48 protein-coding genes and 1 tRNA gene (2 of these 49 cut by a window edge) are annotated in these 57,671 nt (G+C 61.1%); 26 read left to right on the top strand and 23 right to left on the bottom strand.

Annotated features, from left to right (window positions below; all coding sequences use genetic code 11):
• Positions 1 to 58, bottom strand: a tRNA-Ser gene (locus GQ39_RS11445) (it extends 30 nt beyond the left edge of the window).
• A 123-nt stretch (positions 59 to 181) separates the two neighbouring features.
• Between GQ39_RS11445 and GQ39_RS11440 the strand changes: the two genes are divergently transcribed.
• A complete protein-coding gene (locus tag GQ39_RS11440; RefSeq protein ID WP_047529859.1) occupies positions 182 to 853 on the top strand; it encodes a Bax inhibitor-1/YccA family protein in 672 nt (223 codons plus the stop codon).
• 67 nt (positions 854 to 920) lie between these two features.
• On the opposite strand, the gene GQ39_RS11435 is transcribed toward GQ39_RS11440, so the two are convergent.
• Complete coding sequence (locus GQ39_RS11435) at positions 921 to 1,358, bottom strand: Lrp/AsnC family transcriptional regulator (RefSeq protein ID WP_010461024.1); 438 nt, start codon at positions 1,356 to 1,358, stop codon at positions 921 to 923.
• A gap of 136 nt (positions 1,359 to 1,494) precedes the next feature.
• On the opposite strand from GQ39_RS11435, the gene GQ39_RS11430 reads away from it, so the two are divergent.
• On the top strand, positions 1,495 to 2,388 hold the full coding sequence (locus GQ39_RS11430) for a DMT family transporter (RefSeq protein ID WP_047529855.1): 894 nt from the start codon (positions 1,495 to 1,497) through the stop codon (positions 2,386 to 2,388).
• Positions 2,389 to 2,395: 7 nt separating this feature from the next.
• Here GQ39_RS11430 and GQ39_RS11425 read toward each other — a convergent pair whose 3' ends face one another.
• The gene (locus tag GQ39_RS11425; RefSeq protein ID WP_177329352.1) at positions 2,396 to 3,439 is read right to left on the bottom strand and encodes an FUSC family protein; all 1,044 of its coding nucleotides are present in this window, start codon (positions 3,437 to 3,439) and stop codon (positions 2,396 to 2,398) included.
• A gap of 44 nt (positions 3,440 to 3,483) precedes the next feature.
• Positions 3,484 to 5,109, bottom strand: coding sequence for an NADP-dependent glyceraldehyde-3-phosphate dehydrogenase (locus GQ39_RS11420; RefSeq protein WP_047529853.1), 1,626 nt, complete (start codon positions 5,107 to 5,109; stop codon positions 3,484 to 3,486).
• Positions 5,110 to 5,434: 325 nt separating this feature from the next.
• Here GQ39_RS11420 and GQ39_RS11415 point away from each other — a divergent pair, with 325 nt between their 5' ends.
• The 9 genes from GQ39_RS11415 to GQ39_RS11375 all read left to right on the top strand — a co-directional run bounded on the left by GQ39_RS11415 (position 5,435) and on the right by GQ39_RS11375 (position 13,867).
• Positions 5,435 to 6,322, top strand: coding sequence for a Dyp-type peroxidase (locus GQ39_RS11415; protein WP_047529852.1), 888 nt, complete (start codon positions 5,435 to 5,437; stop codon positions 6,320 to 6,322).
• Positions 6,323 to 6,486: 164 nt separating this feature from the next.
• Positions 6,487 to 7,239: a GntR family transcriptional regulator gene (locus GQ39_RS11410; RefSeq protein ID WP_047529851.1), complete on the top strand. Its 753-nt coding sequence runs from the start codon at positions 6,487 to 6,489 to the stop codon at positions 7,237 to 7,239.
• Positions 7,236 to 8,966, top strand: a complete 1,731-nt coding sequence (locus tag GQ39_RS11405; RefSeq protein ID WP_047529850.1) for a fumarate reductase/succinate dehydrogenase flavoprotein subunit — start codon at positions 7,236 to 7,238, stop codon at positions 8,964 to 8,966. The genes GQ39_RS11410 and GQ39_RS11405 overlap by 4 nt, the downstream gene beginning before the upstream one ends.
• A 26-nt stretch (positions 8,967 to 8,992) precedes the next feature.
• A complete protein-coding gene (locus tag GQ39_RS11400) occupies positions 8,993 to 9,238 on the top strand; it encodes a 4Fe-4S dicluster domain-containing protein (RefSeq protein ID WP_008060065.1) in 246 nt (81 codons plus the stop codon).
• A 217-nt stretch (positions 9,239 to 9,455) separates the two neighbouring features.
• Positions 9,456 to 10,874 carry an ABC transporter substrate-binding protein gene (locus GQ39_RS11395; RefSeq protein ID WP_047529846.1) on the top strand — a complete coding sequence of 473 codons (1,419 nt, stop codon included), beginning with the start codon at positions 9,456 to 9,458 and terminating at the stop codon, positions 10,872 to 10,874.
• 128 nt (positions 10,875 to 11,002) lie between these two features.
• Positions 11,003 to 11,785 carry an ABC transporter permease gene (locus GQ39_RS11390; protein ID WP_047529845.1) on the top strand — a complete coding sequence of 261 codons (783 nt, stop codon included), beginning with the start codon at positions 11,003 to 11,005 and terminating at the stop codon, positions 11,783 to 11,785.
• The gene (locus GQ39_RS11385) at positions 11,785 to 12,633 is read left to right on the top strand and encodes an ABC transporter ATP-binding protein (protein WP_047529844.1); all 849 of its coding nucleotides are present in this window, start codon (positions 11,785 to 11,787) and stop codon (positions 12,631 to 12,633) included. The genes GQ39_RS11390 and GQ39_RS11385 overlap by 1 nt, the downstream gene beginning before the upstream one ends.
• Positions 12,630 to 13,592 carry a HEAT repeat domain-containing protein gene (locus GQ39_RS11380; RefSeq protein ID WP_047529843.1) on the top strand — a complete coding sequence of 321 codons (963 nt, stop codon included), beginning with the start codon at positions 12,630 to 12,632 and terminating at the stop codon, positions 13,590 to 13,592. Before GQ39_RS11385 ends, GQ39_RS11380 begins: the two co-directional genes overlap by 4 nt.
• Entirely contained in the window at positions 13,589 to 13,867 is a 279-nt protein-coding gene (locus tag GQ39_RS11375) for a DUF971 domain-containing protein (protein ID WP_047529840.1), read from the top strand. Before GQ39_RS11380 ends, GQ39_RS11375 begins: the two co-directional genes overlap by 4 nt.
• Before the next feature lie 146 nt (positions 13,868 to 14,013).
• Here GQ39_RS11375 and GQ39_RS11370 read toward each other — a convergent pair whose 3' ends face one another.
• Positions 14,014 to 14,751 carry a TorF family putative porin gene (locus tag GQ39_RS11370; RefSeq protein WP_047529838.1) on the bottom strand — a complete coding sequence of 246 codons (738 nt, stop codon included), beginning with the start codon at positions 14,749 to 14,751 and terminating at the stop codon, positions 14,014 to 14,016.
• Positions 14,752 to 14,859: 108 nt separating this feature from the next.
• Positions 14,860 to 16,602, bottom strand: coding sequence for an amidohydrolase (locus tag GQ39_RS11365; RefSeq protein WP_047529836.1), 1,743 nt, complete (start codon positions 16,600 to 16,602; stop codon positions 14,860 to 14,862).
• Positions 16,603 to 16,705: 103 nt separating this feature from the next.
• On the opposite strand from GQ39_RS11365, the gene GQ39_RS11360 reads away from it, so the two are divergent.
• From GQ39_RS11360 to GQ39_RS11340, 5 genes are all read left to right on the top strand, one after another.
• Positions 16,706 to 17,617, top strand: coding sequence for a LysR family transcriptional regulator (locus GQ39_RS11360; RefSeq protein WP_047529833.1), 912 nt, complete (start codon positions 16,706 to 16,708; stop codon positions 17,615 to 17,617).
• Between the two features lie 143 nt (positions 17,618 to 17,760).
• Entirely contained in the window at positions 17,761 to 18,378 is a 618-nt protein-coding gene (lexA, locus tag GQ39_RS11355) for a transcriptional repressor LexA (protein ID WP_047529831.1), read from the top strand.
• Positions 18,378 to 19,007: a translesion DNA synthesis-associated protein ImuA gene (gene imuA, locus GQ39_RS11350; protein ID WP_047529830.1), complete on the top strand. Its 630-nt coding sequence runs from the start codon at positions 18,378 to 18,380 to the stop codon at positions 19,005 to 19,007. The genes lexA and imuA overlap by 1 nt, the downstream gene beginning before the upstream one ends.
• Before the next feature lie 7 nt (positions 19,008 to 19,014).
• Complete coding sequence (locus tag GQ39_RS11345) at positions 19,015 to 20,430, top strand: Y-family DNA polymerase (protein WP_047529829.1); 1,416 nt, start codon at positions 19,015 to 19,017, stop codon at positions 20,428 to 20,430.
• Positions 20,406 to 23,504 (top strand): error-prone DNA polymerase, encoded by a 3,099-nt coding sequence (locus tag GQ39_RS11340; RefSeq protein WP_161793930.1) that lies wholly within the window; start codon positions 20,406 to 20,408, stop codon positions 23,502 to 23,504. Before GQ39_RS11345 ends, GQ39_RS11340 begins: the two co-directional genes overlap by 25 nt.
• Before the next feature lie 131 nt (positions 23,505 to 23,635).
• Here the strand turns inward: GQ39_RS11340 and GQ39_RS11335 are convergent, their stop codons facing one another.
• From GQ39_RS11335 to GQ39_RS11305, 7 genes are all read right to left on the bottom strand, one after another.
• On the bottom strand, positions 23,636 to 24,298 hold the full coding sequence (locus tag GQ39_RS11335; protein ID WP_047529827.1) for a flavin reductase family protein: 663 nt from the start codon (positions 24,296 to 24,298) through the stop codon (positions 23,636 to 23,638).
• A 12-nt stretch (positions 24,299 to 24,310) separates the two neighbouring features.
• Positions 24,311 to 25,798 (bottom strand): amidohydrolase family protein, encoded by a 1,488-nt coding sequence (locus GQ39_RS11330; protein WP_047529826.1) that lies wholly within the window; start codon positions 25,796 to 25,798, stop codon positions 24,311 to 24,313.
• Positions 25,795 to 26,991 carry an amidohydrolase family protein gene (locus GQ39_RS11325; RefSeq protein WP_047529824.1) on the bottom strand — a complete coding sequence of 399 codons (1,197 nt, stop codon included), beginning with the start codon at positions 26,989 to 26,991 and terminating at the stop codon, positions 25,795 to 25,797. Before GQ39_RS11325 ends, GQ39_RS11330 begins: the two co-directional genes overlap by 4 nt.
• A gap of 147 nt (positions 26,992 to 27,138) precedes the next feature.
• Entirely contained in the window at positions 27,139 to 28,197 is a 1,059-nt protein-coding gene (locus tag GQ39_RS11320; protein WP_047529820.1) for an extracellular solute-binding protein, read from the bottom strand.
• 17 nt (positions 28,198 to 28,214) lie between these two features.
• The gene (locus GQ39_RS11315) at positions 28,215 to 29,003 is read right to left on the bottom strand and encodes an ABC transporter permease (RefSeq protein WP_047529819.1); all 789 of its coding nucleotides are present in this window, start codon (positions 29,001 to 29,003) and stop codon (positions 28,215 to 28,217) included.
• Complete coding sequence (locus tag GQ39_RS11310) at positions 29,000 to 29,917, bottom strand: ABC transporter permease (protein WP_047529818.1); 918 nt, start codon at positions 29,915 to 29,917, stop codon at positions 29,000 to 29,002. The genes GQ39_RS11315 and GQ39_RS11310 overlap by 4 nt, the downstream gene beginning before the upstream one ends.
• 1 nt (position 29,918) lies before the next feature.
• Positions 29,919 to 31,004 carry an ABC transporter ATP-binding protein gene (locus tag GQ39_RS11305; protein ID WP_047529817.1) on the bottom strand — a complete coding sequence of 362 codons (1,086 nt, stop codon included), beginning with the start codon at positions 31,002 to 31,004 and terminating at the stop codon, positions 29,919 to 29,921.
• A gap of 140 nt (positions 31,005 to 31,144) precedes the next feature.
• Here GQ39_RS11305 and GQ39_RS11300 point away from each other — a divergent pair, with 140 nt between their 5' ends.
• From GQ39_RS11300 to GQ39_RS11285, 4 genes are all read left to right on the top strand, one after another.
• Positions 31,145 to 31,834, top strand: coding sequence for a GntR family transcriptional regulator (locus GQ39_RS11300; RefSeq protein WP_047529816.1), 690 nt, complete (start codon positions 31,145 to 31,147; stop codon positions 31,832 to 31,834).
• A gap of 160 nt (positions 31,835 to 31,994) precedes the next feature.
• A complete protein-coding gene (locus GQ39_RS11295; protein WP_081997894.1) occupies positions 31,995 to 34,106 on the top strand; it encodes a hybrid sensor histidine kinase/response regulator in 2,112 nt (703 codons plus the stop codon).
• A gap of 136 nt (positions 34,107 to 34,242) precedes the next feature.
• The gene (gene uvrA / locus GQ39_RS11290) at positions 34,243 to 36,879 is read left to right on the top strand and encodes an excinuclease ABC subunit UvrA (protein ID WP_047529814.1); all 2,637 of its coding nucleotides are present in this window, start codon (positions 34,243 to 34,245) and stop codon (positions 36,877 to 36,879) included.
• A 135-nt stretch (positions 36,880 to 37,014) separates the two neighbouring features.
• A complete protein-coding gene (locus GQ39_RS11285; RefSeq protein WP_047529810.1) occupies positions 37,015 to 37,203 on the top strand; it encodes a hypothetical protein in 189 nt (62 codons plus the stop codon).
• 54 nt (positions 37,204 to 37,257) lie between these two features.
• Here GQ39_RS11285 and GQ39_RS11280 read toward each other — a convergent pair whose 3' ends face one another.
• A complete protein-coding gene (locus GQ39_RS11280) occupies positions 37,258 to 37,779 on the bottom strand; it encodes a DUF4142 domain-containing protein (protein WP_047529808.1) in 522 nt (173 codons plus the stop codon).
• Positions 37,780 to 37,996: 217 nt separating this feature from the next.
• Here GQ39_RS11280 and GQ39_RS11275 point away from each other — a divergent pair, with 217 nt between their 5' ends.
• On the top strand, positions 37,997 to 38,230 hold the full coding sequence (locus tag GQ39_RS11275) for a hypothetical protein (protein WP_047529807.1): 234 nt from the start codon (positions 37,997 to 37,999) through the stop codon (positions 38,228 to 38,230).
• A 108-nt stretch (positions 38,231 to 38,338) separates the two neighbouring features.
• A complete protein-coding gene (locus tag GQ39_RS11270; RefSeq protein WP_047529806.1) occupies positions 38,339 to 38,527 on the top strand; it encodes a hypothetical protein in 189 nt (62 codons plus the stop codon).
• Between the two features lie 52 nt (positions 38,528 to 38,579).
• Here GQ39_RS11270 and GQ39_RS11265 read toward each other — a convergent pair whose 3' ends face one another.
• From GQ39_RS11265 to GQ39_RS11240, 6 genes are all read right to left on the bottom strand, one after another.
• Positions 38,580 to 39,668 (bottom strand): SMP-30/gluconolactonase/LRE family protein, encoded by a 1,089-nt coding sequence (locus tag GQ39_RS11265; protein ID WP_047529805.1) that lies wholly within the window; start codon positions 39,666 to 39,668, stop codon positions 38,580 to 38,582.
• Positions 39,665 to 40,810 carry a sterol desaturase/SRPBCC family protein gene (locus tag GQ39_RS11260; protein WP_047529803.1) on the bottom strand — a complete coding sequence of 382 codons (1,146 nt, stop codon included), beginning with the start codon at positions 40,808 to 40,810 and terminating at the stop codon, positions 39,665 to 39,667. Before GQ39_RS11260 ends, GQ39_RS11265 begins: the two co-directional genes overlap by 4 nt.
• 105 nt (positions 40,811 to 40,915) lie before the next feature.
• A complete protein-coding gene (locus tag GQ39_RS11255) occupies positions 40,916 to 41,779 on the bottom strand; it encodes a LysR family transcriptional regulator (protein WP_047529801.1) in 864 nt (287 codons plus the stop codon).
• Between the two features lie 105 nt (positions 41,780 to 41,884).
• Positions 41,885 to 43,732: an amidohydrolase gene (locus tag GQ39_RS11250; RefSeq protein ID WP_161793929.1), complete on the bottom strand. Its 1,848-nt coding sequence runs from the start codon at positions 43,730 to 43,732 to the stop codon at positions 41,885 to 41,887.
• A gap of 294 nt (positions 43,733 to 44,026) precedes the next feature.
• On the bottom strand, positions 44,027 to 44,341 hold the full coding sequence (locus GQ39_RS11245; protein ID WP_047529794.1) for an SCP2 sterol-binding domain-containing protein: 315 nt from the start codon (positions 44,339 to 44,341) through the stop codon (positions 44,027 to 44,029).
• A 64-nt stretch (positions 44,342 to 44,405) separates the two neighbouring features.
• A complete protein-coding gene (locus GQ39_RS11240; RefSeq protein WP_047529792.1) occupies positions 44,406 to 45,116 on the bottom strand; it encodes a histidine phosphatase family protein in 711 nt (236 codons plus the stop codon).
• Between the two features lie 200 nt (positions 45,117 to 45,316).
• Here GQ39_RS11240 and sohB point away from each other — a divergent pair, with 200 nt between their 5' ends.
• Together sohB and GQ39_RS11230 are read left to right on the top strand one after the other, a co-directional pair.
• Complete coding sequence (gene sohB, locus GQ39_RS11235; protein ID WP_047529790.1) at positions 45,317 to 46,339, top strand: protease SohB; 1,023 nt, start codon at positions 45,317 to 45,319, stop codon at positions 46,337 to 46,339.
• Positions 46,340 to 46,514: 175 nt separating this feature from the next.
• Positions 46,515 to 50,426 carry a dermonecrotic toxin domain-containing protein gene (locus GQ39_RS11230; protein WP_047529789.1) on the top strand — a complete coding sequence of 1,304 codons (3,912 nt, stop codon included), beginning with the start codon at positions 46,515 to 46,517 and terminating at the stop codon, positions 50,424 to 50,426.
• A 49-nt stretch (positions 50,427 to 50,475) separates the two neighbouring features.
• Here GQ39_RS11230 and GQ39_RS11225 read toward each other — a convergent pair whose 3' ends face one another.
• A complete protein-coding gene (locus GQ39_RS11225; RefSeq protein ID WP_047529786.1) occupies positions 50,476 to 50,970 on the bottom strand; it encodes a DUF934 domain-containing protein in 495 nt (164 codons plus the stop codon).
• The gene (locus tag GQ39_RS11220) at positions 50,954 to 52,612 is read right to left on the bottom strand and encodes a nitrite/sulfite reductase (RefSeq protein ID WP_047529784.1); all 1,659 of its coding nucleotides are present in this window, start codon (positions 52,610 to 52,612) and stop codon (positions 50,954 to 50,956) included. Before GQ39_RS11220 ends, GQ39_RS11225 begins: the two co-directional genes overlap by 17 nt.
• A gap of 522 nt (positions 52,613 to 53,134) precedes the next feature.
• Here GQ39_RS11220 and GQ39_RS11215 point away from each other — a divergent pair.
• Positions 53,135 to 54,220, top strand: coding sequence for an ABC transporter substrate-binding protein (locus GQ39_RS11215; RefSeq protein ID WP_047529781.1), 1,086 nt, complete (start codon positions 53,135 to 53,137; stop codon positions 54,218 to 54,220).
• Positions 54,221 to 54,226: 6 nt separating this feature from the next.
• On the opposite strand, the gene GQ39_RS11210 is transcribed toward GQ39_RS11215, so the two are convergent.
• The gene (locus tag GQ39_RS11210) at positions 54,227 to 54,445 is read right to left on the bottom strand and encodes a DUF2970 domain-containing protein (RefSeq protein WP_047529779.1); all 219 of its coding nucleotides are present in this window, start codon (positions 54,443 to 54,445) and stop codon (positions 54,227 to 54,229) included.
• A 176-nt stretch (positions 54,446 to 54,621) separates the two neighbouring features.
• On the opposite strand from GQ39_RS11210, the gene GQ39_RS11205 reads away from it, so the two are divergent.
• A protein-coding gene (locus tag GQ39_RS11205) for an NEL-type E3 ubiquitin ligase domain-containing protein (protein WP_052193553.1) crosses the window boundary here: on the top strand, positions 54,622 to 57,671 show its 5' portion. It continues 3,529 nt past the right edge of the window; 3,050 of the gene's 6,579 nt are visible here — the first part of the coding sequence; the start codon lies at positions 54,622 to 54,624; its stop codon lies beyond the right edge, outside the window.

The raw sequence follows: 57,671 nt of genomic DNA, 5'->3' as shown, positions 1-57,671 counted from the left end.
ACCTGTTACAGTCGACGGTTTTCAAGACCGTTGCCTTAAACCACTCGGCCACACCTCCGTTTGTGTTGCGGGCGCCATAATACCTGAATGAAACACACTGTCAAACTCTCTGCATAGCTTGTTACAGGGCGTCTGTTATGATCTTTGCGACTGAACGTTTCAAACCAACAGGAGTGTCGCCATGCGCGAACAGGATTACGCAGTTAATAACAGCTTGCAGGCTGAGCAGCTAGAGGTTAGCCGCGTCCTGCGCAACACTTACGGCTTGCTTGCACTCACGCTCGCATTCAGCGGTGTGATGGCCTTCGTTGCCCAGCAGATGCGTGTCGGTTATCCAAACATTTTCGTGGTGCTGATCGGCTTCTACGGGCTTTTCTTTCTCACCAACAAACTCCGTGATTCCGCATGGGGCCTGGTGTCGGCATTTGCCCTGACCGGTTTCATGGGGTTCCTGCTCGGCCCGATCCTCAACCGTTACCTGGGCATGCAGGGCGGCGCTGAAGTGGTCAGCTCGGCCTTCGCGATGACCGCACTGGTGTTCGGCGGTCTGTCGGCCTATGTGCTGATCACCCGCAAGGACATGAGCTTCCTCGGCGGTTTCATCACTGCCGGCTTCTTTGTGCTGCTGGGTGCAACGCTGGCGGGCATGTTCTTCCAGATCAGCGGTCTGCAGCTGGCGATCAGCGCCGGTTTCGTGCTGTTCTCTTCGGTCTGCATTCTGTTCCAGACCAGCGCCATCATTCACGGCGGCGAGCGCAACTACATCATGGCGACCATCAGCCTGTATGTATCGATCTACAACCTGTTCATCAGCTTGTTGCAGCTGTTCGGCATCATGGGTCGCGATGATTGATCGCCAGCCTTGAGTGAAAAAACCCGCTTCGGCGGGTTTTTTCTTGCCTGTGATTTGCCGCAAGCCATTAGGCCATCGGCGGCAACCGGCGTTTGACCGGGGTTTTCTTAACGATGGCCGTATTGGTTTCGGCGTGGGTATTGAGCCGGTCGAGCAGGGTGTCCAGCTGTTCCATCGAACGTACATGCAGGCGCGCGATGAAGCAGTCGTCGCCGGTCACCTTGTCGCATTCGGTGAATTCGGGGATGGCCTGGATCTGCCGTTCGACTTCCTGCAACTGACCCGGCAGCGGGCGAATGCGTACGATCGCCTGGAGCTGGTAACCAAAGCATTTCGGGTCGATTTCGACGGTATACCCCTTGAGCACGCCACGCTCTTCGAGTCGGCGCAGGCGCTCGGCGACGCTGGGCGATGACAGGCCGCTGATCTGCGCCAGGGCTTTGAGCGAGCGTCGCGAGTCGTCCATCAGCGCCGTGATCAGCACTTGGTCGATGTCATCGGTCATGGTGCATTCCTCGATTAGGCAACTCTTCAAAGTCGCCTTTATAAAAAAGGCAGAATCCAAGTTTAGCCTGATTTATGCACTGGAGAAGCCCCCGCCTGGATTGGCATACTTTGGGCTCAAACACAGGAGTCTGATGATGGACAAAACAATACGTCGCGGCTCGTTCGAAATGACCGCCGCCATGCTGATCTCCGGGACCATCGGCTGGTTTGTGCTGGTGTCCGGGCAACCGGTACTGGACGTGGTGTTCTGGCGCTGCCTGTTCGGGGCCGGCACCTTGCTGCTGATTTGCGCCGCCTTCGGTTTCCTGCGCCCCGGTATCCTGACTCGCACCACCTTCCTGCTGGCGGTGCTCAGCGGCGTGGCGATTGTCGGCAACTGGGTGCTGTTGTTCGCCTCCTATTCCCGCGCTTCGATTGCCATTGGCACCGCCGTCTATAACGTGCAGCCGTTCATGCTGGTGGGCCTGGCCGCGCTGTTCCTCAACGAGAAGATCACGCTGCAGAAGATGGCCTGGCTGGGCGTTTCGTTTCTCGGGATGCTGGCGATTGTCAGTGCCCATGGCGGGCAGGGCGAGAGCGGCAACGAGTACCTGATCGGTATTGTTCTGGCACTGGGCGCTGCATTTCTATATGCGATTGCCGCGCTGATCATCAAGCGCCTGACCGGCACGCCGCCGCATCTGATCGCACTGATTCAGGTCAGCACCGGCGTGCTCCTGCTGGCGCCGTTCGCGCACTTTTCGGCGCTGCCGCAGGCACCGAGTGCCTGGGCCAGCCTGGTCACGCTGGGCATCGTGCACACTGGCGTGATGTACGTGCTGCTATACGGCGCGATCCAGAAACTGCCCACCGCACTGACCGGTGCGCTGTCGTTCATCTATCCGATCGCGGCGATTTTTGTCGACTGGTTTGCCTTCGGTCATCGCCTGGAACCCCTGCAATGGATCGGCGTGGCCGCGATTCTGTTGGCGGCGGCGGGAATGCAGCAGGGCTGGGGCTTTAAGTTGCGTCGCACGGTTGCACAGTGATCAAGCGTCAGATGTTCCAGCGCGGCGCGGTCTTCGCCAGGCGCTGGCGCATCTCGCCGATGTTGGCCGCCAACTGCCGGACCAGCAAACGATAACCGTCCAGCGAGTTATAGACCGGTGTGTCCAGGCTCGAATCCGGCAGCCCTTCAACAGGCCGCCCGAGCCGCTGGGACACGCCGGATTTCAGTGCCCGGGCCATGCCGATCAACTGCACGCGAATCAGGCGATGTTCCGCCCTCAGCGCCGATTGCAAATGAGCCATGGCGTCCGGGTCACTGGCATCCGGCCGGGTGTTGCCAAGAATCTCCAGTGTGCTCACGCACATGCGCAAGTGACGCTGGATGGCATCGAGTTCGGTCATGGAAATCTTCACTTCCTTGGACACCGACGGCATCAGTGAGCGCAACTGCACCATCACCGTGTTCAGGCGCCCCATGAGCTTGAGATGTTCGTCCGCCGTGACCGGTTGACCGTTGATGATGCGTCCGTAGATCGTCGCGCAATCACGCAAGGCATCGGCCAGGTTGTAGCGCCAGGAATAGACCGCGTACAGCGGCAGGGCGAAGGAAAACGCCAGGGCCAGTGCAATACCGATGAGGATATCGACCCCGCGCCACAGCCCGTCGGAAACCGGATTATCACCATGACCTGCGACGATGAATACGGTAATGGCGGCCAGCAGGGCCGTATAACCGCCCTTGCCGATGGCGTGGTACGAGAAAAATCCGCAAATCACCGCCATGGCGAAATAGGTCAGCCAAGGCATGCCAAGCCACGCCTGTTGCACCACCAGGACCAGGCCGATCGTCGCCCCGACCAGGGTACCGATGGCCCGCTCGGCGGATTTTTTGCCGATGTTGCCGTGGTGTTGCAAGCCGCCGATCACCACCAGCATCGTCACCGATGCCCACTCGCCGTGGGGTAGGTGGATGCCGGTGGTCAGCAGGATCGACGCCAGCAACCCCAGTGACACCCGCACGGCGTGGATGACCCTGGCATGACGATAGCGCCGGTACGGGTCCAGCAACGGACGCAGCAATCGGCGCAACAGCGGTGGCAGTTGAAGGGCTCTGGACTGGCTCAGGTCGGTATTCCTCAGAAAATGTAATCGGTGGTCAGGAAGCTTGAACTGCGGCCGCTGATGATCTCGCTGATGAGGTCCTTGTTGCTCTCCTGGAATTTGGTGGCGACCAGCGTCCGGATCGAAAACACCCGCAGGGCGTCATGCACCGACAACGTGCCCTCGGCCGAGTTCTTGCGGCCGTTGAACGGGTAGGTGTCGGGGCCGCGCTGGCATTGGGCGTTGAGGTTGATGCGTCCGACCTGGTTGGCAAAGGTGTCCACCAGACGTCCGACCGCCACCGGGTTGGTGCCGAAGATGCTCAACTGCTGGCCGAAGTCCGACTCCAGGACGTAATCGATCACCGTATCCAGATGTCGGTACGGCACGATCGGCACCACCGGGCCGAACTGTTCTTCCTGATAGACGCGCATTTGCGGCGTCACCGGGTACAGCACCGCGGGATAGAAGAACGACGCACGGGCCTCGCCGCCATGGGGGTTGACCACCTGCGCGCCTTTTTCAACGGCATCCGCCACCAGCCCATGCAGATAAGCGACCTTGCCCGACTCCGGCAACGGCGTCAGGGCTACGCCGCTTTCCCACGGCATGCCGGGTTTGAGCGTGGCGAGTTTCGCGTTGAATTTCTCGATGAAGCGCTCGACCACGTCTTCGTGGACAAAGAGGATTTTCAGCGCCGTGCAGCGCTGGCCATTGAATGACAGGGAACCGGTGACCGCTTCATTGACCGCATTGTCCAGATCCACTTCCGGCAAGACGATGCCGGGATTCTTCGCATCCAGGCCCAGCGCTGCGCGCAAACGGTGAGGTTTTGGATGGAGCTTCTTCAGGTCGCTCGCGGCTTTGTTGGTGCCGATGAAGGCAAAGATATCGATCTTGCCACTGGCCATCAGGGCGCTGACGGTCTCGCGACCGCTGCCGTAGATTACGTTGATCACCCCGGCCGGGAAGCTGTCGCGGAAGGCTTCCAGCAATGGACGAATCAACAGCACGCCGAGTTTGGCCGGTTTGAACACCACGGTGTTGCCCATGATCAGCGCCGGAATCAGCGTGGTGAAGGTTTCGTTCAGCGGGTAGTTGTAGGGTCCCATGCACAAGGCCACGCCCATCGGTACGCGGCGGATCTGGCCGAGGGTGTCCTGCTCCAGTTCGAAGCGGCTGGAGCGGCGGTCGAGCTCCTTGAGGGCGTTGATGGTGTCAACGATGTAATCGCAGGTGCGGTCGAACTCTTTTTCCGAGTCCTTCAGGTTTTTGCCGATTTCCCACATCAGCAACTTGACCACCGCCTCGCGCTGTTCGCGCATGTGCTTGAGGAAGGTCTCGACATGCTGGATGCGCTCGGCCACACGCAGGGTCGGCCACAACCCCTGGCCGCGGTCATAAGCGCGCACGGCGGCGTCGAGGGCGGTCAAGGCGGTCTCGGCATCGAGCAGTGGCGTGCTGCCGAGGATGACTTGCTCATCGCCATTCGGGCCACTGAAATACACCGGGCTGCGGACCTGGGCGAGGGGGCCGGACCAGGTCCTCAATACGCCATCGACCAGGTATTCACGCTGCTCGGTCGGGCCGTCGAGGCGGTATTTTTCCGGGATGCTGCCGGCTTCGGGAAACAGATTGCCAAGGATATTCGCTGTGGTCATGTTGCTACCCCGTATGAGATGTCGGCGAGCCCGGCCATGTAGGAACGGGCTCGCTCGCGAAGGTCGTGAACGATAACGCGTAAAATCAGACGCCCCGCGGCGGTTATGGGTTTTTCGCGAGCGAACTCGCGACTACATTCAACATTCAATGCCCCGGATTTTGAGTCGATCGCGCGGCGACAGGCAGAGTAGAGGGGTTGAGGGTCTGGATCTTGTGCCTCAAGCGTAGACCGCTTTGCGCAGTTCTTGTATCTCGACGTTGACCTGAGCGCACACAACGACCGGTGCTGCGGTTAAACTTCGCGCTCTTTCTTAAGGAGTTCATATGAGTCATTACCAGCCGGGCATTCTCGCCACCCCAGTTCCGCCTCAAGCTCGCCATATGTTCTTCGCCCTCGAATCCGCCGCTGCGCTGCCTGCGGCGCTCGACAATTTGCTGCGACTGGTGGACGGCAAATCGGCCGTGGTCGGCTTTGGTGAATCCCTGGTCAAGGCTCTGAACGGCAACATTGAAGGGCTGCGGGTGTTTCCGGCGCTGACCGGCGTGGGCGTTGACAACCCGTCGACCCAACACGCGCTGTGGTGCTGGTTGCATGGCGTCGATCGTGGTGAATTGCTCAATCGCAGCAACGCCCTTGAAGCGGCATTGGCACCGGCCTTGCGCCTGGTGCAGATGACTGAAGGCTTCCGCCATCGCGAGGGCCACGACCTGACCGGCTACGAAGACGGCACCGAGAACCCCCAGGACGAGGCCGCTGCGGCTGCCGCGCTGGTGGCCGAAGGCGCTGACGGCACGGTCGGTGGCAGCTTTGCCGCGATCCAGCAGTGGCAGCACGATTTGAAGGGCTTTCACGCGCTGCCTTCCCACGAAACCGACCACATCATGGGCCGACGTCTGAGCGACAACGAAGAACTCGATGACGCGCCGATCTCCGCCCACGTCAAACGCACTGCCCAGGAAAGCTTCGCGCCCGAGGCGTTTATCGTGCGTCGCTCGATGCCGTGGATCGAAGGTGACCGCGCTGGCCTGATGTTCCTCGCGTTCGGTTTTTCCCTTGACGCCTTCGAAGTCCAGCTACGGCGCATGAGCGGCCTGGAAGACGGCATCACCGACGGTCTGTACCGCATCAGCCGGCCGATTACCGGCGGCTATTACTGGTGTCCGCCGCTCAAGGACGGTCGACTGGACCTGCGTGCACTGCGTATCGGCTGACAAACCACGAGCTGGCAATTGTGGCGAGGGAGCTTGCTCCCTCGCCACAGGTGTTTCAGTGCATGGTTGAACGTGCGCTCTAACCTTATTCCCAAACAGTATTTCTCAACCCTCTCTTTAGAACTCTAAGATCACGTCATAACTCGTTATGACAAGTGATCTTCATGACCGATAACGTTCTATCCCTCACTAGCGTTCCCTTGCACACCCAGCTGCGGGATGTGCTACGCGCCCGCATCCTCGATGGCCAGTACCCGCAAGACAGCCAGATGCCCTCGGAAAGCGAGCTCGGCGCGCTGTTCAAGGTCAGCCGCATCACCGTGCGCCAGGCCCTCGGTGACCTGCAAAAGGAAGGGCTGATTTTCAAGATTCACGGCAAGGGCACCTTCGTCGCCAAGCCGAAGACCTTCCAGAACGTCAGCACCCTGCAAGGCCTCGCCGAGTCCATGACCGGTCGCGGCTACGAGGTGATCAACCGCCTGCGCAGCTTCAAGTTTATTGCCGCCGACAAACTGGTGGCCGAGCGTTTGCAGGTCACCGAGGGTGAAACCGTGGCGCAGATCAAACGGGTACGGTTGATCAATCGCGAGACGATTTCGCTGGAAATCACCTACCTGCCCAAAGCCATCGGCGAGCGCCTGGAAAAAGCAGACCTGGTCACCCGCGACATCTTTTTGATCCTCGAAAACGACTGCGGCCTGGCCCTCGGTCACGCCGATCTGGCCATCGATGCGGTGCTGGCCGACAGCGACCTGACCCAGGCGCTGAACGTCGAACCCGGCTCGCCGATCATGCGCATCGAGCGTCTGACCCACGACGCTGAGGGCCGCCCCCTGGATTTCGAACACCTTTACTACCGTGGCGACGCGTTCCAGTACCGCCTGCGGATCGACCGGCAAAAAGGGGAGCAGGCATGAGCCGAAACACGTTGGAGCAGGAATACGACATCGTCGTGATCGGCGGTGGAACCGCCGGGCCCATGGCGGCGATCAAGGCCAAGGAACGCAACCGTGATCTGCGGGTGCTGTTGATCGACAAGGCCAACGTCAAGCGCAGCGGCGCGATCAGCATGGGCATGGACGGCCTGAACAACGCGATCATCCCCGGCCACTCGACGCCGGAGCAGTACACCAAGGAAATCACCATCGCCAACGACGGCATCGTCAACCAGGCAGCGGTCTACGCCTATGCGACCCACAGCTTCGAAACCCTCTCGCAGCTGGACCGCTGGGGCGTGAAGTTCGAGAAAGACGAAACCGGCGACTACGCGGTGAAAAAGGTCCACCACATGGGCGCCTACGTGCTGCCGATGCCGGAAGGGCACGACATCAAGAAAGTGCTGTATCGCCAGTTGAAGCGGGCGCGGGTGAGCATCACCAATCGCCTGGTATGCACCCGTTTGCTCAAGGACGAAGAGGGCGCGGTCAACGGGGTAATGGGCTTCGACTGCCGCACGGCCGACTTCCATGTGATCAAGGCCAAGGCAGTGATCCTGGCGTGCGGCGCGGCCGGACGTCTGGGCCTGCCGTCCTCGGGTTATTTGATGGGCACCTACGAAAACCCGACCAATGCCGGCGACGGCTACGCCATGGCCTATCACGCCGGGGCTGAACTGGCGAACCTGGAATGCTTCCAGATCAACCCGCTGATCAAGGACTACAACGGCCCGGCCTGCGCCTATGTCACCGGCCCGCTGGGCGGCTACACCGCCAACAACAAGGGCGAACGCTTCATCGAGTGCGACTACTGGAGCGGGCAGATGATGTGGGAGTTCCACCAGGAACTGGAAAGCGGCAACGGCCCGGTGTTCCTCAAACTCGATCACCTGGCCGAGGAAACCATCCAGAACATCGAAGAGATCCTGCACAGCAACGAACGCCCGAGTCGCGGCCAGTTCCATGCCAATCGCGGCACCGACTACCGCACGCAGATGGTCGAGATGCACATTTCCGAGATCGGTTTTTGCAGCGGGCATTCGGCGTCGGGCGTCTGGGTCAACGAGCGAGCCGAAACCTCGGTCAAGGGGTTGTACTCGGCGGGGGACATGGCCGCGGTGCCGCACAACTACATGCTCGGCGCGTTCACATACGGCTGGTTTGCCGGGACCAATGCGGCGGATTTCGTCGCCGGGCGTGAGTTTTCGGCGCTGGATGCCGCGCAAATCGAAACCGAGAAACAACGGGTCTACGCGCCACTGGACCGCGAACACGGCCTGCCACCGGCCCAGGTCGAGTACAAGTTGCGGCGCTTCGTCAACGACTACCTGCAACCGCCGAAAGTGACCAAGAAGATGCAAATCGGCCTGCAACGCTTCAGCGATATCCAGCGCGACCTCGATCAGATCAAGGCCCACAACGCCCACGAACTGATGCGTGCCATGGAAGTCAGCATGATCCGCGACTGCGCCGAAATGGCCGCCCGGGCCTCGTTGTTCCGTGCCGAAAGTCGCTGGGGGCTTTACCACTATCGGGTCGATCACCCGCAACGCAACGACAACGACTGGTTCTGCCATTGCCACCTGAAGAAGGACGAAAACGGCCTGATGACCAGTTTCAAGAAAGCCGTCGAGCCTTACATCATCCCCCTCGACGCCGATGAAATGCAGGCCTACGACCGCTTGCGGGTCGGTGCCGACGCGGCTTGATGCCGTCAACAAAAGAGAGACCGAACATGGCCTATCAACCCCAGGAAATCTTCTTCCGTTCCAACGCGCCGGTCACCGTCGATGAGGACCTGTGCATCGCCCACAAAGGCTGCACCGTGTGCGTCGACGTTTGCCCGATGGACTTGCTGGCCATCAACCCGGCCACGCAAAAGGCCTACATGGCTTTCGATGAATGCTGGTACTGCATGCCCTGTGAGAAGGACTGCCCGACCGGGGCGGTGAAAGTAGACATCCCTTATTTGTTGCGCTGAATGACAGGACGCCATCGCGAGCAAGCTCGCTCCCACAGTGTCTCTGTCTGCACCCACGAAACTTGTGGGAGCGAGCTTGCTCGCGATGAGGCCGGTACAAACAACCCAAAAGCCATCCGGCCACCCCCGGACGCTGCTTGAAAACACCCCTCGTTTCCCACCACGCCCTGATCGTGGCGGAGACGAACATCCTATAAATGATTCGAGGGGATTCACCATGGTTTTGCCAACATCGCTGCGTGCAGCATTGGCCGGTCTGGTACTGGCTTCATTCACCTTGTCGGCCTCGGCCGAGACCATCCGCATTGCCATCGGCACCCAGGACACCACGATCAACTGCGCCGCTGGCGGTCTGTTGATCCGCGAACTGGGCCTGCTCGACAAATACCTGCCCCACGACGGGCAATACAAGGACGCGAAGTACGACGTGGAGTGGAAAAACTTCACCAGCGGCGCGCCCCTGACCAACGAGATGGTTGCCGGCAAACTCGACTTCGGCGCCATGGCCGATTTCCCCGGTTCGTTCAACGGTGTGGCGTTCGAAACGGCGGGCAAGCACAGCCTGTTCATCAGCGTGCTGTCGGGCAGCATCAAGGGCAGTGGCAACGGCATCGTCGTGCCGAGCGCCTCGGGCGTGCAGTCGCTGGCCGAGCTGAAGGGCAAGACCATTTCCGTGCCGTTCGCCTCGACCGCCCATGGCATGTTGCTGCGTGCCGTGGCGGCCCAGGGATGGGACCCGCTCAAAGACGTGAACATCATTGCCCAGCCACCGGAAGTCGCCGGCTCCGCCTTGCAGGCCGGCAAGATCGACGCCCATGCCGACTTCGTGCCGTTCGCCGAGCTGTTCCCGAGCCGGGGCTTCGCACGCAAGATCTATGACGGTTCCCAGGCCGGGGCACCGACCTTCCACGGTGCGCTGGTCGATCAGAGCTACGCGAAAAAATACCCGGAGATCGTCGTCGCCTATCTGCGCGCCAGCCTCGAGGCCAATCAGTTGCTCGCCGCCGAGCCGGAGAAATACAGCGAACTGATCGCCAAGGTCACCGGGGTCGATGCCGAGGTCAATTACCTGTTCCACGGCCCGCTGGGCGTGCAGACCCGCGACCTGAGCTGGAAACCGGAATATCGCCAGGCCGTCGGCACCGCCATCGACACCCTCAAGCTGCTGAAAAAGGCTGATCGCGGGCTCGATTTGAATACCTTCATCGACGACCAGTACATCCGCGCTGCCTTCAAGGCCTCGAACCTGGACTACGCCGCGCAATTGGCCAACTACGCGCAAACCCCGCTCAAAGCGGTCGATGCGTCCACTGGCAAAGCCATCACCGACTTCAGCCACGTGGCCGAGGTCTGGGTGCGTGGCGAACCGAAAGTCCGTCAGTACGCATCGGCCGAAGCCGCGTTCACCGCGTTGGCCAGCCTAAAGCAGGAAGGCAGGAACATCCGCGCGGTGTATGCCCAGGCCAGCGACAGCGGCATCAAGTTGCTAGCGGATCAGGCGTGGTTTGCCAGTGATGCGAAAGGGCGCCTCAGCGCGTTTCTGCTCAAGGGCCAGGCCCAACAATTCGCCACGGCCCAGGGCGGCAAAGTCTTTGACTTTACCGATGCCACCACCCAGGCGGTGGCCGTGCGCTAATCCACCAACACCGCAGTCCCCTGTAGGAGCGAGTCTGCTCGCGATGGGGTGTCAGCCAAAGAGATGTCGACTGACACATCATCGCGAGCAGGCTCGCTCCTACAGGGATTCGGTTGAGAGGAACAATTGTGAACGGACCGTTTAAGCGCTGGCCCCCCCGGGCCGCATCCTTGCTGCTCTGCCTGCTGTTCTGGCAACTCGCCGCCAGCCACCATTGGAACCTCGGCCTGGTGACGTTCGCCAATGTGCCAACACCGCTGGCCGTGATCCAGGCCGCCTTCGGTCTCGGTGACTCCGGCAAATTGGCCCGGCATTTGAGCAGCAGCCTCGGCCGGGTGTTCGCCGGTTACCTCGCGGCATTGGTCATCGGGGTCGCCCTGGGCCTGGCCATCGGCCGTTCGAAATGGGCCGAAGACCTGTTGCTGCCGCCGCTGGAGGTACTGCGCCCGATACCAGCCGTGGCCTGGATTCCCCTGGCGATCCTGATGTTCCCCTCGTCAGAGCTGTCGATGGTCTTCATCACCTTCACCGGCGCGTTGTTTCCGATCCTGCTCAACACCGTGCACGGCGTCGAAGGTGTCGATCCACGGCTGATCGCCTCGGCGAAAAGCCTCGGGGCAGGGCGGCGGTCGATTCTGCTGGAAGTGATTTTGCCGGGGGCTGCGCCGAGCATCATCACCGGCCTGGCCATCGGCATGGGCACCTCGTGGTTTTGCCTGGTGACCGCCGAGATGATCTCCGGCCAGTACGGTATCGGCTATTACACCTGGGAGTCCTACACCATCCAGAACTATGCCGACATCGTGGTCGGCATGTTGCTGATCGGGGTGCTCGGGATGGGCAGCAGCCTGTTGATCAAGCGCCTCGGCGGACTGTTCACGCCTTGGCATCGACCACGAGGAAAAGCCTGATGAGCGTTTTTCAACATCCGGAAGGGCGCATCGATATTCGCGCCCTGTCGATCAGCCTGGGCGAGGGCCGCGCCGCTTTTGAAGCGGTACAAGGACTCGATTGCCAGATCGAGCCGGGACAGTTCGTGTGCATTCTCGGGCCCTCCGGTTGCGGAAAATCCACCTTGCTCGGTGCGCTGGCCGGTCACTTGCAGCCGCGCACCGGCGTCCTCAATGTCGACGGTGCGCCGGTGTCTGGCCCGTCGCCGCAGCGCGGCATGGTGTTCCAGCAGCACACGCTGTTCCCTTGGCGCACAGTGCGCGACAACGTCGCCTTCGGCCTGAAAATGCGCGGCATCGGCAAAGCCGAACGGCACCGGGCCGCCGATGAAATCCTCGCCCTGGTGGGTCTCGAAGGCTTTGCCGAGCGCTGGCCGGATCAACTGTCCGGCGGCATGCAGCAGCGGGTGGAAATCGCCCGGGTGCTGGTCAATCGTCCGCGGTTGTTGTTGATGGACGAACCCTTCGGTGCCCTCGACGCCCTGACCCGCTTGAACATGCAGGAACTGTTACTGGACATCTGGACACGGATTCGCACCACCGTGGTGTTCGTGACCCACGATATCGACGAAGCGCTGTTCCTCGCCGATCGCTTGCTGGTGATGAGTTCGCGCCCCGGCCGGATCATCGAAGACCTGCACCTGAACTTCCCGCGACCACGCACCACCGAGCTGGTGACGAGCCACGCATTCTCGCGCTTGAAGCGTCACTGCCTCGAGCTTCTGCGTCACGAAGACGGTCGGCAGCTACCGCGCCTGAACCCTCTCGGACTTCCTCCTGAAAACAAACTGCCGCGATTTGCCCTATGACCTCACTCTTTGATGTAACCGACAACGACGACATTCTCGCCCTGCAACCACGCCTGACCGATGAGGACGCCGGCGTGCGCCGCATTGCCCTGATCGACCTGGCTGACCTGGAAGAGCCCGATGGCCTGCTGTGGCTGGTCGATCGCCTGGCGCACGACCCGGCCGAGGAGGTTCGCGCCGAAGCCGCGCGCTTGCTCGAAGCCTGGGAGGACGAACCCGTGGTCGAGGCGCTGTGCCAGGCCCTGACCGATCACTCGCCAGCGGTACAGGCCGCCGCCGCGCAAAGCCTCAGCCTGCTCAAAAGCGAAGCGGCCGGCAGGGTGATTCTGCCGTGGACCGGGCATGCCGACATCGGCGTGCGCATCGCCGCATTCAGGGCCTTGCGCGAGTTGCGCTTTCCTCAGGCCGCCCCGGCGGCCTTGTTGGCGCTGGACGATCACGACGCCAACGTCCGCCGTGAAGCGGTCGGCGTGCTGGGCTGGCTCAAGCAGCTCGATGCCTTGCCGGCCCTGGCACGGCTGGCCAGTGATGACCCGGACACCGAAGTCCGTCGCGCGGCCACCGGGGCGTTGGGGCTGGCGTCAGACACACAGGTGCTGCCAGCCCTGCGCCAGGCGCTGCAGGACCAGGCCTGGCAAGTGCGCGAAGAGGCCGCTACCACCCTGGGCAAGGTCGGGCACGCCGACGCCGGTGCCGCGCTGGTCGAAGCCTTGGGCGACGATTACTGGCAAGTGCGCCTGCGCGCCACCCGCAGCCTTGGGCGTTTACGGTATGCCCCGGCCCTCGATGCGCTGATCGAAACCCTCGGCCACCGCATCAGCAATCTGCGCAAGGAAGCCGCATTGGCCTTGGGCGAGTTGAACGAGCGGGGGGCCATCGCGCCGCTGTTGGCCGCCCAGGACGACGGCGACCCGGAAGTGCGCAAGGCGGTGCGCACTGCCCTGAGTCAACTGCAATGAACCCGCTGGCCATCGGCAACTCCCGAAGCAAACAACAATTACGCTTGAACTGGCCGGATGGTCGCGAACAGCGGCTGGACCACGTCGAGTTGCGTCGCCAATGCCCGTGTTCTCAATGCCGGGCATTCCGATTGCGCGGGACGCCGCCGATGGTTGATGGACGGGTTCAGGTGATCGAAGTGAATTCGCAAGGATATGGCCTGCAATTGGTGTTCAGTGATGGGCATGAGCGGGGGATTTATCCGTGGGCGTTTCTGGCCGGGCTTGGTCGGTGAATGGAATACCGCGTTCGCTGGCAAGCCAGCGCCTACAAATGATCATCGTATTAGTCATCTGTAGGAGCGGGCTTGCCAGCGAAGGCAATCTAAAACGCTCAAAAATTCCAAAGACCCAATCACCAACAAACCGGCAAACGGCGAACTCAGAAAGACTTGCTGACGCTCGCCACCACCGTCGCGCTGCACACGTCATCGAAGCCCCAGTTGCTGGCGCACTGGCTCTTCGACAGGTTGGTGTCGACGTAGCTCAGGCCCAGCGTTACGCCGGCCAGTTCATGGGTCAGCCTGACCTCCCACTCCCGGTACGAATCTTCGGCTTCACCCGAGTTCGAATACAGGTGCGGGTCCTTGAAGTCCATGTTGCCGTAGCGCAGTTTCAGGCCGGTGCCATAGGGCAACTCGGTTTCATAACCGACGTAGGTGTAGAGCGAGTTCTGCTGGCTGTCGATGCCCGGTGCATCGTCGGAGTAATAGGCACCGAGCTTCACCCCATAAACGCTGAGAATGCCGTAGACCTCGCTCTGATTGAACTGGCTCTCTTTCGGGTAACTGTATTTGAGATAACCAAGGTCGAGATTGACCGCATCGGTGGCTTGCCACAGCCAACCGGCGTAGTAATCGACCTCCTGTCGGGTCTTCAGGCCGCCGCCAAAATCAACGTTGGAACTCCACGCGCCCAGGTACAGGCCACTGCTGTGGGTCAGGGTCGCGCCGGCTTGCAGGGCCGGGTCGTTCTGGGTTTGCGAGATGCCACGGCTGCGGTAGTCGCTGGCCAGGTTGACGTCCAGCAGCAAGGAGAAGTCATCATTCAAGGGCACGGCCTGGCTGCTTAAAGGCAGCACACTCAAGGAGCCGAGGGCGAACAGGGTGAAAGCTTTCATGGGGTACGTCCCGCTATTGTGATTGTTATAGGCAGAAGTCGGACATGGCTGCGCCTGGCCCCGTGTTGAGAAACACGGAGTCGGGCAGCGGAGGGGTTGCTGTTTTTCTTAGAGGGTTGGTGCGTAGACCTGACGACCGGCGAACCAGGTTTGCAGCACTTGGGTGTCGTGCAGGGCTTTTTCGTCGACGCTGAACACATCGCGGTCGACCACGATGAAGTCGGCCTGTTTGCCAGCGGTCAAGGAACCGATCTGTTTGTCCAGGCCAATGGTGCGGGCGGCGTTGAGGGTATAGGCGTAGAACATGGTTTCGCGGTCGATGCGTTCATCGGCGTTGAGCACGCCCATTGGGCCGACCCGGGTCATGGCCTGGGCCATGGCGTTCCACGGATTGGGCGACGACACCGACCAGTCGCTGGCCCCGGCGATGGTTGCGCCTTGCTTGAGCAACGAGTGCGCCGGGTACTGGTAACGGAACGCCAGGGCACTGACGTAAGGCTTGATCATGTCCGTGGTGTAGTCGTCGGCGCTGGCCCACAGCAGTTGCATGGACGCGATGACATCGAGTGGTTTGAAGCGGGCGAACTCTTTCGGATTGACGATCTGCAAGTGCGTGATCGAGTGGGTCACACCGCTCTGGCGGTCTTTGCGCGCCTGGGCGATGCCGTTCAGCGATTCGCGTACCGCGCGGTCGCCAATGGCGTGGATGTGCACCAGCCAGCCCCGTTGATCGATGGCGCTGACCAGCTCGCCGAAGTGCTTGGGATCGATCAGCAGTTCGCCCGGTTTGTGCGAGTTGGTGTAAGGGTCGATCATCGCCGCGCTCTGCGCCGGGTACTCGATCACGCCGTCGGCGAAGATCTTGATGCCCGGCAGCGTCAAGTTGGGAATGCCCTGGAACTGCTGGCGGACCTTGTCCAGGGTGTCGAGATCAGCCGGAACGCTTTTGCCGTTGGCCACCAGCAGCGCCGCGACGTGGGCGGTCATGCCGCCGCTTTCGGACAGGGCCTTGTACACCGGCAGCACGCCGACGGTTTGCTCCGTGGGCTTGAGGGCGAATATTGGCTCGCCGGGCGCGGCGTTGGCGGCGGGGTCCATCCACGCTGTGATGCCGAGGCTGTTGTTGTAGCTCACGGCGGTTTGCGCCGCCTTGAGCATGTCGGCGGCACTCGGCGACGGCATCTTCGAGGCCACCCGGTCCCAACCGGCGTCCACCAGAAATCCGTTGGGGCTGCCATCGGCGAGTTTGCCAATGGTGCCTTTCTCGGCGTCCGGCAGGTTTTTCAGTAGCGTCGCATCCACTCCGGCGCGCTTGAGCATCACATTGTTGGCCCAGGCCGTGTGGTGATCGCTGCCGGTAAACACCACGGGTACGTCAGCCCATTCGCCGCTGTTGAATGTCTTGCCCAGTGCTTCGGCCTGCGCCCAGTAAGCGGAGCTCATGCCGGCCACGGTCAGGACATCGCCATGCCGGGCCTTGCCGTCGTCACGCCAGCCACGCAGGCGTTTTTCCAGTTCGTCGAGCTCGACCACCTCGTCTTCCATGTTGGCCGCGACCATTTCCAGGCCGCCGAAAATCGCGTGGGAATGGCTGTCAATCAGGCCGGGCATCAGGGTTTTACCAGCCAGGTCGATGACTTGGGTCCCTGAGTCGATCAAGGCCTTGATCTGCGCATCGCTGCCCACTTGCAGCACTTTGCCGTCTTGCACGGCCAGGGCCTGAACCTTGGGCTGGTTACGGTCGGCGGTGAAAATCTTGCCGTTGAACAACACCAGATCAGTCGCCGCCATGGCTTCCAACGAGGCAAAACTCATGGCTGCCATCAGTAGATTCGGGATGAATCTTTTCATTGAATGTTTCCTTGTTATTGCGTCTGATGGCCAGATTAGTGGCTTGCCGGCGTCGGCAGAACGCCTCACTCACGAAAAACATTTTTGCCTGAATGGAAAAAGAATGGACAAGTTGGGCGCACTGAAAATGTTCGTGGTCACCGCGCAACTGGGTAGTTTCAGTCGCGCCGCCGAGCAGTTGGGCAAGACCCCATCGGCCCTGACCAAGGCGGTCAATCACCTGGAGGCGGAGCTGGGGGCGCGTTTGTTCGAGCGCAGCACCCGGCGGATTTCGCTCACGGAATCCGGACGGCTTTACCTGGAAACCGCGCGTCAGGTCTTGCAGCGGCTGGACGAGGCGGGGGAGGAGATCGAGCAGTTGCAGCATGGCTTGCGCGGCAGTCTGAAAATCACCGCGCCGCTGGCCTATGGGCAGGCTTTTCTCGACCAGGTAGTGGGCGGTTTTCTTGAGCAATACCCGCAGATCGACCTGCAAGTGGACCTGTGCGATGCGTTCGTTAATTTGCTCGAAAGCGGCTACGACCTGGCGTTGCGCGAAGGGCATGACGACTTGCCGGGGTTGATCGCCCGGGTGGTCGGCAGCAATCGCCTGGCGCTGTGTGGCAGCCCGGAGTACCTCGCGCGCAAGGGGCTGCCGGTCACCCCGCAAACCCTTGATCAGCACGAATGGTTGTTGTATTGCCACCCATTGCTCAGCCGTGAATTCTGGTGGGTCGAGCGCGACGGCCAGCGCCTGAGCCTGCCGCAGCCCCGGACACCACGATTGCGCAGCGACAATTACGATCTGTTGCTGGCCAATGCCCTGGCCGGACGCGGTCTGCTGCACACCCCGCTGTGGAGTGCCGCGCCGTACCTGGCCGACGGCCGACTGGTGCAGGTGATGGCCGACTACGACATCGACCCGGACAGCTTTGGCCCGCACATACTGGCGGTGTACCCCAGCCATCGGCGGGCCACGGCCAAAGTGCTGGCGTTTATCGATTACATCACCGCGTATCTGGCTGACCCCCTGTAGGAGCGAGCCTGCTCGCGATGGTCGTCAACGATAACGCGGGGTGCCTGATACCTCGCGGCGGCCTCGGGTTTTTCGCGAGCAATCGAGCGTCGACCGGCTGCTCCTACAGAAGTCCTTGTAAGAAAAATCCGAAAAGAGTACAAATGTACTCCATGACGACTTTAACTCCCCGCCGTACCGCCATCCTGACCTTCATCCGCGAACGCATCGCCGAACACGGTCAGTCCCCGAGCCTCGCCGAGATCAGCGAGGCGTTCGGTTTCGCCTCCCGCAGCGTGGCGCGCAAGCATGTGCTGGCGCTCACCGACGCCGGGTTTATCGAGGTCAACCCGCATCAGGCCCGGGGCATTCGCCTGCTCGGGCAGCCACCGCGTCCCGAACTGCTGGACATCCCGGTGCTCGGCCGGGTGGCGGCCGGTGCGCCGATCGGGGCCGATGCCGAAATCCATAGCCGTCTGCTGCTCGATCCATCGATCTTCTCCCGGGTGCCGGACTACATGCTGCGGGTCCGCGGTGACTCGATGATCGAAGACGGCATTCTCGACGGCGATCTGGTGGGCGTGCACCGCAACCCCGAGGCGCTCAACGGCCAGATCGTCGTGGCGCGCCTGGACGGCGAAGTCACCATCAAGCGCTTCGAACGGGTCGGCGACAGGGTTCGCCTGTTGCCGCGCAACCCGGCCTACCAGCCGATCATCGTCGAAGCCGACCGGGACCTGGCCATCGAAGGGGTGTTCTGCGGTCTGGTGAGGCAAGGCTGATGGGTGCCGTCGTTGCGCTGGATACGCTGTTCAATGGCGGCCAGGTCTGGAAGGGCCGGCCTGCGCCGCCTGCGGTCAGCCCGCAACCCACCGGGCATGCCGCGCTGGATGCAGCGTTGCCCACGGGCGGCTGGCCGGAAGCGGCGCTGACCGAAATCCTCCTGGCCGGGCAGGGCGTCGGCGAATTGCAGCTGGTATGGCCGGCACTGGCGCGGCTGTCGGCGGCGGGCGAGCGCATTGTGCTGGTGGCGCCGCCCCATGTGCCGTATCCCCAGGCCTGGCACAGCGCCGGGGTCGATCTGCGCCAGTTGTCGATCATCCAGGCCAGCGAACGCGATGCGCTGTGGGCGGCGGAACAATGCCTGCGTTCGGGCAGTTGCGGCGCGGTGCTGTGCTGGCCGCACAAGGCCGATGACCGTGCCCTGCGCCGCTTGCAGGTGGCGGCGGAAACCGGCTCGACCCTGGCGTTCGCCTATCGCTCGATCAGTGAAGCGATCAACCCGTCGCCAGCGGCCCTGCGCATCGCCATCGATGCCGCCAACAATGCCAAGCCTGCGCAATTGCGGGTGCTCAAGTGCCGGGGCGGCCTGGCCCGTTCGGCGCCGATTGCCTTTGCCGTGGGGCATTGAGGTTGCCATGCGCTGGGTCTGCATTCTTTTCCCGCAATTGGCGCTGGACGCGGTACTGCGTCAGTGCGCCGATCCCGAAGCGCCGCTGGCGTTGCTGACCGGCCCGGCCCAGCGCCGGGTGTTGCAGACGGTCAACGGCGCGGCGCGGGCGCTGGGCTTGCGTCCCGGCCAGTCCATGAGTGCCGCCCAGGCCTTGAGCAAGGGCTTTGCCACGGCCGAGTACGACACGGCTGAAATCGAACACTGGCAGCAGTTCCTGGCCGCTTGGGCCTATCGCTTCAGTTCCCAGGTCAGCGTGCATTACCCGCGTGCGTTGGTGTTTGAAATCGAGTCCAGCCTGGGGCTGTTCGGTGGCTGGTCGCTATTCGAGGCGCGTTTGCGCAGCGAGCTCGGCGAGTTGGGTTTCCGTCACCGCATCGTCGCCGCGCCCAACCCGGCGGCGGCGCGGATGCTGGCCAACGCCCATGACGGCCTGGTGGTGCCCGACGATCAAGCCTTGCAGCATCACCTCGGGCAATTGCCCGTCGACCGCATCGGGCTGGAGGCCAACGTCGCCACCGCATTGTCGCGCATGGGCCTGCGCACCTTGAGTCAGGTGCAGGCGTTGCCTCGACACAGCCTGGCGCGGCGCTTCGAGGCCCCGGTGCTCAAGCACCTGGACACCTTGCTCGGTTTGCGGCGCTTGCCGCTGGCGTTCTATCTGCCGCCGGACCGCTTCGATGTGCGTATCGAGCTCAACTTCGATGTGCAATCCCATCAGGCCTTGCTGTTTCCGCTGCGCCGGTTGACCGGCGACCTGTCGGCGTTTCTCTGCGGGCGCGACAGCGGCGTGCAACGCTTCGACCTGCATCTGGAACACGCCGGCTTGCCGGACACGCTGATCAAGGTGGGGCTGCTCAGCGCCGAACGCGACCCGGCGATGCTCTTCGAACTGGCGCGGGGGCGGCTTGAGCAAGTGCAGGTCGAGGCGCCGGTGCGTGGGTTTCGCCTGCGCGCCGAAGACTTGCCGAGCTTCGTTCCGCAGTTTCAGGAGCTGTTCGACGATCGTCCACAGCAAACCTTGCCCTGGGAGCAACTGCGCGAACGCCTGCGCGCTCGGTTGGGGGACGACGCGGTGCACGGCTTGCGCTTTCAGGCCGATCACCGACCCGAGTGCGCGTGGCAGGCCAGTGCCGACCACCAGCCCTGCGCCGGATTCCCGGGCGTGCAACGGCCAGGCTGGCTGCTGACCGAACCCCTGGCGGTACACGAAGGCTCGACGCGCATCCTCATGGGCCCGGAACGCATCGAGTCCGGCTGGTGGGACGGCGGCGACGTACGCCGCGACTATTACCTGATCGAAACCCGTAGCGGCCAGCAGGGCTGGGCTTATCGTGCGGTCGGCGAGGAAGGCCCGTTGTGGCTGCAGGGCTGGTTTGCATGAGCGCCGGGTATGCCGAACTGCACTGCCTGTCGAACTTCAGTTTCCAGCGCGGTGCCTCCAGTGCCCTTGAGCTGTTTCAGCGGGCGAAAAAGCAGGGCTACCAGGCCCTGGCGATCACCGATGAATGCACCCTGGCCGGCATCGTCCGCGCCTGGCAAGCAGCGAAATCGGTGGAGTTGCCGCTGATCATCGGCAGTGAAGTGCGCATCGAGAATGGCCCGAAACTGGTGCTGCTGGTGGAAAATCTCGAGGGTTACCAGGCGTTATGCCGACTGATCACCCGAGCCCGGCGTCGCTCGCAAAAAGGCCAGTATCAAGTGTTGCGCGAGGACTTCAGCGAACCGTTGCCGGGGTTGCTGGCGCTGTGGGTGCCGGACGCGGTCGATGACTTCGCACAGGGTGACTGGCTGAAACAGGTGTTCGCTGAACGCTTGTGGCTGGCGCTGCAGTTACACCGGGGTCAGGACGATGCCCGGCGCCTCGATGCGCTGTTGACGCTGGCCAGGGCGTTGCGGATTCCTGCGGTGGCCAGCGGCGATGTACACATGCACGCTCGCGGGCGGCGCGCCTTGCAGGACACCATGACCGCGATCCGCTATCACCTGCCGGTGGCCGATGCCGGATTGCGCCTGCACCCCAACGGTGAGCGGCACCTGCGCAGCCTTGACGTCTTGCGCGATCTCTATCCAGCGGCCTTGCTCGACGAAACCCTGAACATCGCCCGGCGCTGCACGTTCGACCTCGGCCAGCTGCGTTATCAATATCCACGGGAACTGGTGCCAGAGGGACACAGCGCTGCGTCCTGGCTGCGGGAGTTGACCGAGCGTGGCATGCGCGAGCGCTGGCCCGGCGGGGCGAGCGAGAAGGTGCGCGGGCTGATCGACAAGGAATTGGGGCTGATCGCCGAGCTGGGCTATGAGAGTTATTTCCTGACCGTGCAGGACATCGTCGCCTTCGCCCGGCGCGAGAAGATTCTGTGCCAGGGCCGGGGCTCGGCGGCCAACTCGGCGGTGTGTTTCGCCTTGGGTATCACCGAGATCGACCCTGATCGCATGAACATGCTGTTCGAGCGCTTTCTCTCCAAGGAGCGCAACGAACCGCCGGACATCGACGTCGATTTCGAACACGAACGCCGGGAAGAAGTCTTGCAGTATGTGTTCCAGCGTTATGGCCGGGGGCGTGCCGCGCTGACCGCGGTGGTCAGCAGTTACCACGGCGCCGGCGCGGTGCGCGATGTGGCCAAGGCACTGGGGTTGCCGCCGGATCAGGTCAACGCCCTGGCCGACTGCTGTGGCCACTGGAGCGATCAGGCTCCGCCCGTGGAGCGCCTGCGTGAAGGTGGGTTCGACCCTGACAGCCCGGTGTTGCGCAGGGTCCTCAGCCTGACCCAACAGTTGATCGGATTCCCCCGACATCTGTCCCAGCATCCCGGTGGTTTCGTGATTTCCGAGCAGCCGCTGGACCACCTCGTACCGGTGGAAAACGCCGCGATGGCCGAGCGCACCATCATTCAGTGGGACAAGGACGATCTCGACGCGGTCGGGTTGCTCAAGGTGGATATCCTGGCTTTGGGTATGCTCAGCGCGATTCGTCGTTGTTTCGATTTGCTGCGCCGTCATCGCAACCTGGACCTGAGCCTGGCGTCGATCCCCTCCGAAGACGCGCCAACCTACGACATGATCGGTCGCGCCGACACCATCGGCGTGTTCCAGATCGAATCCCGGGCACAGATGTCGATGCTGCCCAGACTCAAGCCGCGCAAGTTCTATGACCTGGTGATCGAGGTGGCCATCGTTCGTCCCGGCCCGATCCAGGGCGGCATGGTGCATCCGTACTTGCGCCGGCGAAACAAGGAAGAACTCGAAAGCTATCCCTCGGAAGAGCTGCGGGAGGTGTTGAAGCGCACCCTGGGGGTTCCACTGTTTCAGGAACAAGTGATGCAGATCGCCATTGTCGCCGCCGATTACAGCCCCGGCGAGGCCGACCAGCTACGCCGCTCGATGGCGGCCTGGAAACGTCATGGCGGGCTGGAGCCGCACAAGGACCGGCTGGCCGCCGGCATGAAGAAAAAAGGCTACACGGCTGAATTCGCCGCGCAGATTTTCGAGCAGATCAAGGGCTTTGGCAGTTACGGTTTTCCCGAATCCCACGCCGCCAGTTTCGCCTTGCTCACCTACGCCAGTTGCTGGTTGAAATGCCACGAACCGGCCGCCTTCGCCTGTGCGCTGATCAACAGTTGGCCCATGGGTTTTTACAGCCCGGACCAGATTCTGCAGGACGCGCGTCGCCACCATCTGCAGATTCGCCCGGTGGACGTGCGGGCCAGCGACTGGGATTGCAGCCTGGAACCGCTCACCGGCGCGCAACCGGCGATTCGCCTGGGTTTGCGCATGATCAAGGGCTTCCGCGAGGACGATGCCCGACGTATCGAGGCGGCGCGTTCGAACGGCGCGTTTGCCGACGTCGCCGACCTTGGCGAACGGGCCCGACTCGATGCCCGCGCCCAGGAGCTACTGGCCGATGCCGGTGCGCTGCGGGGGCTGGCGGGCGATCGGCATCGGGCGCGCTGGGAGGTGGCGGGGGTGCAAAAGCAGCTTGGCCTGTTTGCCGGCCTGCCCAGTCAGGAGGAGGGCGCGGTGGCGCTGCCCAAACCCACGGTGGGCGAGGACCTGCTGGCCGATTACAACAGTCTGGGCACTACCCTGGGGCCGCATCCGCTGGCGTTGTTGCGCGGTGAGTTGAAGGCACGACGCTGCCGCAGTTCGAAGGAATTGCTGGCGGTCGAGCACGGGCGGCCGGTCAGCGTCGCCGGGCTGGTGACTGGACGGCAGCGGCCAGGCACCGCCAGCGGCGTGACCTTCGTCACCCTGGAAGATGAGTTCGGCAACGTCAACGTGGTGGTCTGGCGTGACCTGGCCGAGCGGCAACGCCAGGTGCTGGTCGGCTCGCAGTTGCTCAAGGTCGATGGACGTTGGGAGAAGGAGGGCGAAGTGCGCCACCTGATCGCCGGGCGCTTGAGTGACCTGAGCCCTTTGCTGGACGGCATCAGCGTGCGCAGCCGGGATTTTCGCTGACGATGCATCCCCCTGTAGGAGCGAGCTTGCTCGCGACGGGCGTAAGAACACCGCAGTCCGTCAGGCACCCCACATTATCGCTGACGTTTTTCGCGAGCACGCTCGCTCCTACAGGGGATATGCGCTACGTACTACTTGGCCACCGGCCAAAACCGCTCCCCACCCCCCGGCGCCTCCGTCCAGGCCTGCAACGAGCGTGTCGGCAGGTCGAAGTAATCTCGCGTTCGTGCATAGCCATGTCCGCCCATCCGCCCGATCGCATCGAGCCCGAGTTGATCGATGTACAGGGTTTTCGGGTCGATCAGTTCATCGCGTACATGGGCCATCAGCACTTCGCCGAAGATGATTTCCCGCGACTGGCCGATGGACAGCGCCATCATCCGGCGACATTCCAGCGCCACCGGGGCTTCGCCGATTCGTGGGCATTTGACCGTGGTGCCAGGAATGGCGGTGAGGCCGGCGGCGGTGAGTTCGTCGAAGCCGGGGGCGAAGGGCACGGCGCAGACGTTCATCGCTTCCACCAGCGCATCGCTGACGATATTGACGGTGAATTCCTGATTGAGCTGGATGTTGCGCGTGGTGTCCTTGGGGCTCTGGTCGCCGTAGTTTTCAACGCCCAGGGCGAGGATTGGCGGATCGGTCGAGAGTGCATTGAAAAAGCTGAACGGGGCGGCGTTGATCCGGCCTTCACCGTCGACAGTGGTGACCAAGGCAATCGGCCGTGGTACCACGCTGCCGATCAGAATCTTGTATTTGTCTCGCGCACTCAGTGTGCTGAAGTCGAAGCTTTGCATGGGCAGGATTCTCTAAAGAAGTGGATCGATGGCGCTCAGTGGCGCCTGTGCGCTGTAGTTGTCGGCGAACGGGATGGCCGGTTGAAACAAGGTCTTCCAGTCCGGTTGGCCAAAGGCCCGGTCGCTGTGGCTGCGCATTAGTTTTTCGAATTGTCGTTGGGCCTGGCGCTGCAGGGTGGGGTAGTCGACACCGTGGACCTGGCCGTCCTGCATCACGCAACGGCCATCGATGTAACTGGCGATGCAGTCGTCGCCGCGCCCGGCCAGCACCAGGTTTTTCAACGGGTCGAACAGCGGTCCCAGGTGCAGGCCCCGCAGGCTGAACACGGTGATGTCGGCCTTGGCCCCCGGCGCCAGCCGACCGAGATCGTCACGGCCCAGTGCCTTGGCGCCGCCGAGGGTGGCGGCGTTGTACATGTCCAGTGTGCTGGTCAGCGAGTGAGCGCCTTCCATCAGTCGTGCGATGTTCAGGCCCTGGCGCATGTTGTCGAGCAAGTCCGCTGGCCAGGTGTCGGTGCCCAGGGCGAAGTTGATGCCCTTGGCGCGATAGCGGCCGAAGGAGTTGAGCGCCTCGCCATCCCGGGCGAAAACCACCGGGCAGTGCACCAGGCTCGCGCCGCCATCCACCAGCCGCTGCAGGTCGTCATCGCCCTGGGTGTAGATGCCATGGGGCAGCAGGCTGCGCGGATTCAACAGCCCAAGCTGCTGCAACCAGCCCAGCGGTGAAGCGCCGCGCAGTTGTTCGACCATCGCTACCTCGCCAAGTCCCTGGCAACAATGCAAACGCATCGGTGCGTTCAGCTCGCGGCTCAGTGCAGCGGTGCGTTGCAGCAGCGCCGGCGTGCAGGTCTGGATGCGGTCCGGCAGCAGCGCCCCCCTAGTCAGGCCGTCGTTCGCGCCGTCGAAATCACGGAAAAACCGCTCCGCCGCATCGAGTCCGGCCAGGCCCCGGGCTTCATCCCAGTGATGCGCCAACGTACCGTCGGCCTGCCAGTAACTCATGCCGCTCATGTAACAAGGGCCGAGGTAAGTGCGCAGGCCCAATTCGCTTGCCACACCGGCCACCGCCGCAAACTCGTCGTAGGTTTCCGCCCATTGGCGGTAGTACATCGAGGTGATCGGCATGGCGGTGGTGATGCCGTTGCGGATCAATTGGGTAAAGGCGTAGCGATACTTGAAGACTTCTTCTTCAGGGCTGTAACTCTCCCGTGACCCGCGGGCCAGATAGTCCGCCGACCACATCCGGCCCATGTCGCGCTCGTCGCCGTTGTCCAGGGTCAGGACCGTAGAGTCAAGATCGCCCAAGGCATCCAGATCGATGAAACCGGGGCCGATCAGCGCATTGCCATAGTCGATCCATTGCTCCACTGGCCCTGGATAACCGCGACCGACAAACACAATGCGCGAGCCTTCGAACACCACTTCGCCATCGCGCCACAGCACGTGTTGCGTGCCGTCGAAGCCGACCACGCAACTGGCTCGAAGTCCAATGCGATTCACAAACGACTGTCCAGCAAGCGACCGCCCGCAGCGATCAACTGCCCGCCGCGATAGACCTGGCGAGCCGGCCGCGAAACCACGGCTTCACCCAGGGTTTGCACCGGCATCAACAGAAAGTCCGCCGGCCCGCCCAGCGCCAGCCCATAGTCCGTAGAGCCCAGTGCCCTAGCCCCGTTCAACGTCGCCGCTTCAAATGCCGCCGCCAGTTCATCGTCCTTGTTCAAGTCGAAACGAAACGCCAGCAACATCGCCCGTTCCAGCATGTCGCCGTTGCCCATGGGCGACCAGGCGTCGCGAATGCCGTCGGAACCCAGGCAGACATTCACCCCGGTTTCGCGCAGGGTCAGGAATGGCGGCACCGCGCAATCGGCCGGTGCCGAGCTCATCAACGAAATACCCAGCGCCGCCAGGCGTTCGGCCACGGGTTTGACCTGGCTCCACGGCAGCATGCCGAGGCAGTAGGCATGACTGATCATCACCTGGCCCTGACGCCCGAAGTGTTCGGTGTAATCAGCGATCAGCGCGATTTGCCACAGACCCAGTTCACCTTTGTCGTGCAGGTGAATGTCCACACCACGGTCGAACTCGCTGGCCAGTTTGAACACGAAGTCGAGTTGGGCGATGGGGTCGTTGTCGATGCCACACGGGTCGAGGCCGCCGACATTTTCCACGCCCAGGGCCATGGCTTTGCGCATCAGTTCGGCAGTGCCGGGACGGCTGATCAGGCCGGTTTGCGGGAACACCACCAGTTGCAGGTCGATCAGGTCGCGGTACTTGTCCTGCAGTTGCTGCATGGCTTCGACGTGGCGCAGGCCGAATTCCGGGTCGATGTCGACGTGGCAGCGCATGGTCAGGGAGCCACGGGCGATGCAGTTTTCCAGCAGTGCTCCGGCCCGCTGCGCGATGGGGGTTTCGACTTCACGCAGGATCCGCCGTTCGTTGGCGATGTAATCCTTGAGGGTCGGGCCAGCGCTGTTGGGGCGCCACGGCTGGCCCCAGAGGGTTTTGTCCAGGTGCACGTGGCTTTCCACCAGGGCCGGGGTCAGCAGTTGGTTTTGGCCATCGATGTCGGTGGCGAGCAATTCAGTGGTCGAGGCCGGGCGACGTTGGGTGAAGCGGCCGTTTTCGATCAGCAGGTCTTCGGCGGGGGAGCCGTAGGGGCGTACATTGCGTAGCCAGCGGGGTTGAGTCATTTAAACCTCGAATTCTGTGGTGTTTGGGAGGGCCTCATCGCTGGCAAGCCAGCTCCCACAGGGTTTGGGGGTGTTCACAAATGTTGTGATCAACACAAATCACTGTGGGAGCTGGCTTGCCAGCGATGGCCGCGTCAGGGTTTCAAGTCAGCCCTTGAGCTTCGCCCAGATGCGGTCCTGCAGTTCCCGCGCCTTGTTGCTGCACTCTTTTTCAGGGCGCAGTCGCGAGGCGAATTCGTCGGGCATGTTGATGGCGTCCATCACGCGCCATTTGGCGTCGATCAACGTGTCGCTCTGGATGCCGTTGGCGTAGGCGATGGCGTTGGACACGGCGGCGGCGTTTTCCGGTTTCATCATCCAGTCGATGAAGATCTTCGCGTTGCCAGGGTGCGGGGCGCTTTTCGGCACGGCGAAGTTGTCCTGGAACATCGCCAGGCCTTCGCGCGGGTAGACGTACTTGATGGTGCTCTTCTGCAGCGTGGCTCGCGCGGTGGAACCGTTCCAATTCTGCATCATGATCACTTCACCGGAGGCCATGCGGTCGACGGTGTTGTCCGAGCTGTACATCTTCAGGAACGGTTTCTGTTTTTGCAGCAGTTCGAGGATGCGTTTGGCGTCCTGCGGGTTTTCGCTGCATTCGTCGACGTTCAGGTAATGGCTGGCGGCATTGATCACGCTGCTGGAGGTGTCGAGTGCGGCGAGCTGGCCTTGCAGTTCCTTGCGCGGTTCGAAGAACTCTTTCCACGAGTCGTCGAGTTTGCCGCCCGGTACTCGCGCACTGTCATAGGAAAACCCGGTGGTGCCCCACAGGTACGGTGCCGAGAATTTGCGGCCGGGGTCGAAACCCGGGTCGCGGAATGCCGGTTTCACGTATTGGAAATTGGGCAGGGTCGGGGTGTCGATTTCCAGCAGCAGGTTCTGGTTGATCAGGGTGCGCATGATCGACTGCGACGGCACGATCACGTCATACGCCGCGCCACCGGCCTGCAACTTGGCCAGCAGGGTTTCGTTGCTGTCGTAGCCGTCCATGGTGACCTTGATTCCGGTCTCTTTTTCGAACTTGGCCAGCAGGTCGACCGGGTAGTAGTCAGTCCAGTTATAGAAGAACAGCTCCTTGGGTTCGGCGGCGTGCGCGCCGAACGCGGTGAAGCAACTCAAGGCCAGACTGGCAACGGCGAAACGCATGCTTTTCACTTTTTTGTTCATAAACACAGGCTCCAGGCTCATTGTTGTTTACCGCGCTGTCCCAGCCAGAAGGCCAGCACGACCAGCACGATGGAAATCACCAGCATCAGGGTCGAAATCGCGTTGATCTCTGGCGTCACGCCGGCCTTGATCGCCGAGAAGATGTACACCGGCAGGGTGGTCGAACCCGGCCCGGCGACGAAGAAGGTCATGATGAAATCGTCGAGGCTGACCACGAACGCCAGCACCGAACCAGACAACACCGCCGGCCACAGCAGCGGCAAGGTCACCCGGCGAAACACCTGCCACGGGTTGGCGTACAGATCGTTCGCCGCTTCCAGCAGGCTCTTGTCCAGGTCATTGAGCCGCGCGCGGATCGGCAGGTACGCGAAGGGAATGCAGAAGCCGACGTGCGCGATGATCACTGTCAGCAAACCGAGCTTGATCCCCAGTGCCATGAACAGCAGCAAGGTGGCGACCGCCGTGACGATCTCCGGCAGGATCAGCGGCAGGTTGATCCCGCCCTCGACCATTTTCTGTCCGTAGAACGGCCGGTAGGTGGCCAGCGCCGCGAGCAACGCAATGGCCGTGGCGCAGACCGTGGCGATGCTGGCGACGATGATCGAGTTCAGCGCCGCCGTCTGGATCGACGGGTTGGCCAGGATCCGCCCGTACCAGGCGAAGGAGAACTCGGTCCACACCGTGGCCGAGCGGTTGGCGTTGAAGCTATAGGCAATCAACACCAGGATCGGCAGGTACAGATAAGCCAGCATCAACAGACTGACTTCACGGGTCAGGGGCAGTTTTTTCAGGTGCAGGGCGATCATGCTTGGGCTCCCCGACGCAGGGTCTTGGCGGCGTTGCGGCTATAGAGGGCGTACAGCACCAGGGACAGCAACATGATCCCCAGCAGCAGGAACGACAGCGAACTGCCCAGCGGCCAGTTGCGCGCGGTGCCGAACTGTTGCTGGATCAGGTTGCCGATCATCAGCGTCTTGCCGCCGCCGAGAATCGCCGGGGTAATGAACGCGCCGAGGCTCGGCACGAACACCAGCAGGGAACCGGCAATCACCCCCGGCATCGACAGCGGCAGAATGATCCGCTTCAGCGCGTGCCAGCGATTGGCGCCCAGGTCATAGGCGGCTTCCACCAGACGCCAGTCGAGTTTCTCCAGGGTCGAGTAGATCGGCAGGATCATGAACGGCAGGAAGCTGTAGACCAGCCCGACGCTGACCGCGAAGTCGTTGTAGAGCAGGGTGATGCCACCGGCCTGGGGGAACAGCGCATTGAGGGTTTGGGCGACCCAGCCCTGTTCACGCAGGATGATCAGCCAGGCGTAGTTGCGGATCAGCAGGTTGGTCCAGAACGGGATGGTGATCAGCAAGACCATCAGGTTGCGCCGGCGCGGTGTCAGGCTCGACATCCACAACGCCACCGGAAAGCCGAACAGAAAGCACAACACGGTCGTGCCACCGGCCTGGAACACCGAGCGCAACAGCGCCTGGGCGTAGACCCAGTTCAGCTCCAGTTCGCCGTCGAAACCTTCCTGGAAAAACAGTTGCACGTAGCTTTGCAATTGCCAGTTGGCCTGCCAGTCGACACCGCCATATACGTTGCGCGGCAACAGGCTGATGTAGCCCATGATGCCCAACGGGATGGCGATCAGGGCCAGCAGGGTCAGTACCACCGGGCTGAGTAACAGCGCGCGGTTGAGGGCGGGAGAAGTGCTGCTGACGCTCATTTCAGGCCTCCATCAGCAGGCAGGCGTGGGGCGGCAGGTTGACCGCGACGCGATCGCCCACCACCCGCCCGCGATTCAGGCCTTCGTTGTTCTCACGCAGCATGACCTTGATGTCGTTGTTCAAGCGGCACTGATAGAGGGTCGCGGTGCCGACATACAACACGGCCTCGATGACCCCGCGCAGGTGATGCGGTTGCGTCGGGTCGACCAGTTGCGAGCGCTCCGGACGGAACGCCAGCTGCACGCTGGCGCCATCGAAGCCCTGGGCCGGGCAGGGGATTTCCACCGGCATGCCGTTGGGCACGAACAGCTTTTCGTTCTCCTGGCCGCGCTTGAGATGGCCGGGCAGGAAGTTGATGTCACCAATGAACTGCGCGACAAACTGATGCTGCGGCCGTTCGTAGATGTCATTGGGCGTGCCGATCTGCAGGATCTTGCCGGCGGACATCACCGCAATGCGATCGGACAGGGTCAGGGCTTCTTCCTGGTCATGGGTGACAAAAATGAAGGTGATCCCGGCTTCCTTCTGCACGCGCTTGAGTTCGACCTGCATTTCCTTGCGCAGCTTGAGGTCCAGGGCCGACAGCGGTTCGTCGAGCAACAGCACTTTCGGTTTCGGTGCCAGGGCCCGGGCCAGAGCCACGCGCTGTTGCTGGCCACCGGACAATTCCGCCGGTTTGCGCTTGGCCAGGTGCTGCATTTGCACCAGCGCGAGCATTTCGTCGACCCGCTGCGCGATCTGCTTGTGATCAAGACCCTGCATCTCAAGGCCGAAGGCGATATTCTGCGCAACACTCATGTGCGGAAACAGCGCGTAGCTCTGGAATACCGTGTTGACCCGACGCTTGAATGGCGGCAGGTCATTGACCGGTTCGCCCGCGAGGCGAATCTCGCCGGCGCTGACGTGTTCGAAGCCGGCGATGGTGCGCAGCAGGGTGGTTTTGCCACAGCCGGAAGGGCCGAGCAGCGTGAAGAACTCGTTATCGGCAATGTCGACTGAAACGTTGTCGAGGGCTGGAGCCAGCCCCGGATCGTCGGAATACCGTTTAAAGACGTTACGCACTTCGATTGCAACTGGACGACCCATATTGGTGCATTCCTCTAATTATTGTATGCAAAATCTGGATGCAATTTAGAAATACCCGGATTAATCTGCTCGTGCAACCCCCTTTTGAAAGGCTGTTCATTCGCCTGGGGCTGATTGCATGGCGCTGAAGGAGTGATCGAATGGCGGAAAAGAAACTGGAAACCACGGTCGACCGTGTCTACCAAGGGGTTTACGAGGCGATCAGCAAGCGCACCTTGCGTCCCGGGATGAAGTTGGGCGAGTCCTCGCTGGCCGAACTTTTCAATGTCAGCCGCACGTCAGTTCGTGCCGCGCTCAAGCAGTTGGAAGCTGATGGCCTGGTCACCACCGAGCCCAATAAAGGTGCGTCGGTATCGTTACCGAGCGACGAAGAGATCCGTTCGCTGTTCGAGACCCGGCGCCTGATCGAAATCGGCATCGTCAGCGAACTGTGCCGTCGTCGCGATACCGCCGTGACCCAGGATTTGCGCGATCATCTGCTGCTGGAGGACGAAGCCCATCAAAGCGGCGACCACGAGCGCCTGATCCATTTGCTCGGCGAGTTCCACATCAAACTGGCCCGCAGCCTGAATAACCCGGTGTTGCTGGACTGGTTCCAGAAACTGATCTCCCGCGCCTCGCTATACGCGGCCGCGCTGGATGACGACAGCCACGAAGCCTGTCGCGATGACGAACACCTGCGGTTGATCGAGTACATCGAAGCGGGTAACCAGAGCGCGGCGATCGAGTTGACCTGCATGCATTTGAATGGCATCGAGAAGGCGATTCTGGATGTGGCCGCCACGTTGAAAACCGGCTATCACCCGCTTAAACACCTGATTGAGGTGTGATCATCCGGTCTGAAACTGCATGCACCCACAGGGATTTTTTGCCGGCCACAGGTTTTGGTCGTTCAAGATGGATCGCGAGAATTAGCTATACCTCTATGAAACCAATGGCATCCGCGATGCTCGAAACAAACGGGTGTGATTTCCTGGATAAGGCCAACCGATGCAGTTTCTAGAGGATAGTCACGGGTGTGCCGGCTGGCACGGCGAGATGGCCGGGCGTATCCGTGCGTTCGACTGGAGCCGGACCGAGCTGGGCAACCTCGATACCTGGCCCAAGAGCCTGAGCAGCTCGGTGCAGATGATGCTCGCCTCGCCACTGCCGATGGTGATGCTGTGGGGGCGACCTGGCTACATGATCTATAACGACGCCTATTCGGAGTTTGCCGGCGGGCGTCATCCTTATCTGTTGGGTTCTCCGGTCGAGCTGGGCTGGCCGGAAGTCGCCGAATTCAATCGGCACGTGGTCGATACCTGCCTGGGCGGCGGCACCTTGTCCTTCCGCAACAAAGAGTTGGTGCTGTTGCGCAGCGGAATCCCCGAAGAGGTTTGGTTGGACCTGTATTACAGCCCGGTTGCCGATGATAACGGCAAGCCCGCCGGGGTCATGGCGATGGTTGTCGATACGACTGAACGGGTGATTTCCGAGCGCCGTCGCCAGGCCGCCGAAGATGCCTATCGCGCCGACAACGAGCGCGTACGCCTGGCGTTGAATGCCGGCGCCTTGCTGGGGTCGTTTGTCTGGGACGTGAAGAGCAATGTGCTGAGCGGCGATGAGCGTTTCGCCCGCACCTTTTCCTATCCCGCCGAACAGCCGCTGGACAACCTGCCACAAGACACCGCTGAAGCGCATATTCACCCTGACGATCTCAGTTGGCTGCAGGAACAGGTTCGGCAATCGATGGCGACTGGCGAACCCTTCAATGCCGAATATCGGGTCATCCGCCCTGATGGCAGTTATCTGTGGGTACTCGCCAGTGGTTGTTGCGAGTTCAATGAACAGGGCGAGCCATTTCGTTTCCCCGGGGTGTTGATCGACATTCATGAACGCAAGATCGCCGAAGAGTCCTTGCTCAGGTTCACCCGCAACCTGGAGCAACGCGTGGCCGATGAAGTCGAGGCACGGCTGGCGACGGAAGAACAATTGCGCCAATCACAGAAGCTCGAAGCCATCGGTGGCCTGACGGGCGGCGTGGCCCACGACTTCAACAATCTGTTGCAGGTGATCGCCGGCAACCTGCACTTGCTGGCCCGGCATGAGCCAAATAACGCCAATGTCCAGCGCCGGGTGGCGGCGTCGATTGCCGCCGTCGAACGCGGGGCAAAACTGTCTTCGCAATTGCTCGCATTTGCCCGTCGCCAGCCCTTGTCCCCGGCCATTTATACGCCTGAGCAGATTTTCGATGGCCTGGGTGAGCTGTTGCAGCGTGCGCTGGGTGAAACCTTCCAGGTGCAAATGCGTGCGCCCGCCAACCTCTGGCAGGTGTTCGTCGATCGCAATCAACTGGAAAATGCCATTCTCAACCTGGCCATCAATGCCCGTGACGCCATGAAGGGTGAGGGCACCATCGACCTGAGCGCGGAAAACATCCGCCTTGATCGCGCGTTTTGCACCAGCAAGGGCATTGTCGCCGGCGACTATGTACGGGTATCGGTGGCCGACACGGGGGCAGGCATGCCGCCTCAGGTGCTTGCCCAGGCGTTCGAGCCGTTTTTCACCACCAAACCCGACGGCCAGGGCACGGGGCTTGGCTTGAGCATGGTATTCGGCTTCGTAAAACAGAGCGGTGGGCACATCGAGATGTTCAGCGTCGTCGGCGAAGGTACCCGGGTGCAGCTTTACTTCCCGCGCAGCCTGCGCACGGCGGGCAATGAAATCTCCACTCTTGAAGTGCCGCAACGAGGTGGACACGAGCGGATTCTGGTGGTCGAGGACAATGAAGCGGTGCGCGTTTCAACGGTGGAGTTTTTGCGCGAGGAGGGCTATCAGGTGATGACGGCCGCCAATGCCGACATCGCCATGCAGATGTTGCTGGAAGGCGTGGCGGTGGACCTGATTTTCACCGATGTGGTCATGCCGGGCCTGATCAAGAGTTCGGATCTCGCGGCCTGGGCCAAGGTGCAGAATCCGCCCGTGACCGTGCTGTTCACCTCGGGGCATACCCGTGACATTATCTCGCGCAACCACCAACTCAGCCCGGATACCCATTTGCTGGGCAAGCCCTACAGCCCCGATGCGCTGACCCGGATGATTCGTACGGTGCTCAACGGCTGACCCAAAAACCTGTGGGCGCCGGCTTGCAGCGATCGCGTCAATCAGTCGTATCTTTACTGACTGCAAGCCCGCTTTCGCTGCCAAGCAAGCGCCTACAGTCATTCGGTTTTTTCAGATATCTAATCAAGGCGACCTGATGACCTCAAACCGCACCTCCAATCCAACCTCCGGCATGGTCAAGGTACGCGGTGCCCGGGAACACAACCTCAAGAACGTCGATGTCGATATTCCCCGCGATGCCTTGGTGGTGTTCACCGGGGTGTCCGGTTCGGGAAAATCGTCGCTGGCATTTTCGACCCTCTACGCTGAAGCGCAACGCCGCTATTTCGAATCCGTCGCCCCTTATGCGCGGCGTTTAATCGATCAGGTCGGCGTGCCGGACGTGGACTCCATCGAAGGCCTGCCGCCGGCCGTGGCCCTGCAGCAGCAACGGGGCACGCCGAGCACGCGTTCTTCGGTGGGCAGCGTGACGACGTTGTCGAGCCTGATCCGCATGCTCTACTCCCGCGCCGGCAGTTACCCGCCAGGCCAGCCGATGCTGTACGCCGAAGATTTTTCGCCCAATACGCCCCAGGGTGCCTGCCCGGAATGTCACGGCCTGGGCCGGGTGTATGAAGTCACCGAGGCGCTGATGGTCCCGGACCCGAGCCTGACCATCCGCCAGCGGGCCGTCGCCTCATGGCCCCTGGCATGGCAAGGACAGAACCTGCGCGACATTCTGGTGACCATGGGCTACGACGTCGATATTCCCTGGCGCGATTTGCCGAAAAAGCAGCGCGACTGGATTCTGTTCACCGAGGAAACGCCGACGGTGCCGGTGTACGCCGGCCTCACCCCGGAGGAAACCCGGGTCGCCCTCAAGCGCAAAATGGAACCGAGTTACCAGGGCACCTTCACTGGCGCGCGCCGCTACATCCTGCACACCTTCACCCACTCGCAAAGTGCGCTGATGAAAAAGCGTGTGTCGCAGTTCATGATCGGCAGCCCGTGCCCGTTGTGCGAGGGCAAGCGGCTCAAACGCGAGGCGCTGTCGGTGACCTTTGCCGGCTACGACATCGGCGCGCTGTCACAGATGCCGTTGTTGCAAGTCGCTGAGGTGCTGAAGCCGGTGGCGGCCCAGCATTACCTGGAGGAGGGTGATGAAGCGGGTGAGGTGCTGAGCCACAGCCAGACCCGCGAGGCCCGTGAACAGCGCGTGGCCCATGGCGCCAGCGGACACGCCAACGCCCCCGATGTACGCCATACGCCGAACCTGTCGGTGGAGAAACGCCTGGCGGCGCAACGGATCGCCCAGGATTTGCTGGAACGGGTCAGCACCCTGACCGACCTTGGCCTCGGTTACCTGGCGCTGGAGCGCAGCACGCCGACGTTGTCATCGGGTGAGTTGCAGCGTCTGCGCCTGGCGACGCAGTTGGGCTCGCAGTTGTTCGGCGTGATCTACGTGCTGGATGAACCCTCGGCCGGCCTGCATCCGGCGGATGGCGAGGCGCTGTTCGACGCCTTGCAACGCTTGAAGGCCGCCGGCAATACCTTGTTCGTGGTCGAGCACGATCTGCAAACCATGCAGCGTGCCGACTGGTTGATCGACGTCGGCCCGGCGGCGGGGGAGCATGGCGGGCGGGTGCTGTACAGCGGTCCACCGGCCGGGTTGGCTGAAGTGGCCGAATCGCAAACCCGCGCCTACCTGTTCGCCGAGCAGGCCAGTCAGGTCCGTACCAGCCGCAAGGCCGGGGATTGGCTACGCCTGGAAGGCATTACCCGCAACAATCTGGATAACCTCGATGTCGAGTTTCCGTTGGGTTGTTTCACGGCGGTGACCGGTGTCTCGGGTTCGGGCAAGTCGAGTCTGGTCAGCCAGGCATTGCTGGAACTGGTCGGCGCACACCTCGGGCGCCCGGCCGCCGACAGCGAACCGCAGGCGCTGAATCTGGAGGACGACACGCCGCAAGTCAGCGGTGGCCAGGTCACGGCGGGGCTAGCGTCGATCAAGCGTCTGGTGCAAGTGGATCAGAAGCCCATCGGTCGCACACCGCGCTCCAACCTGGCGACCTATACCGGGCTGTTCGATAACGTGCGCAAACTCTACGCTGCCACGCCCGAGGCACAAGCGGCGGGTTATGACGCCGGGCAGTTTTCCTTCAACGTTGCCAAGGGCCGTTGCCCGACCTGCGAAGGCGAGGGGTTTGTCAGCGTCGAGTTGCTGTTCATGCCCAGCGTCTATGCACCGTGCCCGACCTGTCACGGTGACCGCTACAACCCCGAGACGCTGGCGATTAGCTGGCAGGGCCGCAACATTGCGCAGGTCCTGCAATTGACGGTGGATGAGGCGGTCGAAGTGTTCGCCGAACAAGCGGCTATCCGCCGCTCGCTGGAGGTGCTGCGCGACATTGGCCTGGGCTATTTGCGCCTCGGTCAACCGGCGACGGAGCTGTCCGGTGGCGAAGCCCAGCGCATCAAACTGGCCACCGAACTGCAGCGCAACCAGCGTGGCGCCACGCTCTATGTGCTCGACGAGCCCACCACCGGACTGCACCCACGGGATGTCGATCGCTTGCTGGAGCAATTGAACAACCTGGTGACGGCGGGGCACACGGTTATCGTCGTCGAGCACGAAATGCGCGTGGTGGCGCAGAGCGACTGGGTGATCGATATCGGCCCAGGGGCGGGGGATCAGGGCGGCAAGGTGGTCGTGGCGGGGACGCCGCAGAAAGTCGCCAAGAGCAAGAAGAGCCGGACCGCGCCGTTTTTGGCCCGGGTGCTTGGCGCGGTGTGAATGGTCGGTGGCAGCTCATGCCTGTGTTTCTTGTGCCGAATCGTCCAATGGATGGAACGCCGCCCGCGAGATGGCTTCGAACCTGTATGGCCGGGCTGTTCCAGCCCCGCAATGACAGCGACGACCGAGGTAATCATGAGCGATGAAAGGGGTCCAGAGGATGATGCGATAACGGCCGAGCCGGAAAGTGCCGACAAAACGGTCGACCAGAAAAACCTTCACAGCGATAACGACAATGAGTTCAGTCCGGGTTTCAAGCCCGATCCGGATCGACCAAAGCCGGGTGATGAGACCGACGCGGACATTGATACCGATGGCGGTTAGGTTGAATGCAACGAGGCCGCATCCCGTGATGCGGCCTTTTTGTGTGTAAGAAAGTTATTTGCTTGGGTGCGCAGCCTGGAGTTTTTTTGCCATGTCCAAGTGTTTTTCCAGCCCCGGCAGCATTTTTTGAGCGAAGCCTTTGAGTTCCACGGCGCCTTTGGTCTTGTCGTCGGTGACGGTGTTGGCCTCTTTCTTGAACAACTCGATGGTCTGTTCGTGGGCCTTGACCTGATTGTTGGCATAGGCCGCGTCAAAGGATTGATCGCGCATGTCGAGGATTTTTTCCTTAGCCTGGTTGGTCAGTGTCGTGCTCTCTGGAACCTTGATGTCATTCTTTTTCGCAATGGCCGCCAGTTCGTCATTGGCCTTGGAATGATCAGTGATCATCATGTTGGCGAAGGCCTTGATGTCGGCCGAGCTGCTTTTTTCCAGGGCCAGCTTGCTGGCTTCGATCTCTGCGATGCCACCGGCGGCGGCGTGATCGACGAAGTCGTTGGAAGTCGCGGCGAAGGCCGTGCCCATGCAGGTGCTCAAGGCGACGGCCAGAGTGAGGTGGCGCAGGTTGAATCCGTCCATCAGTACATCTCCACGCAATTTTCATGGGTGATCGCAATGATCGTTAAGCTGTGGAGGCCGCCAGGCGGGAAAAGGTTTTATTGCATTGGCCAAAGGACGACGAACGGACACCGCTGGTCTGACAGGTGGTCGACAGAACCGGTCAACCAAGGCCATTCTGATAGTTGGCGAGCGCAATCAGAGGCGTTTGCTGCCGATTAACAAACGGAGGTGTTCCATGCCGGTGTCACATGACCTTTATCAGGATCTGAAACGCTCAAAGGAAGAAATCCAGCAGAAACGCACCAAGGATCCGTTATTGGATTCGCTGCTTAACAAGTATTCGCTGGCAGATGCCGAAGTGGTCAAGGCAGAGGAGGCCAAGTCCAGTGATGACGAAGTGAAGAAGCTCAAGGAGACGCGCCTGATGGTCAAGGACAAGATCGTCAAACAACTCGAGTCGTCGTCCTGAAAATCCCATGAGCCTCCGACGACCGGGGGCTGAACAATTGGAACGGCGCTAACGACCGGCACCTCGAATGATCAGAGACCGTCATTACGGTGACAGACGAGGTGCCCCATGACACATCCAAAATTCCCCAGCGAAGAACAGGGTGGCTTCGATCCCATCCCCACCCATCCCGAGCCTTTGAGTCCGGGGCGCAATGCCGTCAAGCCTGAAGAAGACCCCGGCCTCGACGAAGTGCCGGATGATGAAGCAGGCAAACCGCCGACCAGGCGCGATCGTATTGACCTGGATTCCGATTGACTCCTATCCCTGTGGGAGCGGGCTTGCCCGCTGCTGCAATGTGATTGCGTTGTTATTGCAGCGCCGCGCTCAGCGGCAAACGCGCCATGTGTTTCGCCTTCAGCGAGCCGAAATACAGCCAGTCGCCATATTCGCGCGCGGTCGTGATCGGTGAGTAGTTGCCGCTGCTGCTGTCCTGCAGGTTGGCAATGACCCTGCCTTCGACATCGAGCCCGAGAACGAAGGCGCGTTTCTCCACCGGTTTGGGCAGCACGGTCATGGCCCGTGCGATCACCTTGCGTATGAAGGGATGTGCCGCCGTGGAATCGAGCAAGGCATTGCGCGGTGCGTACAGCGCCACCCAGAAACGGTCGTGACCATTGAACGCGAGGTTGTCGGGCAGGCCTGGCAAGTTGTCGATGAACAGATCGTGGGTGCCTGCTTTGGGGCCGCTCAACCAGTAGCGGCTGATGCGATAGGCACCGGTTTCATTGACCAGCACATAGGCATTGTCCGGTCCGAGCGTCACGCCGTTGGCAAATTCCAGCTTGTCCAGCAGCACCGAGGTTTTGCCGGTCTGGAAGTCGTAACGCAACAAGCGACCATCGCCACCGTGTTCAATGATCGCCTCACCATCCTTGCCGTAGCCGAAGCGGCTGGAGGCATCGCTGAAGTAGGCATAGTGCCCCTGCGTGTCGATGGCGACGTCGTCGGTGAAACCGAAGGGCACGCCGTTGGCCTCTGTCGCCAAGGCCACCAGGCGACCTTGGGCGTCCAGCGACAGCAAACCCTTGACCGCATCAGCGATCACCAGCAAGCCGCTGGGGTGGCGAGCCAGACCCAAGGGCCGGCCACCGGTATCGGCCAGGACTTTGGTGGCCTTGCCGTCAAGGCTCGTGCGGATCACCCGGCCGTCATGCAAGCCGGTGATCAGCGTATCGTTTTCCAGCAGCAGTGCTTCGGGGCCATCGATGTCCGCAGCGCCAACAGGCTCCACGCCCTTGAGGCGCTGATTGTCGGCATAGGTGCCGCTGGTGAGCGATGGCGCGGGGGCTGGCGTCCAGGCCACGGGTTTGACCCTGGTGGGCATCAGCAGCAAGAAGCCAGCAACGACAATGACCACCAGCAGCAAGCCATGGCGAAACCGGAGCGAGCGACTCACGCTCGGACCTCCGACAGGGCCAGGTGTTTTTCCGCCATCTCACGCAGCGCCAGCATCGAGGCCGCCGACTCACGATCGATCCGGCGCTTGAGTAACAACCGATTGGCAAGGCGCATCGCCACGCCGCTGAACTGATACTCCAGCGTGCGGACAAACCGCGTGCCTTCGCCTACGGCTTCACATTCGTAAGTCAGTATCAGCGACAGTCCATGGTCGCCGAGCGCCTGCGCACGCCAACGCAACCCAGGCAGGTATTCATCGACGACCCAACGCAAATGCCCATCACGTCCACCGGCGCGGATGTCTTCCTCGAACCGCGCGCCGGCGTGCAGCGGACCCTTTTGTCCGTTGATCCTGAGGGACGATGGATGCCACTGCGGCCAGTGGCTCACGTTGCTGGCGTACGCCAGCACGGCAAAGGGCGTTCCGGCGATCTCGATCTGATGCTGCATGCGGGTCATGGGCGTGCTCGTCGGCTGCGGGATCGCCGGCTCCGGCTCCCAGTAGAGGGTGCCGAACAGGTAATCCATCAATGGAAAAACGATGTTGAAGTTACGTTCCTGCATCAACTCACGGCGGTGATGCAGCTCATGCAGGCTCCGCATCTGGCGGACCCAAGGCAGGCGCGTCAGCGGGTTGTGCGGCGGTAGATGCTCGCAGGCATGGAACGCTTCATAGGCCAGGTAACCGAGGACCAGGAAACCGCCGACCAACCCGGCTACGTTGACGTCCACTTGCATGAGCAGCCACCAGAGAGGCAGGGTGATGAGCAGGGTGTGCAACACGATCAGCCAGGCCGGAAACAGAATCACCCGCCAGTCACGGGCGCTGTCATAAGTCATGTGGCCCGGTGCGAAAAAACTGTGATGGTCGCCGGTATGGCGGGCATAGAACAATCGCGCGTAAGTTTTTTTCTGATGGCCCAGGTGCCGATGCACGCAGTACACGCCGAAGTTGAAGAGCAACAAGGTCAGAGGCACCGCCAGCCATTCTGTCGGTTGCACCTGGTGCACAGTGCTCCAGAAAACGGCCATGGCGAACACGCCGAACAGCAGCACGAAGGTGCCGTGAAGCCAGGGGTTGTAGCGCGGATGGATGTTGGCGCGGTAGCGGCTGCGGAATGCTTCGGTGGTCTGCCTCACTGCAATCACCTGTCGTTATCGTTATCTCCAGCAGCGTAGACGATCCCGGCGTGTTGGCTGGAGAACCTCGACGACACGAGTGCCACGATCCGGTGCAAGGCGTATTCAGGTCAACGGGTTCCAGCGTTGCGACCAGTCTTCATCGGACTGGATGACTTCGCGCAGCAGGTCGAAGGCTCGTTGCAAGGTCGGCGAGTCGCGGTCGCGGGAGTAAACCAGATAGGTCGGGTAACTGAACTCCGGTGCTTTCGGGACTTGTTCCAGTACACCGCTTTCCAGGTAACTGCGCACGACACGGGTGCGGAAATAGCCGCTGCCGCCGTTTTCCAGAATGTATTGCAGGCCCAGCGGGCCGAGATTGAAACTCAGGGCGGCTTTGGCTTTTTCCGGCAGAGCGGCATCGTGCCGGCGCCGGAAGTCCTGGCCCCAGTCAATGTAGACGTAAGGTTCGGCACGACCGGGCAGGCGGACAAGGACAAGCTTTTCCTCCAGCACCTGCTCGACCTGAAGCCGCGGCCAATACTCGGGCTGATAGACCAGCGCCGCGTCCAGTACCCCCAGTTCCAACTGGCGCAACAGGTTTTCGCCGTCGCGGATTTCCATGCGCAGGGCGTGGCTGGGGATTTTCTCGCGCAACTCGCCGGCCCAGCTGAGCATCAACGGGTTGCACAGACTGACCTCGCCGCCGATGTGCAATACATCGCGGTAACCCTCAGGCAACGGCAAGTCCCGCCTTGCGGCCTCCCAGGTTTCCACCAGTTGATTGGCATATACCACGAAAGCTTCGCCGTTGGGCGTGAGGCGGGCACCGGCGCGGTTGCGCACGAACAGGGTACTGCCCAGTTGGCTTTCGAGTTTTTGTACCCGTGCGGTGATCGCGGTTTGGGTGACGTGGAGCTTCTCGGCCGCTGCGGCAAGGCTGCCGTGGCGGACGATTTCCAGAAAGGTGCGGGCGAGATCGATGTCCATGGGATGGCCGATGGCGGAAGTGCTCGCATTGTAAAAGCACTGTTCACTTGCGGATAGGCATCACTTTTCCCCCCTCTCCACAGGGATCTTCGTCAGGCCTGGGATTCAGAACGCAAAACACGAACAGCCTAACGCTCCCCAGAACCCACGCAAGTCACTGACCGGCGCATTCGACAGGCGCGCACGTTCGTGACTGTGTGCATGTACCGCGCACGCGCCGACACACTGATGGACCTGTGCCGTCAGCGGCGCCAGCGGCTTCCAGTGCCCTGGCACCTTGGCCACCGGTGACCATTCCGGCACCACGGGGATCGGTGGCGGACCGAGCTTCTCGAATTCGACGCTGCCGTACACGATCTTGCCGTCGACGATGGTCAGCACCGCTTCGATGCCTTTGATGCCTTCGTCCTCGATGTGGAAATAGTCCGCCGACAGCGCAATCAGGTCCGCCAATTGCCCGGCCTTGATCTGGCCTTTCTTGCCCTGTTCAGACGAGAACCAGGCGCTGCCATGGGTGAACAGCTCCAGCGCGGTGTCGCGGCTCAGGCCTTGGGGATGAAGCGCCAGCCCGCCGACAGTCCGGCCGCTGACCAGCCAATAGAGCGAAGTCCACGGGTTGTAACTGGATACCCGCGTGGCGTCGGTGCCAGCACCCACCGGCACCCCTTCGGCCAACATCCGGGCAATCGGCGGCGTATGTTCAGCCGCTTTGGCACCATAGCGGTCGACGAAGTACTCGCCCTGGAACGCCATGCGATCCTGAATCGCGATGCCGCCGCCAAGGGCTTTGACCCGCTCGATGTTGCGCGGGGTGATGGTTTCGGCGTGATCGAAAAACCACGGCAAACCGGCGAACGGAATGTCGCGATTGACCTTCTCGAACACATCGAGCATGCGGCTGATGGATTCGTTGTAAGTGGCGTGCAGGCGGAATGGCCAGCGTTGTTCAACCAAGTGTCGAACCACGGGTTCCAGATCCTGTTCCATGGTGGGTGGCAGGTCGGGGCGAGGTTCCAGGAAGTCTTCAAAGTCGGCGGCGGAGAACGCCAGCATCTCCCCGGCGCCGTTGTGCCGCAGGAAGTCGTCGCCCTGACCGTAGTGCGAGGTACTGGTCCAGTTCTTGAAGTCGGTCAGTTCTTCCTTGGGCTTTTGGGTGAACAGGTTGTAGGCGATGCGAACGGTGAGTTGTTGCTCCTTGGCCAGTTGCTGAATGACTTGATAGTCGTCCGGGTAATTCTGATAACCGCCGCCGGCATCGATTGCACTGGTGACACCCAGACGATTGAGTTCGCGCATGAACTGACGCGTGGAGTTCACTTGATATTCCAGCGGCAGCTTTGGACCCTTGGCCAGGGTCGAATACAGAATCATCGCGTTGGGGCGGGCGATCAGCATGCCGGTGGGGTCGCCGTTGGCGTCCCGCTGGATTTCGCCGCCCGGAGGGTTCGGCGTGTCGCGGGTATAGCCGACCACTTTCAGCGCGGCCCGGTTGAGCAACGCGCGGTCGTACAAATGCAGGACGAATACCGGCGTATCGGGCGCAGCCTTGTTCAGTTCATCGAGGGTCGGCAGGCGTTTTTCGGCAAACTGGAATTCGTTCCAGCCACCCACCACCCGCACCCATTGCGGTGTGGGCGTGCGGTCAGCTTGATCCTTGAGCATGCGCAGGGCATCGACCAGTGACGGTACGCCTTCCCAGCGCAGTTCGAGGTTGTAGTTGAGACCGCCACGGATCAGGTGCAAGTGTGAGTCGTTGAGCCCGGGAATCACCGTACGACCATGCAGGTCGACGACTTGCGTGGCCGGCCCCTGCAAGGCCATGGCCTGGGCATCGCTGCCAACCACCACGAAGCGCCCGTCCTTGATCGCCACGGCACTGGCCTGGGGTTTCTTGCGGTCAACGGTGTGCAGGCGTCCGTTGTACAAAATGAGATCGGCGGGGGTGTCGGGCATGGTTTTACTCCCTGCAAGCAGCGGGCTGATCCAGGCGCCTATGGCTCCTGCCGAAAGGCCTTGCAGTACACTTCGGCGATTGACGCCGTCGTGGTCGTCAGGTGGGCTCATGGCAGTGCTTCGCGCAAAAGGATCGAGGGGCAATCGGTCGGTGTCTGATGCATGCGGCCACAAGAAATATAGACGGCAATTCCATGGCTGAACGATTCTTTGCCCCGGAAACGACGAATCCCGCCACTAGGGGCGGGATTCGTTGGCAATCAGGTGTGCTCCCGAAGAGTGGGAGCGACAGGCTTAGCTCGGGAACAGCTCGGACAGTTTCATCGCCAGCATCATGTCGCCTTCAGCGCGCAGTTTGCCGCCCATGAACGCTTGCATGCCATCGGTTTCGCCGCTGACGATGCCTTCCAGGGTTTCGCCGTCCATCACCAGAGTGACCTGGGCGTCCGGGTTCTCGCCTTCTTTGAGCTCGCAGGTGCTGTCTTTGACAACCAGCGAGAAGTTCTTGGTGTCGTCGATGCGGAAACCGAAAACCAGGTCCAGACCGGCAGCAGCGGCTGGGTTGAACTTGGCTTTCATTGCTTGTACGGCATCAGCTACGGAGGTCATGGTTCGATCCTTTCTTGGGTAATAGGAGCTGGGTGATTACAGCCAGGGTCACAATAGTCCGGACTCAACGAAACGTGATGAGTTCCGGGGCCTTCAGCAGTTGCAGGTGCGCATGACTGTTGAAGGAAGCCAGTGCCACCTCGCGACCACGGAACTTCAGGTGGTTGAGCGAGGTGTTGACGATTTGCCAGTTCAGTTCAAAAGCCTGCTTTGCAGGCATGTGCGTGATGAGGTGCAGCAGGGCAGTGATGGTGCCGCCGGAGGTGAACACGGCGATTTTCTGCGTGTTGTCGGCCTGTTCGAGAATCCGGTTCAGACCGGCCTGCACACGCTCGACAAAGCCTGGCCAGCTTTCCAGGCCCGGAGTGTCGTAAGTGCCGGCGAGCCAGCGCTCGATGATCAGGGCGAATATGCGCTGGAACTCCGCGCGGTTTTGCGCGGCATTGCGCAGGATGTCCAATGCTTCCGGTTCGTCCGGCAACATGGCCGGGAGCAGGGCGCGGATCACCGCGTCGGCGTCGAACTCATTGAAGGCGGAATCGGTTTCCAGGATCGGGACCGGCAGGCCTGCGGCGGCAAACTGTTCCAGCGCACTGTTGGCCGTGTGTTGCTGGCGGCGCAGGTCGCCGGACAGGCATCGATCGAAGCGGATGCCGAGTTCTGCCAGGTGTTGACCGAGGATTTCCGCCTGGCGAATACCGGTGGGCGACAGGACGTCATAGTCGTCTGCACCAAAGGAGGCCTGGCCATGTCGAATCAAATAGATACTGCCCACGTCCGCGTCGTCCCGGTACGTTGAAGGTTCGGCGAGGTTATGAGGATGGCGGTGAGCTGTCAATGAAAAAACATACGCTTGTTTGAAATGCTCGTTAGACGCCCATTGCCAGAGGTTTCACAGCTGGTCGCAAGGGCGGCGCATGGGTATGCTGGAGTTATCCGCGCGCGTTCATGCCGCGCATCGTTTGAGGAGTCCCTGTGGAGTTTTTCACCGAGTACGCCAGTTTTCTGGCCAAGACCGTGACCCTGGTGATCGCCATTCTGGTGGTCCTGGCCAGTTTTGCGGCACTGCGCAGCAAGGGTCGACGCAAGTCTGCCGGGCAGTTGCAAGTCAGCAAGCTCAATGATTTCTACAAAGGCCTGCGCGAGCGCCTGGAGCAGACCTTGCTCGACAAGGACCAGCTCAAGGCCTTGCGCAAGTCCCAGGCTAAAACCGAGAAAAAGCAGAAGAAAAAAACCGAGGCCAAACCCCGGGTGTTCGTGCTGGATTTCGATGGCGACATCAAGGCGTCAGCGACTGAAAGCCTGCGTCATGAAATTACCGCACTGTTGACCCTCGCCACCCCCAAGGATGAAGTCGTACTGCGCCTGGAAAGCGGCGGCGGCATGGTCCACAGCTATGGACTGGCTTCCTCGCAACTGGCGCGTATCCGTGAAGCGGGCGTGCCGTTGACCGTCTGCATCGACAAGGTCGCGGCCAGCGGTGGCTACATGATGGCGTGCATCGGCCAGAAGATTATCAGCGCACCCTTCGCGATCCTTGGCTCCATCGGCGTGGTGGCGCAGTTGCCCAACGTCAATCGCCTGCTGAAAAAGCATGACATCGACTTCGAAGTGCTCACCGCTGGTGAATACAAACGCACCCTGACCGTGTTTGGCGAAAACACCGAGAAGGGGCGGGAGAAATTCCAGGAAGACCTGGATATCACCCATCAGTTGTTCAAGAACTTTGTCTCGCGCTACCGCCCGCAACTGGCTATCGACGAGGTGGCCACCGGTGAAATCTGGCTGGGTGTCGCGGCATTGGAAAAGCAACTGGTGGACGAACTGAAGACCAGTGATGAGTATCTGGCCGAACGCGCCAAGCAGTCCGAGCTTTATCACCTGCACTACGCCGAACGTAAGAGCCTGCAAGAGCGTATCGGCATGGCGGCCAGCAGTTCGGTCGATCGCGTTCTGCTGAGTTGGTGGAGCCGCTTGACCCAGCAGCGCTTCTGGTAACACATCGACAGGCATCGAACCGGGGCATTTGCCCCGGTTTTTTTTCGCCTGGCAATCTGCAGGGTTGTCCTCCAGAGCGTGGCGAATTCTCCGAGGTCAGGAGTCGATCCGTCCTGCTTTCGAGGGCGTGGCGGAGGGTTATGTTGGTGTTCCCAATGTTTGCCATGGAATGCACATGAATGACCAACCGCGTGATCCTCACATTGCGTTCGCCACAACTGATCGGCCCATGCACGAAGCACTGAACTCAATGGTGAGCGGCGCCTTGCCGCAATCTCCCGAGCAATTCGGCACACAACTGATCCGGAAAAAATGGGGCGAGAACATCGACCCGCAGACCGCGCAGTTGGTAACACTGGATTACCACTATAGAGGACATCCGCCGCAAGACGGGGTCGAGCAAGGTCAGGTGGCGAGCTCACAGACGCTGGTACAGGCGCTGCTGTCCAATTATCAAACCGTCGGTGACGGCCGTTTCGCTGAAACCGTATTCGGTCTTTACACACCGCCCGACGTCGGCCCGTCCATTCGCATTGTCCAGAACGTCGATGAATTTGCTGACCACGGCAATGGCAACCATCACACGTACGAAGGCATCTATCGGCAAACCGTGCCGCAGGTCTATGGGCCGACCACGCAAATCGCGCTCAGGCCGGCGGACTTCAAACAGTGGGTGTGGGAGTTGAATCTGAAAACCCGCTATCAGGCCTACCTTGAAAACGCCTGGCCCTCGGATGAGCAGATCGCAGGTGCGGCGCCTTGCGACCTGAGGACTTCGACCAAGGCTGCCTTCGTCATGAGCGCTTTCCTGCAACACCAGGAAGGCAGTTTGACCCAGGAGGGGATGGTGCTGGCGCTGCTGGCGTGCGGGTTGCCGGAGCGGCAGACCTGGGACGCACTGACCATCACTCAATTGAATGCAGCAACCCGCGTCCATTCGCCCGTCGTCGCCGGTCGCCTGACGATCTACCGTTACACCTCGACCGATCTCTGGTGTTTTCGCCAGCGCACCAGCTCCAGGGTCTTGCTGTACATCCCGGGCAACTCCTCACCGCTGCATGAATTCGTCGACATCCAGCACCTGCGCCAATGGATCGTTGCCCAAGGCAAGGTGGCCGAGACAGGGCAGGCTTTGGCCATGCACTTTGTCGAAGATGATCGGCAAGACGGCACCTTCCATGCGGGCGTGTTGACAGCGCTGGAGGGCATGGCGGTGTTCCCAAGGGAGCACTGGTTGAAAAAGAATGCCGGGTTTTTCAACAATGACGGATTCTGGGACCCGCAGGACTATGTGGGCATTGAGCGCTCACCCGCGGCCACTTACCCGTTCGCTGAATTGGTGTTGACCATGAAGCAGGCGGCCATGGCCAGCGTCAACACCATCCGTGATGATGCCCAGGTCAACCGGGACGACTTGAGCGCGGTGGTGGAGCCGCTCGTACAGTGGATCAACTGCCTGGGCCCTTTGGCGTTGTTCATTCCCGGAGGCGAGGGCGTGCTGGTGCTGGCCGGGATCATCGACGCCGGTTATGGCATCAACCAGGCTGTCAACGGTGACACCCCGGAAAAGCGCTCGGAAGGCGTGACACGCACGGTCTTCGGCTTGCTCAATGCGCTTCCGCTGGCCAGATCGATTGCCGCACTCAAGGTCGAGGGCCGAGTGGCCGAAAGTCTTCACGACGTTCCTGAGCCGAGCAGTGAATCGAGCCTCCAGCCACTGACCGATACAACGCTTCAACCCGTATCCGCGCCAGCCCTGAAGCCGCCTGCGACTCGCCTGGAACTCATGCGCGGCGTGTGTGCACCGTTCGCGTCCTTCAGCGACGAGGTCCTGGGCCAGATTGCCCGGGTGAGTACGGTTAACGATGACATGTTGCGTCTGATGCAGTCGGGGCGCCCGCCGACTCCGCTGCTGGCCGATACCATTGCCCGCTTCAAGCTTGACCATGAGCTTGAGGCGACAGCCGATCCGACGACACGCGCCAGTTTATTCAACGCCCGTTATCAGGCACTCCAGCACTCGGATCATGAGTGGGTCCGCTTGTTCCAGCGCGAGTACCCCGGTTTGCCGAAAGCGGTTGTGGAGCAAATCCTCGACCGTTCGGGCGTGGAGATCGAAGGGCCGGTCGATGCTGCCGAAGCGGTGAGGGTGCTCAGGCGGCTGGACGATAAAGCGCGCGAATATCAGCAGCATGTCAGGCTCAACCGGGCCTATGAAGGCCTGTACTTGCGCTCGATTGTCCACCCCGAATCCGATGTCCTGGCCTTGCATTCTCTGTCGCGGTTACCTGGGTGGCCGACATCCTTGCGCATCGAGGTGCTGGAAGCATCTGAGGGTGGTCGGCTGCTGGACCGCTGTGGCCCGCTTGATGCGCCGGATTGCCGACGCTTGATCAAGGTCACGGATCGCTATTGGCCTTCTGCGGCGTTGAAACCTGGCCGTGAAGGCTCGGACCTGTTCACTGCGCTGGTCGACCTGTTATCCGTTGAAGAGCGAACCGCGTTGTCATTACGCGCACCCGACCCGACAGGTGAGTTGCGCCTGCGTCTGGGTGAGCGAACATTGAGCCGTACCGAATTGATGCTCGGCCTGAGCAGGATGGATTCGAAATTGCCTTTCGAATCCCCTGGACTTCGCGGCGGCGGTTTTCCAAATACGCCTCAGGGGGCGTCCCTGAGCCATGAAGTCGTGCGCTTGCAGGTCAGGGATATTTACCCGGACTTCACCAACGCCCAGGTCGACGAGCTGTTGGCGGGCGCCGGTGCCGGGGCTCAAGTGCTTCTGGAGCGTCTTACCCTGCAATTGCGACAACTGCATACTGATCTGGTGCATTGGATCGATCAGACCGTGTCGGACCTCGATGACATGGATCTGGATTTTCTTGCCGTTGGCGATGAAGGCGCCGTGGGCATGACCCCTCAGCAGGTGGCGGCGCACAATGCTGAAATGCTGGAGCACGTGATCGAGTATGAACGTGAAACCAGGATCGAGCTTGCCGACGAACTGATGCTTCTTTGGCAGAAGTGCCCGCCGGAAGCCAATAAAGTCATGTTCGACGGGGCATTTTCCGGCTATCGGCTCGATCTGGATTTTGAGGACTACCACCGCCTGCCGGTGATGAACGTTCGATTCGACGAAGTCGTCGAACTGTCGATGCAGGGGCTGCACCTGGTCGAACGCGAAAGCCTGCATGAATTCCTCGAGAGTTTCCCTAACCTGCGCACGTTGAGTCTGGAGCGTATCGACCTGCGTCTGCCCAACACGGATGGCGTGCTGGAAGGATGTCTGCCGCCAGCGATCCGGCAAATGAAGCGGCTTGCTTCGCTAAACCTGAAGTCGACGTTTCTCGAGCTCAAGGAAAACACGGCTGCCCAATTCAGCGATCTGTCCAGCTTGCAGACCCTGGACCTGAGCGATAACCCTTTGGCCATTGCGCCTGTCGTTTTGGGGATGAAGGCGCTACGCGAGCTGAAGCTGAGCAATACCGGGATCAGCCACTGTCCGATCGGCATCGTCGATGAGCCATTCATGACTTCACTGGACTTGCGTCATAACCGCATCAGCCGGGTACCCCAGGCGATATTGAACCAGGCAGTCTCCCGGGATCGGGTCTGGCTCTGGGACAACCCGCTGACGGACGAAGAGACACTGTCGCGTCTGGTCGACCACCGTGAACGGACTGGCATCAATCTGTGGTTAAGCCAGCCGGGTGAGGGATATGGCAGTGCCACGCCGTGGCTGCAAGAGGGTGATGAAGTGCTGCGCGCGGCGCGGCAGCAGATCTGGCAACGGCTGGCCGCCAAACCGTTGGGCGACGCGTTTCTGCGTGTTATCGATGGCTTGAGCCTGACGGCGGATTTCCAGGTGGGTTACCTGATCCTGCAAGCGCGGGTATGGCGACTGCTGCAGGCAGCGGAGGCTTCAGAGGAGCTGTGGGGCTGGCTGCGTCAGTGCGTGGAAGCGAGGACGCCCGATGCGGAAAATCCGTTCAGGCTGTTCACTGTTCTTGAGGATCGAGTGCGGCTGTATACCGATTGGGTCGCGTTGGGGCGGCCAATTCCTATGGCCAATCTTCCGAATCGCTGATCGGAAGGTGAAGCGCCTTGAACCCTGCAAAGGGTTCAAGGCGTTTCGATCAACGGCGACGGAACAGCGGCAGCGGTTCGTCGGTGGCGGCCTGATAAGTCACCGAGAAGTCTTTGAGGCTTTCCAGCGCTTCATACGGATCTTTGTCGGCACGCAATGCAAAGGCATCGAAACCGCAACGATGCAGATAGAACAACTGGTCGCGCAACACATCGCCAATCGCCCGCAGTTCGCCTTTGAAACCATAACGGTCACGCAGCAGACGGGCGTTGGAGTAGTTGCGGCCATCGGTGAAGGCCGGGAAGTTCAAGGCGATGACCTTGAAGTTCGCCACGTCGTCACCGATCTCTTCGGCTTCTTCATCGGCATCCAGCCATACGCCCAGGCCGCCATCGCGGGCCTTGAGCATACGGCTGTGTTCGCGCCACAGTGCCAACGGGACGATGTAGTCGTCGCAGTTGGTGATCTCGTCGATGCTGAAGTCCTTGGGCAGCAGGTGCCAGGTTTCGTCGACGACCTCGTTGTTCTTAATGATTCGCTGCATAGACGCGTTCCTTGAAGAGGTCGATGCCAATACGCTGATAAGTGTCGATGAAGCGCTCGTCTTCGGTACGCTGTTCCACGTACACGTCGATCAGCTTCGAGATCACGTCCGGCATGTCGTTCTGGGCGAACGACGGGCCAAGGATCTTGCCCAGGCTGGCGTCGCGGCTGGCGCTGCCACCGAGGGACACCTGGTAGAACTCTTCGCCTTTCTTGTCCACCCCGAGAATGCCGATGTGACCCACGTGGTGGTGACCACAGGCGTTCATGCAACCGGAGATGTTCAGGTCCAGCTCACCGATGTCGAACAGGTAGTCCAGATCATCGAAGCGACGCTGGATCGATTCGGCGATCGGGATCGACTTGGCGTTGGCCAGGGAGCAGAAATCGCCGCCCGGGCAGCAGATGATGTCGGTCAGCAAACCGATGTTCGGCGTGGCGAAGCCTTGCTCGCGCAATTCGCCCCACAGGGTGAACAGCTTGTCCTGCTCGACGTCCGCCAGAATGATGTTCTGTTCGTGGGACGTGCGCAGTTGGCCGAAGCTGTAGCGCTCCGCCAGATCGGCGACGGCGTCGAGTTGCTTGTCGGTGATGTCGCCCGGTGCCACGCCGGTCGGTTTCAGGGACAGGGTCACGCAGACATAACCCGGCTGCTTGTGGGCCAGGGTGTTGCGTGCGCGCCAGCGGGCGAAACCCGGGTGCTGCTGGTCGAGTTCGGCCAGTTGGGCGTTCTGGTTGTCCAGGGCCCTGTAGTCCGGGTCGACGAAGTGTTTGGCGACGCGATGCACTTCGGCTTCGGTCAAAGTGGTCTGGCCACCGCGAAGGTGCTCCATTTCCGCATCGACTTTCTGGGCGAAGACTTCAGGTGTCAGCGCCTTGACCAGAATCTTGATCCGCGCCTTGTACTTGTTGTCGCGACGACCGTAGCGGTTGTAAACCCGCAGGATGGCGTCGAGGTAGCTCAACAGGTCTTGCCACGGCAGGAATTCATTGATGAACGCGCCCACCACCGGCGTACGGCCGAGGCCACCGCCGACCAGCACACGGAAGCCCAGTTCGCCAGCGGCGTTGTGCACCGGCTCCAGGCCGATGTCGTGGACTTCGATGGCGGCACGGTCGGACGTCGAGCCGTTGATGGCGATCTTGAATTTGCGTGGCAGGTAGGCGAATTCCGGGTGGAACGTGGTCCACTGGCGGACGATTTCGCACCATGGGCGCGGGTCGATCAATTCATCGGCTGCGACGCCGGCAAACTGGTCGGTAGTGACGTTGCGCAGGCAGTTGCCGCTGGTCTGGATCGCGTGCATCTGCACGGTGGCCAGTTCAGCCAGGATGTCCGGGATGTCTTCCACCGCCGGCCAGTTGAACTGCACGTTCTGCCGGGTGCTGATGTGGGCATAGCCCTTGTCGTAGTCACGGGCAATCCTGGCCATCATTCGCACTTGGCGCGAAGTCAGTTGGCCGTAAGGCACCGCAACACGCAGCATCGGCGCGAAGCGCTGGATGTAAAGCCCGTTCTGCAGGCGCAGGGGGCGGAATTCTTCTTCGCTCAGCTCGCCTGCCAGATAGCGTCGGGTCTGATCACGGAACTGCTTGACGCGGTCCTCGATGATCCGCTGATCGTACTCGTCGTATACGTACATATAAGTCCTGTTCTCAGGCTTGGGCCGGTCGGAAACAGCGGCGTTTTTTGCTTGCCGGAATCCGATAATACCTCGGCAATTCTGCGCGCACGGCCGCGCACTCCGTACGGAGCCGGGGCAAGATACCAGTTTGCGGTTATGCGCAAAAGTGATGTTTGAGTATATGTAAAGAACCAAATCGCCTAATGAGGATCGTTGTAGCAAAGACCCTGTTTGTGATGCGGGCAATCGTCGTCTTTACTGTGATCGAGTCTTTATGCAATCACCGATAAAACCGACAAGAGGCGATGCAATGAGCAACCCTACCAAAGCGACAAAAAGTGATAGCACGGTCGATGCTTGGGCGATTCTGTTCCTGATCATTCTGGTCGTCGGCACAGCGGTATATTGGGTCAGTCATCAATAAACGACCCCGTCCGGGCCAACTCCCGACGATTGTCGGACAAAAAACGGAATAAACGCCGTTTTGCGGGCGTTCGCTGGCTATAATGCGCGGCGGATTTCCGGGGGCTCGGACGATAAATGTTGAAGTTTCTATGTGGTGCATTTCTGGCGCTGGGTATGGTCGTGGGGCCTTTTGCCCGGGCGGAGTCTGTGCTGTTCCTGAATCCGGGGACGCCCGTGGAACTTTTCTGGACCAGCTACTCGCAATTCATGCAGGCCGCGGCCGATGATCTGCACATCGACCTGCGCATCCTGTACTCCAACCGGACCTCCGAAGTCGTCATCGCGCAAGCGCGCGAAGCCCTGCTTGGACCCCATCGCCCGGATTATCTGGTATTCGTCAACGAGGAAAGTGTCGCGCCCGAAATCCTGCGTCTGGCGAAGGGCAGTGGTGTGAAGCTGTTCATGGTCAATAGCGCCCTGAGCCCGGACCAGACGCGCCTGCTTGGCGCACGCCCTGACAAGTATCCCGATTGGGTGGGCAGCCTGGTGCCCAACGATGAGGAGGGCGGCTACCTGATGCTCAAGGAGTTGATTCGCCTGCATCCGCCGGTCGCCCCCGGCCAGACGATTGACCTGTTGGCCTTCTCGGGATTGAAAATCACTCCGTCCGCACAGTTGCGAGAGAAAGGCATGCGACGGGCATTGGCCGAACACCCTGAAGTGCGCTTGCGACAATTGGTTTACGGGGGCTGGACCCGTGCGCGGGCCTATGAACAGGCCAAGCTTCTGTTCAAGCGCTACCCACAGACATCCCTGGTCTGGTCGGCTAACGACGAGATGAGCTTTGGCGCCATGCAGGCTTTCGAAGAGACGGGCGCAAAGCCCGGCAAGGATGCGCTGTTTAGCGCCATCAACAATTCACCGGCTGCGTTGCACGCGTTGCTGGACAAGCGGCTGAGCGTGTTGCTGGGCGGTCATTTCACTCTGGGCGGTTGGGCCTTGGTGCAGCTGCATGACTACAACCAGGGCGTCGACTTCAGCCGTTATGGCGGTCGCGACCGGCAAATTTCGTTATTGCAGGTGATTGATCGGGCACAGGCCAAGCGACTGCTGGCGCTGGGCAGCGAAAAAAAATTCGGTGTGGATTTTCACAAATTCTCGGCCAAGGGGCAGCCGGTGTCTTATCGATATCCGTTCAGCCTGCAAGCCCTGATGCACTGATTCAGTTCATAGCCCGGCCAGAACCAGTACCAGCTTCACGATGCCGAACAGCATCAGCGCGAACACGGCCGTGAACAGCACCCCCAGGATCACGAAATGGCTGGGTTTGCCGTGGGTAAAATCACGCGCCCGGTTTTTTCCGCTTTGCACCCCGAATGCAGCCGCCACGACGCTGTGCAGCATCTGCCAGAACGACGGTGGCTTGTTGTCGACTGGATCGTCCATAAATCCCCCCGCTTTAAAGTAGGTCCCCCAAGCATAGCCAATCCGCCGGCCTCTGGTGCGGGCGGTCGGCGGATCGACGCATTTTGAAATCAGTCCGGGCCGATGCGATAACTATCTACTGCAGATACGGTTAGCTGAAATGATGTTCTGTCGTTCCATTTTTCAGGAGCGACACAATGTCTACCCATCCGCCCTCTGCGTCCCGCCAACGTTTGGTTGCGGGCCAAACCAGCATTCACCGCGAGCTTCTTGAACAACTGACGCCTGATTGGTTGATCGATGCCACGCCGCAGCGGCGAGCAGCCATGAAAGCCAGCGGCTCGCTCGCACCGCACTGGTATACGCGAGCATCCATCGAGCAACAGCAGGCACTGAAAGACCGTTTCAAAGACAGCCTGGTTTCCCAGACCCGACTCGACAAAACGATGTCGTCGCTGCCAGATGCCGAAAGTTTTGCCGAGCCGATACTGCAAAAGGCGCTGAAGGATCAGTTCGGGGTCGAGGCCGACGTCAACAAAACCATGGTGTGTCTGAGGCGAGCGCTGGAAGTCAGCGAGCTTGAAATCGAGATCAGCTCGTTCGAGGTCATGAAGCTTTCGTTGTTGCAAGCGGCACTGCATAACTTCGAAGCATCCGAATGCGAGGCGGGCGCCTTTCATCGCGAGTCAGGGTTTGTGGTTGAGACTTCCACGCCAGGTACATTCGAGGTCATTGCCCTCAACATCTCGGTCAGGCAATTCCTCTCACTCTGCCGCAAGCTCGATATCGGCGCGCAGTATCAAACCCGTGTGAAGGCGTTTTTCCAGGCAACGGATGCGCAGAAGGAAACGACACTGTCCGAGCAATTTATTGCCAGCCAGAAAGCGGCAATGAAAGCGGCCGCTGAATTGGCGCTGCTGAAAAAGGACATCGAAGCCGACGACTACGCAATGATCCTTTCAGTGGTTAACGGCGAGGTCCATCCCCGTGTTGGCAACCGACCGGTCTGGTTTCGTGACTTGAGCCTGATGAAGCGCAGATTGACGGGCTGCGTCGTGTTCAGCATCAGTGAACAATATCGCTATACCAACGACTACATCGTCTACATTCCCCACGATCCCGAACACCCGCTCAAACGCTATACCGCTGAGCAACTGCGTGAAGAATTCAAGCGCCAGTTCACTGCCCATGACCCATTGTCCGACAGTGGCAGCGGGCCAACCTCCCATCAGCGGTTTTTCAGCCAGTTCGTCGCCTACGCCGACCGCCCTTATTACTTCGGTCAATTCACCCGCAAGGCCGCAGACTCTGCGACCGATCCTTTGCATTCATTCTGGTTTAAAGTCGTCCAGTACGTGCCCACCTTGTCGGCCGCCATCCGCATCAAAGCGCTGCCGCCAGAACCTGCAGGCAAACGTGAGCCGGTCGACGATCCATATCTCAATCCTTTCGGGATCGTTCGTGAAGGCGTGGCGGGCATCTGGTCCGCCAACAGCGATCTGTGGACTTATCTCTACGAGCAAAACCGCAAGAAAGTCATCGCCGACGCACGCAGTCATGCGGTGCCCACGGCGGAAGTCGATGCGCGAGTACGGGCGCAAAAGCTCAATCATCTGCTGGAATTTGGTCTGCTGGGCCTGAACATGGTGTCGATGTTCGTTCCGGTACTGGGGGAGATCATGCTGACGGTCATGGCGGGTCAGCTGCTGTACGAGTCGTTTGAGGGGGCGATCGAGTGGAGTGAAGGGGATCGAACTGCGGCCAAGGCGCACCTGATCGATGTGGCCGAGAATCTGGCGATGATCGCGGTGATGGCCGGTGCGGGCAAAGGGTTGGCCAAACTGTCGTCGGTGCAACCCGAACCACTGGTTGAACGCCTGCAACCCATCCAGCGCGAAGACGGCAAAACCCGCTTATGGAAAACTGATCTGAGCGGTTACGAGCGCAACCTCATCCTGCCTCGCCATTCAGTCCCTGATGCGTCGGGACTGCACCGGATAAATGGCAAAACCTTTATCCGGCAGGATGGCAAGGTCTTCGAAACTACCCTTGACCCTTCGCTGAAAAAATGGCGCCTGCGGCATCCGACTGATTCGGGTGCCTGGCAACCGATACTCGAACATAACGGGCATGGCGCCTGGCGTCATGCGCTGGAGCGTCCCCGGACCTGGGATCGGCTGACCCTGCTGCGGCGCATCGGCCATACCACCGAGGCTTTTTCCGATGAGCAACTGCTCGACATCGCCGAGGCCTGTGGTGTCGAGGACAATGCCTTGCGCAAGATGCACATGGATCATCTTCCCCCGCCACCGGAACTGGAGCACGCCTTGCGGCTATTCGAAGATGAACCGGGCATTAACGGGTCATTGCTCGAAAAACTGCAACGTGCCACCCCGGGGCTGAGTAATGCCGCCGCTCGCAGGATTGTGCTCGACGCCAATGCCGAAGAGCTCAACCGCCTGAAAACAACGAGTCGAATTCCCCTGAAAATGCAGGAGGAGGCCCGTTGGTATGCACAGCAGGGGCGCCAGGCCCAGGCTTTCACTGGCCTGCGCACGGAGTCTGCGCTGTCGGCGGACAGCCGCTGGCTCGCACTGCATGCCCTGGAAAAAATGCCGGGATGGTCCGGCGAAGTTCGGCTGGAGATTCGCGACGGCCACATCGAGGGCGCGCTCATCGACGGTATCGGTAGCAAGACCGCGACAATCCGTAAGTACGTGGTTAAAAACGGCCCGTCCTATCAGGCATTTGATGAGCGTGGCGAGACGCTCAATGGCGTGCCGGCCACCGGCGATAATTTTTTTGCCTCGCTCATGCACGCATTGCCCGATGAATCCCGTCGCGCATTGGGCGTTCCGCACGTGGGCCAAAGCGCCGGTTTGAAGCAGGCTGTCATCGAATCGGCCTTCGAGCATAGGGCGAAATTGTCGCAAATGCTGGAGCAGCGAAGCGGCCAGAACAAGACGTTCAAGCCGCCCGTACGCGTAACGGAGCGCCGGGTGGGCTACTACGCCAGCGGGCGCGGACAAGGTTTGAATCCTTCTCTGGTGACCCGGGTTCAGGACGTCTACCCGGCGCTGACTGATCAGCAGGCCAACGGGTTTATCCTGGCGCAATTGCGCGCGGGTAGAACCGACGCACAGATTTATAGCCTGTTACAGGCGCGTATGCGCGAGTGGGAAACCCTTGAGTCGACGCTCAATCAATGGGTCGGCGAGCCGATAGCAGGTTCTATGCTGGAGTCGGT

It is taken from the genome of Pseudomonas sp. 11/12A (assembly GCF_000800055.1).
Taxonomy (GTDB): domain Bacteria; phylum Pseudomonadota; class Gammaproteobacteria; order Pseudomonadales; family Pseudomonadaceae; genus Aquipseudomonas; species Aquipseudomonas mohnii.
Note: the sequence above shows the minus strand (reverse complement) of the source record. Positions and strands in the feature narration are given on the sequence as shown.

Bases quoted from the DNA above. Each gene is read 5' to 3' on its own strand.
- GQ39_RS11230 (WP_047529789.1), top strand. From the start codon at position 46,515: ATGAATGACCAACCGCGTGATCCTCACATTGCGTTCGCCACAACTGAT.
- GQ39_RS11380 (WP_047529843.1), top strand. From the start codon at position 12,630: ATGACCTCACTCTTTGATGTAACCGACAACGACGACATTCTCGCCCTG.
- GQ39_RS11255 (WP_047529801.1), bottom strand. From the start codon at position 41,779: ATGGACATCGATCTCGCCCGCACCTTTCTGGAAATCGTCCGCCACGGC.
- GQ39_RS11280 (WP_047529808.1), bottom strand. From the start codon at position 37,779: ATGGACGGATTCAACCTGCGCCACCTCACTCTGGCCGTCGCCTTGAGC.
- GQ39_RS11305 (WP_047529817.1), bottom strand. From the start codon at position 31,004: ATGGGTCGTCCAGTTGCAATCGAAGTGCGTAACGTCTTTAAACGGTAT.
- GQ39_RS11405 (WP_047529850.1), top strand. From the start codon at position 7,236: ATGAGCCGAAACACGTTGGAGCAGGAATACGACATCGTCGTGATCGGC.
- GQ39_RS11410 (WP_047529851.1), top strand. From the start codon at position 6,487: ATGACCGATAACGTTCTATCCCTCACTAGCGTTCCCTTGCACACCCAG.
- GQ39_RS11285 (WP_047529810.1), top strand. From the start codon at position 37,015: ATGAGCGATGAAAGGGGTCCAGAGGATGATGCGATAACGGCCGAGCCG.
- GQ39_RS11365 (WP_047529836.1), bottom strand. From the start codon at position 16,602: ATGAAAAGATTCATCCCGAATCTACTGATGGCAGCCATGAGTTTTGCC.
- GQ39_RS11320 (WP_047529820.1), bottom strand. From the start codon at position 28,197: ATGAACAAAAAAGTGAAAAGCATGCGTTTCGCCGTTGCCAGTCTGGCC.
- GQ39_RS11345 (WP_047529829.1), top strand. From the start codon at position 19,015: ATGCGCTGGGTCTGCATTCTTTTCCCGCAATTGGCGCTGGACGCGGTA.
- GQ39_RS11315 (WP_047529819.1), bottom strand. From the start codon at position 29,003: ATGATCGCCCTGCACCTGAAAAAACTGCCCCTGACCCGTGAAGTCAGT.
- GQ39_RS11400 (WP_008060065.1), top strand. From the start codon at position 8,993: ATGGCCTATCAACCCCAGGAAATCTTCTTCCGTTCCAACGCGCCGGTC.
- GQ39_RS11245 (WP_047529794.1), bottom strand. From the start codon at position 44,341: ATGACCTCCGTAGCTGATGCCGTACAAGCAATGAAAGCCAAGTTCAAC.
- GQ39_RS11275 (WP_047529807.1), top strand. From the start codon at position 37,997: ATGCCGGTGTCACATGACCTTTATCAGGATCTGAAACGCTCAAAGGAA.
- GQ39_RS11395 (WP_047529846.1), top strand. From the start codon at position 9,456: ATGGTTTTGCCAACATCGCTGCGTGCAGCATTGGCCGGTCTGGTACTG.
- GQ39_RS11225 (WP_047529786.1), bottom strand. From the start codon at position 50,970: ATGCAGCGAATCATTAAGAACAACGAGGTCGTCGACGAAACCTGGCAC.
- GQ39_RS11375 (WP_047529840.1), top strand. From the start codon at position 13,589: ATGAACCCGCTGGCCATCGGCAACTCCCGAAGCAAACAACAATTACGC.
- GQ39_RS11435 (WP_010461024.1), bottom strand. From the start codon at position 1,358: ATGACCGATGACATCGACCAAGTGCTGATCACGGCGCTGATGGACGAC.
- GQ39_RS11300 (WP_047529816.1), top strand. From the start codon at position 31,145: ATGGCGGAAAAGAAACTGGAAACCACGGTCGACCGTGTCTACCAAGGG.
- GQ39_RS11250 (WP_161793929.1), bottom strand. From the start codon at position 43,732: ATGCCCGACACCCCCGCCGATCTCATTTTGTACAACGGACGCCTGCAC.
- GQ39_RS11385 (WP_047529844.1), top strand. From the start codon at position 11,785: ATGAGCGTTTTTCAACATCCGGAAGGGCGCATCGATATTCGCGCCCTG.
- GQ39_RS11430 (WP_047529855.1), top strand. From the start codon at position 1,495: ATGGACAAAACAATACGTCGCGGCTCGTTCGAAATGACCGCCGCCATG.
- GQ39_RS11440 (WP_047529859.1), top strand. From the start codon at position 182: ATGCGCGAACAGGATTACGCAGTTAATAACAGCTTGCAGGCTGAGCAG.
- GQ39_RS11310 (WP_047529818.1), bottom strand. From the start codon at position 29,917: ATGAGCGTCAGCAGCACTTCTCCCGCCCTCAACCGCGCGCTGTTACTC.
- imuA (WP_047529830.1), top strand. From the start codon at position 18,378: ATGGGTGCCGTCGTTGCGCTGGATACGCTGTTCAATGGCGGCCAGGTC.
- GQ39_RS11335 (WP_047529827.1), bottom strand. From the start codon at position 24,298: ATGCAAAGCTTCGACTTCAGCACACTGAGTGCGCGAGACAAATACAAG.
- GQ39_RS11360 (WP_047529833.1), top strand. From the start codon at position 16,706: ATGGACAAGTTGGGCGCACTGAAAATGTTCGTGGTCACCGCGCAACTG.
- GQ39_RS11420 (WP_047529853.1), bottom strand. From the start codon at position 5,109: ATGACCACAGCGAATATCCTTGGCAATCTGTTTCCCGAAGCCGGCAGC.
- uvrA (WP_047529814.1), top strand. From the start codon at position 34,243: ATGACCTCAAACCGCACCTCCAATCCAACCTCCGGCATGGTCAAGGTA.
- GQ39_RS11270 (WP_047529806.1), top strand. From the start codon at position 38,339: ATGACACATCCAAAATTCCCCAGCGAAGAACAGGGTGGCTTCGATCCC.
- GQ39_RS11220 (WP_047529784.1), bottom strand. From the start codon at position 52,612: ATGTACGTATACGACGAGTACGATCAGCGGATCATCGAGGACCGCGTC.
- GQ39_RS11325 (WP_047529824.1), bottom strand. From the start codon at position 26,991: ATGACTCAACCCCGCTGGCTACGCAATGTACGCCCCTACGGCTCCCCC.
- GQ39_RS11415 (WP_047529852.1), top strand. From the start codon at position 5,435: ATGAGTCATTACCAGCCGGGCATTCTCGCCACCCCAGTTCCGCCTCAA.
- lexA (WP_047529831.1), top strand. From the start codon at position 17,761: ATGTACTCCATGACGACTTTAACTCCCCGCCGTACCGCCATCCTGACC.
- GQ39_RS11210 (WP_047529779.1), bottom strand. From the start codon at position 54,445: ATGGACGATCCAGTCGACAACAAGCCACCGTCGTTCTGGCAGATGCTG.
- GQ39_RS11295 (WP_081997894.1), top strand. From the start codon at position 31,995: ATGCAGTTTCTAGAGGATAGTCACGGGTGTGCCGGCTGGCACGGCGAG.
- GQ39_RS11215 (WP_047529781.1), top strand. From the start codon at position 53,135: ATGTTGAAGTTTCTATGTGGTGCATTTCTGGCGCTGGGTATGGTCGTG.
- GQ39_RS11370 (WP_047529838.1), bottom strand. From the start codon at position 14,751: ATGAAAGCTTTCACCCTGTTCGCCCTCGGCTCCTTGAGTGTGCTGCCT.